Genomic DNA, 49,468 nt, shown 5'->3' with positions numbered 1-49,468 from the left:
CTCCCGGTAGATGACCGGGTTGATAGGCCGGATATGGAAGCCTCGTGAGGGGTGGAGTTGACCGGTACTAATAGGCCGAGGGCTTGTCCTCAGTTGTTCGCGTCCACTGTGTGGTTTCTGAGACCACAACCAGACTTTTTATTCACCGATTTTAACTGAACAGTGTGCTTGTTCGCTAAGACTCTGGGTCCTCGTGACCTGAAAAGAGTTTCGGTGGTCATAGTGCGAGGGAAACGCCCGGTTACATTCCGAACCCGGAAGCTAAGCCTTGTTACGCCGATGGTACTGCATGCGGGAGCGTGTGGGAGAGTAGGTCACCGCCGAACAATCTTTAGGGCCGTCGGTCCTCAGCGTGCATGCGCTGGGGGCCGACGGCCTTTTTTTGTGGTGTTTTTGCTCGATGCGCGCCGAATGTGCGGCTGCGCGAGAATGGCATGCAGTTGCTTGCAGACAGGAGTCACGCCGATGTCCACCAACTCGCCCGACGACCGGCCGGAGCGCCGGCCTCGCCAGGGAGAACCCCGACAAGGCGATGACCGACCGCGTCAGCCCCGCCGCGACAACGATCGCGCGGGATTCCGGCGCGACGACCGGGCCGGCGACCGGAACCGCGGTAGCGGTGGAGGCAGTGGCAGGGGCGGCGGCAGTGGCAGGGGCGATCGTGGTCGTGACGATCGGCGCGGCGGCGCGCGCCCTGCGCGTGACGACCGGCCGGGTGGCGGGCGCCGTGAGGACGATCGCGACGGGCGCCGCCCGTACGGGAGCGGCGGCGACCGTGCGCGGGACGATCGCGGGCGTGGTCGTCCCGGAGACCGTGAGGACCGCCCGCGCGGCCCGCGGCGCGACGACGACCGCGGCGCCCGGCGCCCGGGGACCGGGGGCCGTGAGCGTGGCGACGACCGTGACCGCCCCCGCGGCGGCAGCGGGGATCGCGACCGTCCTCGGGGTGGGGACCGTCCCGGGAACCGCGGCGGGTTCCGGCGGGACCGTGACGACCGCCCGCGTGAGGACCGCCCGCGCGGCCCGCGCCGTGACGACGACCGCGGCGCCCGCCGCCCCTACAGCGGCGACCGCGGCCGTGACGACCGGGGTCGCGACGACCGCGGCCGTGATCGCGGGCGCGGTGACGACCGCCGAGGGCCTCGCGGCGGCGACCGCCCCGGTGACCGCGGCGGCTTCCGCCGTGACGACCGCAGGCCGGACCGCGAGCCGCTGCGGCGCCTGCCGATCGACGAGGACGTCACCGGCGAGGAGATCAACAAGGAGGTCCGGCAGGAGCTGATGAGCCTGCCCAAGGGCCTGGCCGAGGACGTCGCCAAGAACCTCGTGATGGTCGGCCGCTTGCTGGACGAGGAGCCGCAGGAGGCGTACGGCTACGCGAAGGTGGCCCTGCGGCTGGCCTCGCGGGTCCCCGCGGTCCGGGAGACAGCGGGATTCGCAGCGTACGCCGTGGGCAAGTACGCGGAGGCGCTGGCGGAGTTCCGGGCTGCCCGCCGGATGACCGGCGGGGTGCAGCTGTGGCCGGTGATGGCCGACTGCGAGCGCGGCATCGGCCGTCCGGAGCGTGCTCTGGCCATGGCCGGTGAGCCGGAGGTGCAGAAGCTGGACAAGGCCGGACAGGTCGAGATGCGCCTGGTCGCGGCGGGCGCCCGGCGTGACATGGGGCAGGCCGAGGCCGCCGTGGTGACCTTGCAGAGTTCCGAGCTGGCTTCCCACTCGGTGCAGCCCTGGTCGGCCCGGCTGCGGTACGCGTACGCGGACGTGCTGCTGGAGGTCGGCCGGGAGGCCGAGGCGCGGGAGTGGTTCGCCAAGGCGCTGGAGGCGGACCAGAGCGGGGCGACGGACGCCTCGGACCGGCTTGCCGAGCTGGACGGGGTGGAGTTCCTCGACGCGCTGGACGAGGACGCGGAGGACGCCGTAGCCGCGGAGGACGCCGAAGGGGCTGAGTCCCGGGCGGATGCCGCCGACGGTGACGGCGCCGGGACGCGCGCCGGGGACTGAGGCCGCGCAGGGGCGGGGGAGACGGCCGCGGTCACCGCGCCGTCCCTCCGCCCCTGCCTGCGTTCGGCTGCGTCTGCCGTGGCGCCGGTTCAGGCCGGTGCGGCGTCGGCGGTTCCCTCGGCGCCTTCGGTGCCTTCCTCGCCGAGGGTCCGCAGCACCAGCCCGGTCGCGGGCTTCGGCCCGAACGAGGTCGACTTGCGGGGCATGGTCACGCCCTGCCCCGCCAGTTCGCGCACCGCGTCCTCGCTGACGGGGCGCATCAGCACCGCCGTGCCGCCCCGCCGGTGCGCCTGGTCGACGGCGTCCTCGGCGGAGTGCAGATAGCTGATGTCCGCGGAGTGGTCCGGGATGCGCCACACTTCGTCGAGCAGGGTGGAGTGCAGGACGGTGGCGTCCAGCCCCCGCCAGGTCTCCGGCCGGTCGGTGCGGATCGTACGGGCGAGCAGGTCCGGGTCCGGGCGGTCCAGCAGCCGGTACTCGGCGGGGCCCGCGGAGAGCAGGAACGCGTTGCCCGGTGTCTCCGCCAGCGCGGACGTCGCGTACGCAAGGGGTCCGCACACCGTGCGGACGCGGAAGGCGCGCTCGTGCGCCGCCAGCCGGGTCAGCGCGTCGGCCAGGGTCAGCCGGGGCAGCACCCGGTGGATGGCACGGACCTGGAGCGGGTGGCGCACGGTGTCGACCAGCAGCACCAGGCCGCGGGACCAGGCGGGCTCGCCGGGATGTTCGGCGCGCAGCCGCTGGTAGGTCGCCCAGCGGTGGTGCCCGTCGGCGATGAGCGCCTCGCGGTGGCTCAGGTCGGCGTCGACGGCGGCCAGTTCGGCCGGGTCGGTGACCGGCCACAGCCGGTGTGCGAAGCCGTCCTCGGTGGTCGTGGCCAGCAGCGGCGGGCGCTTGAGGGCCCGTTCGATCACGGCGGTCGCGCCGGTGACGGTGCCGTCGCCGCGGTAGGACAGCAGCAGCGGCTCGAAGTTGGCCGCCGCCGCGCGCATCAGGTCGGCGCGCTCGGCGACGATCTCCGCCACCACGTCCTCGTGCGGCAGCACCGGCCCGTCCAGGTCCAGCGCGCCGATGAGGCCGCGCTGGAGCAGCTCGCCGGAACGCTGCTCGTAGACGTACAGCGCGGGCCGGGCGTCCTGGGCCAGCACGCCTTCCCGCCGCCAGCGACGCAGCGTGTCCGCCGCCTGCCGGTGGCGGACGGCTGGGTCGGCGGCCTGCGGGAGGATGAGCCGGACGATGTTGTACGGGTCCGCCGTCTCCAGGTGCTGCACGCCGTCCGGCCGGACCACCACGTCGTAGGGCGGCGAGGTGACGGCCGCGAGGCCGCTGACCCGGTCCTGGGCGTAGCGCAGCCCCCGGAAGGGACGGAGGTGGAGCCCGGCATCACTCATCCGGGAATGCTATGCCGCCCGGTCGGCACGCTGCCGGACGGGTGCGAGATGATCGGGGCGACCGACTCACACACAGGGCCGCGCCGACCGGCACAGCCGTAAGGAGCGGGACCTCATGCTGCGAGCTTCCCGGCAGACGCTGAGCGAGGCGTACGACACCGCCCTGCTGGACCTGGACGGGGTGGTGTACGCGGGCGGCGCGGCCGTCCCGCACGCCGCGCCCTCGCTGGCCGTGGCGCGGGAGGGCGGCATGCGGCTGGCCTTCGTGACGAACAACGCGGCGCGGACCCCGCAGACCGTCGCCGCCCATCTGACCCGGCTGGGCGTTCCGGCGCGCGCCGAGGACGTCGTCACCTCCGCCCAGGCGGTCGCCCGCCTGATCGCGGACCGGCTGCCGTACGGGGCGCGGGTGCTGTGCGTGGGCGCGGAGGGGCTGCGGGTCGCGCTGACGGAGCGCGGGCTGACGCCCGTCGAGTCCGCCGACGACGACCCGGCGGCCGTGGTGCAGGGCTACGGCGGGCCGGAACTGCCCTGGGGGCGGCTGGCGGAGGCGGCGCTGGCCGTAGGCCGTGGGCTGCCGTGGTTCGCCTCGAACACCGATCTGACGATCCCGAGCGCCCGGGGCATCGCGCCGGGCAACGGCGCCGCCGTGGAGGTCGTACGCATCGCCACCCGCTGGATGCGGGACGCGCCCGAGCCGGTGGTGGCCGGGAAGCCGCTGCCGCCGATGCACCGGGAGACGATCCTGCGCACCGGGGCGGTACGGCCGCTGGTGGTGGGGGACCGGCTGGACACGGACATCGAGGGCGCGCACGCGGGCGGCGTCGACTCGCTGCTGGTGCTGACCGGCGTCACCGACGCGGCGCAGCTGCTGGCGGCCGGGCCCCGGCACCGGCCCACGTACGTGGCGGCCGACCTGCGCGGACTGCTGAGCGGTCAGCCGCCGGTCACCCCGCAGGAGTCGGGTTTCGGCTGCGGGGGGTGGACCGCGGTCGTGCGCTACGGCGGGTACCGGCTGGACGGGGACGGCTCGCCGGTGGACGGACTGAGGGCGCTGTGCGGGGCCGCGTGGGCGGTGGCGGGCGAGGAGCGGTGCACCCTGGACGCGGCCAAGGTGCTGGCGCGGCTGGGGCTGTGAGCCCGGCGGGGCGGGCCGCCGGCGGTCAGCCGCCGGATTCCGCGCCGTCCGCCGGGGCCGTCCGGGAGACCGCCTCCTCGACGAGCTGTTCCTCCGTCGCGCCCAGCCGCCAGTAGCCGGTGAAGGTGACCGCCCGGCGGGCGAGGCCGCGCTCCTTGACCAGGTGGCGGCGCAGCGCCCGTACGGTCGCCGCCTCGCCCGCGACCCAGGCGTACGGCGTGCCGGGCGGGAAGGCGGCGGCGCGTACGGCGTCCGGGGCGAGGTCGGTGCGGCGGGGCCGCCGGTCCGCGGCGGCGTCCGGCGCGAGGAGTTCCTCCCGGACGAGCCAGTGGATCTCGGCGTCGGCCGGGGTCGGCAGCGGCTGGACGTCGCCCGTGTGCGCGACCTCGATCCAGACCCTGGCGGGCATCCCGGCCGGGAGCGACTCCAGGATGCCCGCGACGGCGGGCAGCGCGGTCTCGTCACCGCAGACGAGGACCCAGTCCGTGCCGGCGGGGGGCCGGAAGTCGACACCCGCGTTGTCCGCGGCGACGGGGCCCAGCAGGACGGCCCGGTCTCCGGGGCGGGCGCCCGCGGCCCAGCGGGACGCGGGGCCGCTGGCGGCGGGTGCCGCCGTGTCCGCCCCCGCCTCGGTGCCGTGGAGCGCGAAGTCGATGTCCAGCTCGTCCGGGTCGCGGCGCTGCGCGCGCACCGTGTAGGAGCGCATGACGCCCCGCACCCGCGGGTCCATCTCCCGCCACCGGGTGAACCACTCCTCGCCCGCCTCGGTCGGCACGATCGGGGCGTCCTGCCCCGGCTGCGGCAGGAACAGCTTGAAGCGCTGGTCCCGTCCGCCCGAGGCGAAGCCGCCCAGCCGGTCGCCGCCGAGGGTGACGCGCATCATCGTCGGGCCGACCCGGTGCGTGCGCACGACGTGGACGTCGAAGAACTCGAAGGGCAGGGCCGGTGCTTCGGGTGCTGCGGTGCTCATGGGGCGGGGACCTCCCAGGGTGGCGGGCGGGACAGGGCGGGCAGGGGTGCGACAGGGCGGGGCACGGGAGGCCGGGTAGCCGTGGGCCCGACCATCTAGTTAGGTTAACCTCACCAAAGTTGCTGTCCAGTGACCGGGTGCGCCTCCGCCGCCCGGTTCAGATCCGGAGCCCGTACGTGACGCCCGTCCCGCTCGCCCACGCCCGGCGCCGTCCGGCACGGCCCTCGCGCGGCCGGTCCCGCCGGGGCGCCGCCGCCTCCTGCACCGCCGTGCACGGCATGCGGCTGTCGCGCACGCTGCCCGGGTTGCTGGGCGGAGGTCATCTGGTGTGGCTGCTGGCCACGGAGCGCAAGGCAGGTCGGATATGACAGGCACGGAGACCATCCCGGGCACGCGTACGGGCGCGAGCAACGACAAGGGAGCGGGCGTGCGGCTCAGCGGCGACGGGCTGACCCTCGGCTACGACCAGCGCGTCATCGCCGAAGGGCTGGACGTGAGCATCCCGGACCGGTCGTTCACGGTCGTCGTCGGCCCCAACGCCTGCGGGAAGTCCACGCTGCTGCGCGCCCTCTCCCGGATGCTGAAGCCCTCGGCGGGCACCGTACTGCTGGACGGCGCCGACATCGGCGCGCTCCCCGCGAAGCAGGTGGCCCGCACCCTCGGGCTGCTGCCGCAGACCTCGATCGCGCCGGACGGCATCACCGTCGCCGACCTCGTCGCCCGCGGGCGCTACCCGCATCAGGGGCTGCTGCGGCAGTGGTCGCGCGACGACGAGCGCGTCGTCGGCGAGTCGATGACCGCCACGGGTGTCGCGGACCTGGCGGACCGCCTGGTGGAGGAACTGTCCGGCGGGCAGCGGCAGCGGGTGTGGATCGCCATGGCACTGGCCCAGCAGACGCCGCTGCTGCTGCTCGACGAGCCGACCACCTACCTCGACATCGCCCACCAGATCGAGGTGCTCGACCTGTGCGCGCGGCTGCACGAGGAAGGGCGCACGGTGGTCGCCGTGCTGCACGACCTCAACCACGCCGCCCGCTACGCCACCCACCTGATCGCGATGCGGGAGGGCGCGATCGTCGCGGAGGGTGATCCGGCCGAGGTGGTCACCGCGGAGCTGGTGGAGCACGTCTTCGGGCTGCCGTGCCGGGTGATCGAGGACCCCGAGTCGGGTACGCCGCTGGTGGTTCCGGCCGCCCGTCGCCGGGCGGCCGTCTGACGGAGCCGCAGCCGGTACGGCCGCGGGCCCCCGCCGTCACCCTGCGGACCGCGCACAGCGGGTAGCGTCGGGCCCATGGACGAGCCCATTCCCGGTGCGGAGCCGGAGGAGCACGACGAGCCCGCGGTCCCCGGCGCAGCCGCCGCGGACGTAACGGACCGCGAGGAAGGCGCGGACGCCACGGACGCCACGGACGGCGCGCGCCCCGGCCCGGCGGCCGGGCTGCCCGACGACGGCCCGCGCCCCCTGGGCCTGGGTACCCGCCCCACCGGGCACGCCCCGGTCGACGCGCAGCTGCGGCGGCTGGAGGACGCGGACCACCTCGCCGTCTCGGGACATCTGGAGGTGTACGAGGATGTGCACCGAGGCCTGCGCGAGACGCTGACCGCGCTGGACCGGCCGGCGGCGGCGCCGGCAGCCGTAGTGCCCGAAGTCAGGAGCTGAACCCCACGTGGCCGTGACCCGCCCGCAACGCAAGCGCCTGGACGCCGAACTGGTGCGCCGCAACCTGGCGCGCTCCCGCGAGCACGCCGCCCGGCTCATCGCCGCGGGCCGGGTGACCGTCGGCGGGACACCGGCGACGAAGGCCGCCACCCAGGTGGAGACCAGCGCGGCCGTGGTGGTGCGCGAGGAGGGCGACGGCCCGGAGTACGTCTCGCGCGGCGGGCACAAGCTCGCCGGGGCGCTGGCGGCCTTCGGCCCGGCCGGGCTGCGCGTCGAGGGGCGCCGGGTGCTGGACGCCGGAGCCTCCACCGGGGGCTTCACCGACGCGCTGCTGCGGGCGGGCGCCGCGCACGTGGTCGCCGTCGACGTCGGCTACGGGCAGCTCGCCTGGTCGCTGCGCGGCGACGACCGTGTCACCGTCCGCGACCGTACGAACGTGCGCGAGCTGACGCTCGACGCCGTCGGCGGCGAGCCCGTGGACGTCGTGGTGGGCGACCTGTCGTTCATCTCGCTCGGCTTGGTGCTGCCCGCGCTGCTGCGCTGCGCCGCGCCGGACGCCGACCTGGTGCCGATGGTCAAGCCGCAGTTCGAGGTCGGGCGGGAGCGCCTCGGCAGCGGCGGGGTGGTGCGCAGCGAGCGGCTGCGCGCCGAGGCGGTCACCCAGGTCGCCGCGCAGGCCGCCGCGCTCGGGCTGGGCGTGCGCGGGGTGACCGCCAGTCCGCTTCCGGGTCCGTCCGGCAATGTCGAATACTTTCTGTGGCTGCGCGCCGGGGCACCCGAACTGGACCCGGCCGACGTCGAACGAGCCGTGGCGGAGGGGCCGAAGTGACGACGACACCGACCGAGGGCCGTACGGTCTTCCTGCTCGCGCACACCGGGCGGCCCGCAGCCGTCCGCAGCGCCGAGCTGGTCGTACAGGGACTGCTGCGCTGGGGCATCGGCGTACGGGTGCTGGGGGACGAGGCCAGCGACCTGCCGCTGCCTCCCTCGGTCGAGACGGTCACCAGGAGCGGGCCGGGCACCGACGTGCTGGAGGGGTGCGAGCTGCTGGTCGTCCTCGGCGGCGACGGGACGCTGCTGCGCGGCGCGGAGTTCGCCCGCGCCTCCGGCGTGCCCATGCTCGGCGTCAACCTCGGCCGGGTCGGCTTCCTCGCGGAGGCGGAGCGCGACGACCTGGACAAGGTCGTGGACCGGGTGGTGACCCGTGCGTACGAGGTCGAGGAGCGGATGACCCTCGACGTGCTCGTACGCAACGACGGGCACGTGGTGCACACGGACTGGGCACTCAACGAGGCCGCCGTGGAGAAGGCCGCCCGCGAGCGGATGCTCGAGGTCGTCACGGAGGTCGACGGCCGTCCCGTCTCCCGCTTCGGCGGCGACGGCGTGGTGTGCGCGACGCCCACCGGGTCCACCGCGTACGCCTTCTCGGCGGGCGGGCCGGTGGTGTGGCCGGAGGTCGAGGCGCTGCTGATGGTGCCGATCAGCGCGCACGCGCTGTTCGCCAAGCCGCTGGTCACCGCGCCCGACTCGGTGCTCGCGGTCGAGGTGCAGCCGCACGCCCCTGGCGGCGTGCTGTGGTGCGACGGACGGCGCAGCGCGGAGCTGTCCGCGGGCGCGCGGGTGGAGGTGCGGCGCGGGGCCGTGCCGGTGCGCCTGGCGCGGCTGCACCACGCCTCGTTCACGGACCGGCTGGTCGCCAAGTTCGCCCTCCCCGTGGCGGGTTGGCGCGGCGCGCCGCAGTAGCGCGGGGCGCGCGGGCGGCGGGGGAGTGCGACGTCCGGAATCCGCCGGTACGGGTCGTCGCCGGAGTCGATGCTGGACCGCATGACCAATGATTCGAACGACACGAACGACACGAACGACGCCCCCGCCGCGGCGCCGCTGGCCGTGCTGCGCGGCATGTACGCGGCCGAGGCCCGCTACCTGGCGGCCGGCGGCCCCGGCCGGGCCTCCTTCGACCTGCTCGCCCCCTTCTTCGCCGCCGACGTCGTGCTGCACCAGGCCGCGGCCCTGCCCTACGGCGGCACGTGGCGGGGGCATGCGGGCATGGCCGACTTCTTCGAGGCGATGAGCGCGGTCTGGGAGTCGTTCGAGATAGGGGAGCAGCGGTTCCTGGCGACGGGCGGGACGGCGCCGGACGCGACCTTGGTGGTGCACACCCGGGTGCGCGCCCGCGCTCGCGCCACGGGGCGCGCCCTGGACTTCCCGATCCTCCAGACGGTCACCGTCCAGGGCGGCGCCATCCGCGAGATCCGCCCCTTCTACTGGGACACCGCCGCAGTCGCCGAGGCGTGCGGGCACCAGGCGGCGGGGGTCTGAGCGGGAGCCCCATGCGGCCCCGGGGTGGCGTCGGCCGGGGAACCTCGTATGGTCGTACCCGTGTTGGAGGAGATGCGGATCAGAGCCCTGGGCGTGATCGATGACGCCGTGATCGAGCTGGCACCCGGTTTCACGGCGGTGACGGGCGAGACCGGCGCGGGCAAGACCATGGTGGTCACCAGCCTCGGCCTGCTGCTGGGCGGCCGGGCGGACGCCGCCCTGGTGCGGGTGGGGGCCAAGGCCGCGGTGGTGGAGGGGCGGATAGCGGTGGCGCCGGGCCAGGCCGCGGCGCTGCGGGCCGAGGAGGCGGGCGCCGAGCTGGAGGACGGCGTGCTGCTCCTGAGCCGTACGGTCTCGGCCGAGGGCCGCTCCCGTGCGCACGTCGGCGGCCGGTCGGCCCCGGTGGGGCTGCTGGCCGAGCTGCGCGACGACCTGGTGGCGGTGCACGGGCAGACCGACCAGCAGGGGCTGCTGCGGCCCGCACGGCAGCGCCAGGCGCTGGACCGGTACGCGGGCGAGGCGGTGTCCGGCCCGCTCGTCGAGTACGCCGACGCCTACGCGCGGCTGCGCGCCGTCTCCGCCGAGCTGGACCAGCTGACCACCCTGGCGCGCGAACGCGCCCAGGAGGCCGACCTGCTCCGCTTCGGGCTGGAGGAGATCGGCGCCGCCGAGCCGCGCCCGGGCGAGGACGCCGAACTCACTTCCGAGGCCGGCCGGCTGGGCCACGCCGAGGCGCTGGCGTCCGCCGCCACCGAGGCGCACGGTGCCCTGGCGGGCGACCCGGCCGATCAGGAGGGGGTGGACGCGGCGACGCTCGTGGCGGGCGCCCAGCGTGCGCTGGAGGCGGTACAGGCGCACGACCCGGCGCTCGGCTCGCTGGCCGAGCGCCTGGGCGAGGTCTCCATCCTGCTCTCCGACGTGGCGGGCGAGCTGGCGGGGTACGCCGACGACCTGGACTCCGATCCGCTGCGGCTGGCCGCCGTCGAGGAGCGGCGCGCGCAGCTGACGCACCTCACCCGCAAGTACGGCGAGGACATCGACGGCGTCCTCGCCTGGGCGGAGCAGGGCGCGGCCCGGCTCGCCGAACTCTCCGGCGACGACGACCGCATCGGGGAGCTGGGCGCGGAGCGCGACGCGCTGCGCGCCGAACTCTCCGTCCTCGCCCAGCGCCTGACCGAGGCCCGTACGGATGCGGCCAAACGGTTCGCCGAGGCGGTCACCGAGGAACTCACGGAGCTGGCCATGCCGCACGCGCGGGTCACCTTCGAGCTGAGCCGGAGCGAGGACCCGGACGGGCTCGACGCGGGCGGCCGTACCGTCGCCTTCGGGCCGCACGGCACCGACGACGTGGAACTGCTGCTCGCCCCGCACCCCGGCGCACCGCCCAGGCCCATCGCCAAGGGCGCCTCGGGCGGCGAGCTGTCCCGGGTGATGCTCGCGGTCGAGGTGGTCTTCGCGGGTTCGGACCCGGTGCCGACCTACCTCTTCGACGAGGTGGACGCGGGCGTCGGCGGCAAGGCGGCGGTCGAGGTGGGACGGCGCCTGGCACGCCTGGCCCGGACCGCGCAGGTCGTGGTGGTCACCCACCTGCCGCAGGTGGCGGCCTTCGCCGACCGGCACCTGGTGGTCGAGAAGACGGACGACGGGTCCGTCACCCGCAGCGGTGTGCGGGTGCGGGAGGGCGAGGAGCGGGTGCGCGAGCTGTCCCGGATGCTCGCCGGGCAGGAGGACTCCGAGCTGGCCCGCGCGCACGCGGAGGAGCTGCTGGCCGCCGCGCGTACGGGGCGCTGACGCGGGCGGGGCGGGCTCACGGCGCGTCCGGCCGTCCGCGCGCCCCCGCGGCCGGTCCGCCTCACTCCGGCCCGCCTGCCCGCCCGCGGGGGCGGGCGGCGGTCAGCTCGTCGTAGACGCTCAGTACCTGGGCCGCGGTGTCCGCCGGGGTCGGCGCAGCCGCGGCCCGCGCCCGGCCCGCCGCCCCGAGCGCCGTACGGCGCGGCGGATCGGCGAGCAGCCCGGACACCGCACCCGCCAGCGCGTCCGCATCGCCACGCGGCACCAGCAGGCCGCCCGCGCCCACCAGTTCCCGCGCCCCGTCCGCGGCACCGGCCACCAGCGCGACCCCGGCCCGCAGCGCGTCCGCGCCCACCGCCCCAGGGCCGGCCGCGAGCACCACGACCTCCGCGACGGCCAGCAGCGCGGCCGCGTCGTCCCGCTCACCCAGCAGCCGTACGGGCAGCTGCTCCGCGTCGATCCTGGCCTGCAACGCCGCCCGCAGCGGCCCCTCGCCCACGACGGCCAGCAACGGCGGCGGCTCCAGGCCGCGCCAGGCGCGGGCCGCGGTGAGCAGGACGTCGTGGTCCCCCGCCGGTTCGAGGGGGCCGTGGGCGAACAGCAGGGGCTGGTCCACCGCGCCGATCTCGGCCCGGATCTTGGCGGCGGCGTCCGCGTCCCACGGACCGGAGGGGGCGCCGGGCAGACCGCCGTCGGGCAGTGGAAGGGGCGCGAGCCGCGCGTCCCGCGCGCCGTGGGCGCGCGCCAGGTCGACCAGCTCGGTCGTCGCGCCCAGTACGACGGCGGGCAGCCGGGCCGCCCGCCGTGCCAGCAGCCGGCCCGGCGGGCGGGCCGGTGAGCCCGCCGCGCTCCCGCCTGCCGCCGCCGTGCCGGGGGAGTGGAGGGTGGTGACCAGCGGCACCCGGCGCCCTCGGGCGCCCAGCGCGAGCGCGGCGCGCAAGCCCGCCCGCAGCCCGTGCGCGTGCACCAGTCCGGCGTCCGCACAGGCGGCGCGCAGCCGTGCCAGCCCGGCGGTCTCGTGCGGTGCGCACACCGTGACCCGGAGGCCGTGCGCGGCCAGTTCGGCGGTCAGCGCGCGTACGTGCGCCCGTGCTGCGGGGTTCGCCGCCTCACCGCCCAGGACCTGGACGACGTGCAACGGTGCCCTGCCGCGCTGTGACGGGGGCTGCTCGTGGGGACGGCTCACAGCGGTCGGACTCCGGGGTGGCGAGTGACGGGCGTGCGGCGGGGTGGGATGCGCTGCGCCCAGGATGCCAGTCCGTGACGTCGCGCGGACACCGGCTTCCGGCGGCCGGGGCGGCACGGCACGTCGGCGCTCCACCGGGATCACCCGGCCGGGCGACAGCGCGAGTTCGGCGAACGGGTGCCGCGTACGGCCGCCGGGCCAGCCGGAGGCGCGGACGCGCGGCCGGGCCGGGGGAGCGCTCACCGAGCCCGGCGTGCCCTGCGGCAGCGGCTCCGCCGCGATCCGCCCCGGCCCGCCACCTCCTGACGCCCCGTCGTCGACGGAGGATCGGCCCGGCCGACGGTACGCGCACCCGCACCTGTGCCTGTACGGCGGCAGTCCCCTGCCCGTCAGGGCAGGACCGACCTCGACGTACCCCTCGGTTCCGGACACGCGCAGGCGCCGCCCGTCCCGGATCGGGCGGGTGGCCCCCGCCACGTCCACGACGGCCGGGGCAGGCCGTACTCCCGGGCGATCACCGCGACATGGGCGCGGTGCGTTGCACGGAGAGATCTGCCCGCCGGACCGGCCTCCGCCCGGGTCAGCCCCCGTACGACGCCGAGGTCGTCAGCCGCAGCGCTGTGTCGATCATCGGCACGTGGCTGAACGCCTGCGGGAAGTTGCCCACCTGGCGCTTCAGCTTCGGGTCCCACTCCTCCGCGAGCAGCCCGAGGTCGTTGCGCAGCGACAGCAGCTTCTCGAAGAGCGTGCGCGCCTCCTCGACGCGCCCGATCATCGCGAGGTCGTCCGCGAGCCAGAACGAGCAGGCGAGGAAGGCGCCTTCGTCACCCTCCAGACCGTCCACCCCGGCGTCGGCGCCGCCGGTGGGGTAGCGCCGCACGAAGCCGTCCGGGGTGGACAGCTCCCGCTGGATGGCCTCGATGGTGCCGATGACGCGCTTGTCATCCGGGGGCAGGAAGCCCATCTGCGGGATGAGCAGCAGGGAGGCGTCCAGTTCCTGCGAGCCGTAGGACTGGGTGAAGGTGTTGCGCTCGCGGTCGTAGCCCTTGCGGCAGACGTCGCGGTGGATCTCGTCGCGCAGTCGCTGCCAGCGCCCCAGCGGGCCGTCCACCTCGCCGGACTCTATGAGCTTGATGGTGCGGTCGACGGCCACCCACGCCATCACCTTGGAGTGCACGAAGTGGCGGCGCGGGCCGCGCACCTCCCAGATGCCCTCGTCCGGCTCGTCCCAGTGGTCCTCGAGGTAGTGGATCAGCTTGAGCTGGAGGAGGGAGGCGTAGTCGTTGCGCGCCAGCCCGGTCATGTGGGCCAGGTGCAGCGCCTCGGTCACCTCGCCGTAGACGTCCAGCTGGAGCTGCCCGGCGGCGCCGTTGCCGATCCGGACGGGGCCGGACTCCTCGTACCCCGGCAGCCAGCCCAGTTCGCGTTCGCCCAGATCGCGCTCACCGGCGATGCCGTACATGATCTGGAGGTGCTCCGGGTCCCCGGCGACCGCGCGCAGCAGCCACTCGCGCCAGGCGCGGGCCTCCTCGCGGTAGCCGGTGCGCAGGAGCGAGGAGAGGGTGATCGCGGCGTCCCGCAGCCAGGTGAAGCGGTAGTCCCAGTTCCGGGAGCCGCCGATCTCCTCGGGCAGCGAGGTGGTGGGCGCGGCGACGATGCCGCCGGTGGGCGCGTAGGTCAGGGCCTTCAGGGTGATCAGCGAGCGGACCACGGCCTCGCGGTAGGGGCCGTGGTACGTACAGGTCTCGACCCACTCGCGCCAGAACTCCTCGGTCGCCTCCAGCGCGGAGGCCGGGTCGGGCACCGGAGGCGGCTGCTTGTGTGACGGCTGCCAGGTGATCGTCATCGCCATGCGGTCGCCCGGCGCGACGGTGAAGTCCGAGTAGGTGGTGAGGTCCTTGCCGTAGGTCTCCGCGTCGGTGTCCAGCCAGACCGAGTCGGGCCCGGCGACCGCGACGGTGCGCTGGTCCACCTTGTGCACCCACGGCACCACCCAGCCGTAGGAGAAGCGCATCCGCAGCGCCGAGCGCATCGGCACCCGGCCGCGGACGCCCTCCACGATCCGGACGAGCTGCGGGGCGTCCGTGCCGCGCGGCGGCATGAAGTCGATGACCCGGACGGTGCCCCGCGGCGTGTCCCACTCGGACTCCAGCACGAGCGAGTCGCCGCGGTAGCGGCGGCGGGTCGCCTGAGGCGGTTCACCGCCCGCCGGGTGGGCGGGGCCCAGCCGCCAGAAGCCGTGCTCCTCGGTCCCCAGCAGCCCGGCGAAGACGGCGTGCGAGTCGAATCGCGGCAGGCACATCCAGTCGGCCGAGCCGTCCCGGCTGATGAGGGCGGCGGTCTGCATGTCCCCGATAAGTGCGTAATCCTCGATGCGACCAGCCACGCGAATCTCCAGTCAACCTGCGGCTACGCCCCCGCGGGACGCGCGATTTCACCTCTGCCCATCCGGGTATTCGTGCAGCTTAGATGGTGTGTGGCGGTCTTGCGCACTGCTTGGCGACTCCGGTCGCCCCCAATTGTCGCGCCGGGTGCCCCGGACGCCGCGCGGCACGGCGGGGGCCCGTCGCTGATACCCTGGTGGCCCGTGGACCGGTGGGCAGAAAAACGCGATCCGTCGATACGCCAGCTCCCCGAACCGCAGCGACGGCACCCCCGGCCGGTCATCGATCGGGGCGCCGGTGCGCATGTCACTTCGCGACCACGGGAGCTCCCTCTTGGCCATGCCGACCGCATCCTTGTCATCCATGACGACAAAGCACCTCTTCGTCACCGGGGGTGTGGCCTCCTCCCTGGGCAAGGGGCTCACGGCCTCCAGCCTGGGCGCGCTGCTCAAGGCGCGCGGCCTGCGCGTGACGATGCAGAAGCTCGACCCCTACCTCAACGTCGACCCCGGCACGATGAACCCGTTCCAGCACGGCGAGGTGTTCGTCACCAACGACGGCGCTGAGACCGACCTGGACATCGGGCACTACGAGCGCTTCCTCGACGTCGACCTGGACGGCTCCGCCAACGTCACCACCGGCCAGGTCTACTCCTCGGTCATCGCCAAGGAGCGCCGCGGCGAATACCTCGGTGACACCGTGCAGGTCATCCCGCACATCACCAACGAGATCAAGCACCGCATCCGCCGGATGGCCACCGACGACGTCGACGTCGTGATCACCGAGGTCGGCGGCACCGTCGGCGACATCGAGTCGCTGCCCTTCCTGGAGGCCGTCCGTCAGGTGCGGCACGAGGTGGGCCGGGACAACGTCTTCGTGGTCCACATCTCGCTGCTGCCCTACATCGGCCCCTCCGGCGAGCTGAAGACCAAGCCCACTCAGCACTCGGTCTCCGCCCTGCGCAGCATCGGCATCCAGCCCGACGCCATCGTGCTGCGCGCCGACCGCGAGGTCCCCACCGCCATCAAGCGCAAGATCTCGCTGATGTGCGACGTGGACGACGCCGCCGTGGTCGCCGCCATCGACGCCAAGTCCATCTACGACATCCCCAAGGTGCTGCACAGCGAGGGCCTGGACGCCTACGTCGTCCGCAGGCTCGACCTGCCCTTCCGTGACGTGGACTGGACCCAGTGGGACGACTTGCTGCGCCGGGTGCACCAGCCCCAGCACGAGGTGACCGTCGCCCTGGTCGGCAAGTACATCGACTTGCCCGACGCCTACCTGTCGGTGACCGAGGCCATCCGGGCGGGCGGCTTCGCCAACAGCGCCCGGGTCACGATCAAGTGGGTCACCTCGGACGACTGCCGTACGGCGGCTGGTGCCGAGCGCCAGCTGCGCGACGTCGACGCGATCTGCGTGCCCGGCGGCTTCGGCGACCGGGGCGTGGAGGGCAAGGTCTCCGCGATCACCTACGCCCGCGAGCAGCGCATTCCGCTGCTCGGACTCTGCCTCGGCCTCCAGTGCGTCGTCATCGAGGCCGCCCGCAACCTCGCGGGCATCACCGGCGCCAACTCCACCGAGTTCGACCAGGCCGCCACCGACCCGGTGATCTCCACCATGGAGGAGCAGCTGGACATCGTGGCCGGCGAGGGCGACATGGGCGGCACCATGCGGCTGGGCATGTACCCGGCCCGGCTCGCCGAGGGCTCGATCGTGCGCGAGGTGTACGGCGGCGAGCAGTACGTCGAGGAACGCCACCGGCACCGCTACGAGGTCAACAACGCCTACCGCTCCGAACTGGAGAAGAAGGCCGGGCTCAGCTTCTCCGGCACCTCCCCGGACAACAAGCTCGTCGAGTACGTGGAGTACCCGCGCGAGACCCACCCCTACCTCGTCGCCACCCAGTCGCACCCCGAGCTGCGCTCCCGGCCGACCCGGCCGCACCCGCTCTTCGCCGGCCTGGTGAAGGCCGCCGTCGCGCGCCGCGCCGGCCAGGAGGGCTGAGCGGTGGGCGGACAGGAGACGGCACCGCCGGTACGGGCGGCCCGGCCGGGCGGCGGTGCCGACGGCGCCCCGCACGTCGTGGACGTCCCGCAGGAGTGGGAGGTCACCGCGAGCCGGACGCCGTTCAGGGGCGCCAAGACCAGCGTGCGCACGGACGACGTGCGGATGCCGGACGGCAGCGTCGCCCGCCGCGACTACCAGGTGCACCCCGGCTCGGTCGCCGTCCTCGCGCTGGACGAACGCGACCGCGTGCTCGTGCTCAGCCAGTACCGGCACCCGGTGCGGCAGAAGCTGTGGGAGATCCCCGCCGGACTGCTGGACGTCCCCGGCGAGAACCCGCTGCACGCGGCCCGGCGCGAGCTGTACGAGGAGGCGCACGTCAAGGCCGAGGACTGGCGTGTCCTGACCGACGTCTACACCACGCCCGGCGGCTGCGACGAGGCTGTGCGCATCTTCCTGGCCCGGGAGATCTCCCCGGCCGACGGCGAGCGCTTCGCGGTCGCCGAGGAGGAGGCGCAGATGGAGCACACCCGGGTGCCGCTGCCCGCGCTCGTACGCTCGGTCCTCGCCGGGGAGCTGCACAACAACTGCCTGGTGGTCGGCGCCCTGGCGCTGACCGCCGTACTGGCGGGCGACGGTGTGGAGTCGCTGCGGCCCGCGGACGCGCCCTGGCCGGCCCGGCCCTTCGAGGCCTGAGCCGCCGGGCGCGGGCCGGTCGGGTGTCCCATGCCGCGGTGCCCCCGTGCCGCGGCGCCCGTGGCCGACGCGCCCCGGGAGATCCGCAGATGATCCGATGCGGTGATCTTCGCCGGGTCCGAGGGCCGTGCGCTCCGGCGGGAGCGGGCCGGGGTGACTTACGCTCGGTGCCTCCCCGCTCGCGGTCGCGGCGGGCTCGTACGCACAGGCTCAGAGGGACGGAGCGTGGCCCGTGACGGATCAGGCGGTGCGAGACGGCAGGCCGGGTCGGCCCGCGGCGGGCGGGTTCACGGGGCGCGCGCGTGAGCTGCGTGAGCTGCGGGCCGACATCGGACGGGCTGGGCTGAGCACCCTCGCCGGTCGCCCCGTGCCGCACAGCCGCGTCCTGCTCGTCGCGGGCCGTCCCGGCTCCGGCCGTACGGCGCTGGCCGAGGAGCTGGCGCGCCGGCTGGCCGGGGACTACCCGGACGGCATCCTGCGCGCCCGGCTGGCCGACCCCGGCGGCGTACCGGTGCCCACCGAGCGCACCGCCCGCGAACTCCTCGCCGCAATGGGGCTGGAGACCGCACCGGCGGGCGCCCTGGAGGAGGACCTCGCCGACGATCTGCGCGCCGCGCTCACCGGGCGCCGCTTCCTGCTGCTGCTCGACGACGTGCAGCACGCCGAACAGCTGCTGGAACTGCTTCCCGACGGCCGCGACTGCCTCGTGGTGGCCGTCGCCGCCGGACCGCTGACCGGGGTGCCCGAGGTACGGCCGTGCACGGTGGGCGGCCTGGACCGGGCTGCCGCCGTCGAACTGCTGCGCAGCCGGGCCGGAGCCGCGCCCCGGCTGACGGTCGACCCGCGCCGCGCCGAGTCGCTGGCGGAGGCGTGCGGCGACCTGCCCGCCGCACTCTGCCTGGTCGGCGGCTGGCTGGCCGCCCGGCCCAAGGTGTCCGTCTCGGAGGCAACCGAGCGGCTGGAGGCCGTACCCGTACCTCCCGGGGAGCGGAGCCCGGACCTGCTGGCCCGCGCCTTCCACCTGGTGCTCGGCTCGCTGCCACGCCCCGCCGCCCGGCTGCTGCGGCTGCTCGCGCTGGCCCCGGCGGGCGCGGTGGACGCGCACACGGCGTCCGCGCTGGCGGGCTGCGCGGTGGACGGGGCGGCGGGCACGCTGGAGGAGCTGACGGCGCTGGGGCTGCTGCACCGCGTGCGGGACGGCGACGGCGACGGCGCTCCGTACGGCTCCGCCCCGGCTGCCTCGGCTGCCTCGGCTGCCCAGGCCGTCCCGGCCGCCTCGTGCGCCGGGGAGTGCCGCTACGAGGTGCCCGGCTGCCTCGACCCGCTGCTGCGTGCCGAACTGGTGGCGGCGGAGCGCCCCGCGGACCTCCTGCTGGCCCGCGCCCGGATGCTGGAGCGCACCGTACGCCGCCTGCACGCCTGCTGGGCCGTCACGGAGCCGAGCGGCTCCCCGGCCCGCAAGAAGCTCGCGGGCCTGCCGCGCGAGCTGCGCTTCGCCGGGGCCGCCGAGGCGGGCGGCTGGCTGGAGCGGCGCCGGGCCGCGATACTCGCCGCCGCCCGCCAGGCCGTGGCCGAGGACGGCGGTGCGCTGGACACGCTGGCCCGCCGGCTCGTCCACGCCCTCTCCCGGGCCCTGGCCGCCCACCGCTCCCCGGCGGAGGCCGCCCCCGACCTCTACCGGCTGCACGAGCTGGTCCTGCGCGTCACCGAACGCCGCGACCTGCCCCGGGAGCGTACGGCCGCGCTCCTCAACCTCGCGGACCAGGACGCGCACGGCGGCCGACTCGAGCTGGCCGTCGCCCGCTACCGGGGCGCGCTGGACGCCGCCCGCGCCTGCGGCGACGACCCCGCCGCCGCGCGGGCCCTGGAGTCGCTGGGCGGCGCGTACGCCGAACTGGGGGACTGGCCCCGCGCCGCCGACTGGTACGGCCGCGCGCTGTCCCTGCGGCAGACGGAGGGCGACCTGCCGTCGGCCGCCCGGCTGCACGCCCGCCTCGGCGCCGCGCACCTCTACCAGGGCCGTGGCGGGGACGCCCTGCGCGAGTGGCGCGCCGCCGCCGCGGCACACCGCAGGCTGCGCGACCCCGCGGGCCACGCGCGGGCGCTGAGCGAGGTCGCACGGGTGCAGGAGTACGCGGGGCGCCCGCAGGAGGCGCTGCGCACCGGTGAGGAGGCGCTCGCCGCCGCGCGCCGGGGTGCGGACACCGGCTTGCAGGCGGAGCTGCGGCGGCGGCTCGCGGACGCCTGCGACCGGGCGGGCGACCCGGCCGCGGCGCGGGCGCACCGCGAGGCGGCCGAGAGCCTGCTGCTGCGCGGTGACGCCGCGACGGACACGGAGAGCGAGAGTTCCGGCACGGTGGGTGTCACCTCGACGTCCGTCGGGCGCAACCTGCGAAAGTAATAGCTTTCCGGGGAAGAATTGAAGCTTTGCAAGGCTGGACAGTGGACGGTCCTTCATTAAACTGGCCTGGCCGTGGACACTCCGATGGCATCCGGCATCCACCCTTATATGCTGATCCAGACGGATTCCCCTCGGTCTCATCTGCACCCTTACAGGCAAGGACCGTGATCGACGTGAAGGTCGGCATCCCTACCGAGGTCAAGAACAACGAGTTCCGCGTGGCCATCACCCCGGCCGGCGTGCATGAACTCGTTCGCAACGGACACGAGGTCCACGTGCAGCAGGGAGCCGGCAACGGCTCCTCCATCTCGGACGACGAGTACATCGCGGCGGGCGCCGTCATCCAGCCGGGCGCCGACGAGGTCTGGGCCGTCGCGGACCTGCTCCTGAAGGTCAAGGAACCGGTGGCCGAGGAGTACCACCGGCTCCGCAAGGACCAGACGCTCTTCACCTACCTGCACCTCGCCGCCTCCCGCGCCTGCACCGACGCGCTGCTGGAGTCGGGCACCACGGCCATCGCCTACGAGACGGTGGAGGCCGCGAACCGCAGCCTGCCGCTGCTCGCCCCGATGTCCGAGGTCGCGGGCCGGATCGCCCCGCAGGTCGGCGCCTACCACCTGATGCGCTCGGCCGGCGGGCGCGGCGTCCTGCCGGGCGGTGTGCCGGGTACGAGCGCGGGCCGGGCGGTCGTCATCGGCGGCGGCGTCTCGGGCTGGAACGCCACCCAGATCGCCGTCGGCATGGGCTTCCACGTCACGCTGCTGGACAAGGACGTGAACAAGGAGCGGGAGGCCGACCGGGTCTTCGGCACCAGGGTGCAGACCATGGCCTCCAACGCCCTCTCGTTGGAGCAGGCCGTGCTCGACGCCGACCTGGTGATCGGCGCGGTGCTGATCCCGGGCGCCAAGGCGCCCAAGCTGGTCACCAACGAACTGGTCTCGCGGATGAAGCCGGGCAGTGTCCTTGTCGACATCGCGATCGACCAGGGCGGCTGCTTCGAGGACTCCCGTCCGACGACGCACGCCGAGCCCACCTTCCGGGTGCACGACTCGGTCTTCTACTGTGTCGCGAACATGCCGGGCGCGGTGCCGAACACCTCGACCTACGCGCTCACCAACGCCACCCTTCCGTACATCGTGGAGCTGGCGAACCACGGCTGGCGGGACGCGCTGCGCCGGGACGCGGCACTGGCCAAGGGCCTCAACACGCACGAGGGCGCGGTCGTCTACGGCCCGGTCGCCGAGGCGCACGGCCTGCCCGTGCACGACCTGAACCAGCTGCTCGGCTGACAAGTCGACCTCGCGGACAACGATTTGACGACACCCGTCAACGTCGGCAACGTCACGTCACCGGGCCCGCCGCGGGAAGTGCGGCGGGCCCGGCGGCATGTCCCGTCCCGCGCCTGCGGCACAATCGCGAGTCAACTCGCCTTGAACATAACTGTTTAACCGATTCGCGCGGTGGTGAAACCTCGCGGATGCGCCCCCCATGGCCTTGACAGCGGCACGTTCGATTGCCGACACATCCCGCTGACTCCGGCGGATTGTGTTGCTGTGAACCACCGACACGCCATAGAGTCGCCAAACGTCGGCATGGTGCAACGCTGACCTGTCTATATGTTTCCTGGGTCGCCAAGGAGGTAGGACGACTTGTGAATGAGTCGACATTTACTCCCGGGGGTGGTCAACCAGGAGCGCCGGTACGGGACCAGGGCCCCGCGCGGCCCGAGGCTGTCGGCTCCGTCGCTGTCCGCACTTTCACCGCCCACCAGAGCCCTTCACCGAGCACGACAGCCCACCAGAGCATGGACGGCCACTACGTGAACGCCATGGCCGGCGACGCTACGGACGGTCAGTCCGCAAATCGACTCGCCGACTACGATCCGAACTACGGCGATCTGCCCAAGGGGCATTTCTACGACCCCGACGCGGAGTACGAGCCCGATCCCGAGTACGCGGCCACCCTCGCACCCGACGCGGCGCGCCAGCGCCGTGAGCGGGTCGGACCCACCGGGCGCCCGCTGCCCTACTTCCCGATCCCGGGCCCCGTCGCCGAGCACGGCCCCGCCAAGATCATCGCGATGTGCAACCAGAAGGGCGGGGTCGGCAAGACGACCTCGACCATCAACCTGGGCGCCGCCCTCGCCGAGTACGGCCGCCGGGTGCTGCTCGTCGACTTCGACCCGCAGGGCGCCCTCTCGGTAGGGCTCGGGGTCAACCCGATGGAGCTGGACCTCACGGTCTACAACCTCCTGATGGAACGCCGCATGGCGGCCGACGAGGTGCTGCTGAAGACCGCGGTCGCGGGCATGGACCTGCTTCCCAGCAATATCGACTTGTCGGCGGCCGAGGTGCAGCTCGTCAGCGAGGTCGCCCGCGAGTCGACGCTCCAGCGCTCCCTCGCGCCGCTGCTGCCCGACTACGACTTCATCGTCATCGACTGCCAGCCCTCGCTGGGCCTGCTCACGGTCAACGCGCTCACCGCCGCGCACAAGGTCATCGTGCCGCTGGAGTGCGAGTTCTTCGCGCTGCGCGGCGTGGCCCTGCTGACCGAGACGATCGAGAAGGTGCAGGAGCGGCTCAACCCGGACCTGGAGCTGGACGGCATCCTGGCCACCATGTACGACTCGCGCACGGTGCACAGCCGCGAGGTGCTGGCCCGGGTCGTCGAGGCGTTCGACGAGCACGTCTACCACACCGTCATCGGGCGCACGGTCCGCTTCCCCGAGACCACGGTCGCGGGCGAGCCGATCACGACGTACGCGTCCAACTCCGTCGGCGCCGCCGCCTACCGACAGCTGGCCAGGGAGGTGCTCGCCCGGTGCCACGCCGAGTGAGTCTCCCGGCAGCCGACGAACTGTTCCGTACGACCGGGGGCTCCGCGGTCCAGCCGTCCGCCCCCCAGCAGAGCGACGAGCCCCGGGTGCCCGCGCCCGCAGGCGAACCGGGGGAGCCGGGCGGGCGCGACCTGGCGGACGACGGCGCGGGTGGGACCGCCGTCCCGGCGGACACCGCCGGGACGGGTGAGCCCGGGGGGCGCGAGCAGCGGTCCGGGCCGCAGGTCTCCGTACCGAGCCAGAACCCGGGCCGGCAGGGGGCGAACTCCGCCGGGGGCTCCGCCCCGTACGCGGGCCAGGACCAGCAGGAGGCGCGCCGCCCGCTCAGCGGACGCGGCGCGCAGACGGCGCCCGCCACCCCCCGCGGCCAGGCCAAGGGCCGCCAGGCGGCGAGCGGTTCGGGCGGTCGCCGCAGCCGGGCCGCGAACCGCCGGCCCAGCGGCCGGGAACGCCATGACGAGAAGATCACGGTCTATGTGTCGGCCGAGGAACTCATGGATCTCGAACACGCGCGGCTCGTGCTGCGCGGCGAGCACGGCCTCGCCGTGGACCGGGGGCGGATCGTGCGCGAGGCGGTCGCCGTGGTCCTGGCCGACCTCGAGTCGCGCGGTGACGCCAGCATCCTCGTCCGGCGCCTGCGGGGGCGCTGACCCAGCCGCCGCCGGGACCGCCGACCGGGCCGCCGGCCGGCCCGGTACCGCCCGGGCGCGGCCCGGCACCGCGCCCGGGAGAAACAGCAGGCCGTGGGGTGCGCCTCGGCGCCCACCCCGGGTACGGCCCAGTACGCTGCCCGGCGATGCCGACATCTGACGACCACGCACCGGTTCCGCGCCGCCGCCTCCTGGGCCGCGGCCCGGGCACGGCCGTGCCGGACACGTCTGGTGCGCCTGGCGCGCCGGACGTGTCCGAGGCGCCGGGGCCCGTCCGCGAGGACGGGGGGCCGCCGGACGGGACGCAGGCCCCGCCGCCGACCGGCCCACCCGCGGCCCCCCCGCCCGCTGCGGACACCGCACCCGAGGTGCCGGACCTGCCGCCGCAGCCGTCGGCCGCGCCGGACGCAGCTTCGCCCGAGCCGGACGACGGCCGGTTCAAGGTCGTGCTCGACAACTTCGAGGGCCCGTTCGACCTGCTCCTCCAGCTCATCTCGAAGCACAAGCTCGATGTGACCGAGGTCGCGCTCTCCCGGGTCACCGACGAGTTCATGGTGCATATCCGTGCCATGGGTCCGGACTGGGATCTCGACCAGATGACCGAGTTCCTGGTCGTCGCGGCCACCCTGCTCGATCTGAAGGCGGCCCGGCTGCTGCCCTCGGCCCAGGTGGAGGACGAGGCGGACCTCGCCCTCCTGGAGGCCCGCGACCTGCTCTTCGCCCGGCTGCTCCAGTACCGCGCGTACAAGGAGATCGCGGCCATCTTCGCGGACCGGCTGCTCGCCGAGGGGCGCCGCTACCCGCGTACCGTCGGCCTCGAACCGCACCACGCGGACCTGCTGCCCGAGGTGGCCCTGCGGATCGGGCCCGAGGGTTTCGCGCAGCTGGCCGTCAAGGCGATGCGGCCCCGGCCGAAGCCGCAGGTGTACGTGGAGCACATCCACGCGCCGCTGGTCAGCGTGCGGGAGCAGGCGGAGCTGGTGGTGGCCCGGCTGCGCGAGCTGGGCGAGGCCACCTTCGCGGCGCTGACCGAGGACGCACCCGACACCCTCACCGTGGTGGCCCGCTTCCTGGCCCTGCTGGAGCTGTACCGCGAGCGGGCGGTGACGCTCGACCAGGAGGAGGCGCTGGGGACGCTCACCGTGCGCTGGAGCGGCGCGGTGGAGGTCGCCGCAGAGGCTCTGGTCACGGGCGAGTTCGACCAGGAAGGCGAGCCGGAGGAGCGAGAGAAATGAGCGAGGAGACGTACGAGATCCGGGAGGCCGAGGGTGTCCGCGACGCCGAGGACACCCTGGGCACGCAGGGTGCCGGGCAGGCCGGGGAGCCGGCCGGGACGGGCGGCGTGGCCGGGCTGGAGCTGGGGCCCGCGCTGGAGGCCGTCCTCATGGTGGTCGACGAACCGGCCACCGAGGAGCACCTGGCCAAGGTGCTGGAGCGTCCCCGCCGTGCCGTCGCGGACGCGCTGCGGGAGCTGGTCGACGAGTACGCCCGCCAGGGCCGGGGCTTCGAGCTGCGGCTCGTCGCGGGAGGCTGGCGCTTCTACACCCGCCCCGAGTACGCCGAGGCCGTCGAGCGCTTCGTGCTGGACGGCCAGCAGGCCCGGCTCACACAGGCGGCGCTGGAGACGCTGGCGGTGGTCGCCTACCGGCAGCCGGTCAGCCGTTCGCGGGTCTCGGCGGTGCGCGGAGTGAACTGCGACGGCGTGATGCGCACCCTCCTCCAGCGGGGTCTGGTGGCGGAGGCGGGCGCGGAACCCGAAACAGGTGCGATCCTGTACAGGACGACGAACTACTTCCTGGAGCGGATGGGCCTGCGCGGCCTGGACGAGCTGCCGGAACTGGCGCCCTTCCTTCCGGAGGCGGACGCGGTTGAGGGGGAGACCCAGGAAGGCATTCCGTCGTTCGACCCAGACGACAGCGGCGACACCCAGACGACGGATCTTTGATGCGAAGCAGCAGCGGCAGTAACACCGGCGGAAACCGAGACGGCAAGGGCGGAGGCAGGCAGGGGGCGCCCCGCGGGGCATCCGGCCGCGGCGGTCCCAGCCGCGGCGGCTCCGGCGCGGGCGGCTCCGACCGTGGGGCATCCGGCCGCGGCGCCTCCGGCGGCAGCGGCTCCGGCCGTGGCGCGCCCGGTCGCGGCACGGCCAGGGGGAGCGACGAGAAGCAGCAGCGCTCCACCGACCGGCCCCGTCCCGAGGAGCGCCGCCACGAGAAGAGCGGTCACCCCGCGGCCCGGCCGGGCGGCAAGCCCTCGGCGGGCGGCAAGAGCACCGGCGGCAAGGGAACCGGGGGCAAGGGCCCCGGCGGCAAGGGGACCGGCCCCAAGAGCGTCACCGGGAGCGGCGCTCCGAAGGCCCGCGCCCGCAAGCGGTCGGCGCCCGCGCGCCCCCGCGAGTACGAGGCGCAGATCGAGGCGCGCAACCGCGCCCGCCACAGCGACGGACCGGCGAAGCTGCCCAAGACCTTCGGCGAGGTGGAGGGCGAGCGCCTCCAGAAGGTGCTGGCCCGCGCGGGCATGGGCTCCCGGCGCGCCTGCGAGGACCTGATCGAGCAGGCCCGGGTCGAGGTCAACGGCGAGGTCGTCCTGGAGCAGGGGCTCCGGGTGGACGCGGAGCAGGACGAGATCAAGGTCGACGGCCTGACCATCGCCACCCAGTCGTACCTCTTCTTCGCGCTGAACAAGCCCGCCGGTGTCGTCTCCGCGATGGAAGATCCCGAGGGCCGCCAGTGCCTCGGCGACTACGTGCAGAACCGTGAGACGCGGCTCTTCCACGTCGGACGCCTGGACACCGAGACCGAGGGCCTCATCCTGCTCACCAACCACGGTGAGCTGGCCCACCGCCTCACCCACCCCCGCTACGGCGTGCAGAAGCACTATCTCGCCGCGATCCAGGGCCCCATCCCGCGCGACCTGGGCAAGCGGCTCAAGGACGGCATCAAGCTGGACGACGGCTACGCCCGCGCCGACCACTTCAAGGTCGTCGAGAACACCGGCAAGAACTACCTCGTCGAGGTCTCCCTGCACGAGGGCCGCCGCCACATCGTGCGCCGCATGCTGGCGGAGGCGGGCTTCCCGGTCGACAAGCTGGTGCGGACCCGCTTCGGTCCCATCCCGCTGGGCGACCAGAAGTCCGGCTGGCTCCGCCGGCTGACCAACCCCGAGGTCGGCATGCTGATGCAGGAGGTCGGTCTCTGACCCGCTGAGGCGCCGCCGCCCCGGCGGTGCCCCGGTGCCGGGATATTCGATGGTGCCGCCCGCCCCTTCCTCCTACAGTGACGGAACGTCACATCGTTGGGGGAGCGGGCATGCGTACGCACTACCCCCGCACGCCGCATCTTCCCTGGTCCCCCGGCGCGACCTCGGACGACGTGCGGGTGGGGGACCTGGCCGGACTGCGGGCCCGTGAGGTCGTGGTCACCGAGAAGCTCGACGGCGAGAACACCACCCTGTACGCCGACGGGCTGCACGCCCGCTCCCTGGACTCCGCGCACCACCCGTCCCGCGCCTGGGTCAAGGGCCTCCAGGGGCGGATCGGCCCGGCCCTGCCGCACGGCTGGCGGGTGTGCGGGGAAAACGTCTACGCCCGGCACTCCCTGGCGTACGAGGGGCTGGACAGCTGGTTCTACGGCTTCTCGGTGTGGGACGGCGCCGACCGCTGCCTCGACTGGGACGGCACGGTGCGGTTTTTGCGGCGCCGGGGCATCCCCGTACCGCCGGTCCTGTGGCGCGGCACCTTCGACGAACGGGCCCTGCGGGCGCTGCGGCTGGACCAGGGACGCCAGGAGGGGTACGTGGTGCGCACCGTCGAGGGCTTCGCCCGCGCGGAGTTCGGGGGCCGCGTGGCCAAGTGGGTGCGCCGGGGGCACGTACGGACGGACACGCACTGGATGCACGCCGCGGTGGTGCCCAACGGCCTCGGTCCGGCCGCCCCGTTGTGGGCGGTGCGCTCCGGTGCGCGGGCCCCGGTGGCCGACCTGCTGGCCGCCGTCGGCGCGGCACCAGGCACTGCGGCCCCCGCCGACCCCGGCGCCGAGGAGGCCGTGGACGAGGTGTCCGGGCGGCTCGACGTGCTGGGCCGGACGGGCGACGCCCGGCTGGCGGGCGTGCTGGCCACCGCGCTGCACCGTGCCGACCGCTCCCGGCTCGTGCCGCGCCTGGCCCCGGCGCTCGGCGTGCCGCTGGCGCGGCGGGTGGCGGACCTGGTCGGCCTGCACACCGCCCTGCACCTGCCGTTCCCCGACCAGGAGCGTCCCGGCGGGCTCCTGCGGCTGGCCGCCGCCGCGGATCTCGGGGTGCTGCACGCGACCGCCGGTGCCGTACTGGCCCGCGAGCCGGAGGCGTCGGCCGCCACCGCACGGGAGCAGGTCGACTGGTCGGCACTGCACGCGGAGGACGCCGGGCTGCTCGGCGAGGCACCCCTGGAGCCGCTGCGCGCGGCGCTGCGCGAGGCCCTGGCCCCGCTCGGCGCGGACGCGGCGGACCGCTGCTGGGCGGAGGCGCGCGACGCCTGCGCCCGGGGGCGGATCGTCACGGCGGGGGAGGCGGTGGCGGCGACCTGGCGGTGGCGGGACGGCGGCTTCCCCCGGCTGATCCAGCTCGTCGGCCCGTCCGGCAGCGGGAAGAGCACGTTCGCACAGCGGCTGGCGGGCGAGCGGCCCGGGGGCGCCGCGACGTACGTCTCGCTCGACGCGCTGCGCTCCCGGCGCGGCGCCCGCGCCGACCAGCGGGCAGGCGGCGACGTCCTGCGGGAGGGCCTGGGCCTGCTGGACGCGGCGCTGGCCGCGGGCGGCACCGCGGTGTGGGACGCCACCTCGCTCAACCGGCACCAGCGCTCCCTCGTGCACGCGGTGGCCCGCCGCCGCGACGCGCTGACCACGCACGCGGTCGTCCTGGTCGAGGAGGCGGAGCTGACGCGGCGCAACGCCACCCGTGCCCACCCGGTGCCGCCGGAGGTGCTCGGCGCGCAGCTGCGCCGCTTCGTGCCGCCCTACCCCGGCCAGGCGCACCGCACCTGGTACATCGGGGCCCAGGGCGCCGTGGAGGACGTCGACGGCGTCCTGCGTGGCGGCGGCTGCGTGGACGGGGGCCAGGAGTGATGCGGACGAGCGAGGAGATCTACCACCAGGTCCGCTGGGACCCGCGCTTCGACCCGGCCCGCTTCGTGCTCGGCGTCCACCAGCGCAACGCCCCGCCCAAGCGGCTGCCGCTGACCGCGTTCGTCCCCGGCGGCGACATCCCCTGGCACCGGGTGCTGTTCGTGGAGGCCGACGAGGAGGTGGTGTGGGACCGGTCCACCGGCGCGGACCGCCTCGGGACGACGGACGCGGGCCGGGCCCGGGTCCCGCGCCTCCTGCGGGCGCCGTTCTTCACCGCCCGCACCCCGCACTCCTGGGACACGGGGGCCGGGGCGTGGCGTCCCGCCGCGCGCGTGCCGCCGTCCGCCGTGCCGCCCGCAGCGGCGGCGGGCGGGACCGCCGTCAAGGTTCTGACCTGGAACACGCTGTGGGACCGGTACGACAGCCACCGCATCGCAACCGCCCGCCGCCGCCCGCTGCTGCTGGCCGCGCTGGCCGAGGCCGACGCGGACCTCATCGCGCTCCAGGAGGTCGAGGCCCCGCTGCTCGCCCTGCTGGCGGGCGCCGACTGGGTCCGTGCGGGCTACACGCTGGACGCCGACCCGGCCGCGGCTCACGCCGCCGGGAGCGGTCTGCTCCTCCTCAGCCGACTGCCGGTGCGCGAGGCGGGACGGCACGTGCTCGGCCCGCACAAGGCGCTCACCGCCGTCACCGTGCAGACCGCCGCCGGGCCCCTGGTGGCGGCCTGCACACACCTGAGCAGCGACCACTCGCGCAACGGCCCGCAGCGGCGGCGGGCCGAACTGGCGCAGGTGGCCGAGGGCTTGGCGGGCGTGGAAGGCGATCTGATCCTGCTGGGCGACTTCAACGACGGCCGCGACGGCCCCGGCGGACCGGCCGCCGTGCTCGGCCTGCGCGACGCCTGGACGGAGTTCCATGGGCCGGAGGACCGCACGCCCACCTTCGACCCGGTCGCCAACCCGCTGGCCGCCGTCTCCTCGCTCTCGGGACGGGCGTCCCGGCTGGACCGCGTCCTGCTGCGCGCCGCCGGGGCCCGTACGACGGGCGCCGCGCTGCGCGGCGAGGTGCCCGCACCGGACGGCCTGCACCCCTCCGACCACTACGGCGTCGCGGCCGAGGTACTCCTCGCGGCCGAGCCGGGCGAGCCGGCCGAGCCGCCCGCCCCCGGTGCACCGGCCGCCCGCGCCGCACCGGGGGCGTCGGACGTAGCGGACCTCGCGACGACGGCCCGTACGGCCCTCGCCTGGCTGCCGCCCGCGTCGTCGGTGACGGGGGTCCAGGAGATCCGGCGGGAGCACGATCCGCAGTTCCACCGGTGGCCGCCGCACGTCAACCTCCTCTTCGGCTTCGTGCCGGAGTCGGAGTTCGGGCGGGCCGCCGAACTGGTCGCCGCCGTGGCGGCCCGTACCGCGCCTTTCGCCGCCCGGCTCGAGGGGGTGCGCAGCTTCGCGCACCGGTCGGACGCCACCGTCTGGCTCGATCCGGCGGCGGACGGGGCCGCCCCGTGGGCGGACCTGCGCCGCGCGCTGGCGGAGCGCTTCCCCGGCTGCCGCGGGCGGGCCGAGGGCTTCACCCCGCACCTGACCCTGGGCCGCACCGGCCGGCCGGGGCGCGTCGCCGCCGACTGCGCCGCCCGGCTGGGCGCTACGGCGGCGCGGGTGGGGGAGCTGGTCCTGCTCTCGCGCCGGGGCGACGAGCCGATGCGGCCCCGCGTCGTGGTCGCGCTGGGCACGGGCGAGATCCGCCTGCTGCCCGAGGAGGCCGAACCGGGCGCCCCGTACGCCGCGGACGCGGCCGCCGAGGCGGCTGCCGACACGCTCGCGCGGCGTACGGTGCGGCGCGTCGGCGAGGCTCTCGGCGAGGGGGCCGTCCGGATCACCGGCTCGCGCCGGATGGACTGCGCCCGCGCCGGTGCCGACCTCGACCTCGTCGCCGCGCTGCCCGGGGACCTCGGTGCGGGGTACGCGCGGGAGCGGCTGGCCGGGGCGCTGCCGGAGGCGGTCCGGGTGCGGGAGGTGACCGGCGCGCGGGTGCCGGGGGTGCGGTTCACCGTCGCCGGTATGGACGTCGACCTGGCCGTGGTCCCCACCGGAGGGCTCCCGCCCGCCGAGGCCCCGGCCCGCCGCGCCGAACTGGGCGAGCCCGCCGCGCTCGCGCTGAGCGCGATCACCGACGCGGAGGCGGTACGCGCGGCGGTCGGCGCCCGCCGCGCCGCGTTCGGCCCGCTCGCCCGGCGGGTGAAGGCGTGGGCCCGTGCGCGCGGTCTGGACTCCGCGCCGTTCGGCGGGCTGCCGGGGCTGGCCTGGTCGGTGCTGGCCGCGCGGACGGTGTGCGAGGCGGACGACCTGCCGCCCGACGCCCTGCTCCGGCACTTCTTCGGCAGCTGGGCCGCCTGGGACTGGCGGGAGCCGGTCGGCCTGACCGCCGCCGCCATTGCCACCACTGCCACCACCACCGCGCCCGCCGCCGAGGGCCGGCCTCCGGCGGTCTCGGTGCTGACGCCCACCGCTCCGGTGCGCAGCTGCACCGCGCAAGTCGGCCCCGGCGGCGCGGACCTGCTGACCCGCGAGCTGTACCGCGCCTGGGAACTGCTGGAGTCGGCGGCGGAGGGCGGCGCCGACCCGTGGCCGGAGCTGCTGGCGCCCCCGCCGCTGCACCGCCGGCACGCGGCGTGGGCGGTGCTGACGGTGCGCAGCGGCGGCGCCGAGGAGTTCGACGTGGCGCTGGGCCGCGTACGGGGCCGGGTGCGGGCGCTGCTCACCGCGCTGGAGGAGGCCGGTGCGGCGGACGCGCACGCCTGGCCGCGCCCGTTCGCGAGCGGACCGGCCGAGGCGCGCTACGCGATCGGCCTGGGCCGTACGCCGCCGGACGGGACGCGGCTCGCGCAGCTCGCCCAGCGGTGGGGAGCCGGGCTGCCCGGCGTCGCGGTCCAGAGGGTGGACGGCGGCGAGGTACCGACGCTGCGCTGAGCCTCCCCCGCCGCTGAGCTGCCCCGCCCGCGGTCCGTATCCTCGGTCCTGTCGGCAGCTTCCCCCACCCCTCCCGGCCACCCCCGGCCGACACCTCCGCACTCCGCCCCTAGCAGGGAAACGGCCCAGCAACCATGCGCACCGCACTCGTCATCGGCACCGGTCTGATCGGCACCTCCGCCGCCCTCGCGCTCGCCTCGCGCGGCGTCCGCGTGCACCTGAGCGACCGCGATCCGGAGCACGCCCGTACGGCCGCCGCCCTGGGCGCGGGCACGGCGGACGCGCCCCAGGGGCCCGTCGACCTGGCGGTACTGGCCGTGCCGCCCGCCTACATCGCCGAGACGGTGGCCGACGCGCAGCGCCGCGGCCTGGCGCGCGGCTACCTCGACGTCGGCAGCGTCAAGGGCGGCCCGCGCCGTGAGCTGCGCGCCGCCGGGGGCGACCTGAGCAGCTACCTGGGCACGCACCCCATGTCCGGGCGGGAGAAGTCCGGTCCGCTGGCGGCGACGGCGGACCTGTTCGAGGGGCGTCCGTGGGTGCTCACGCCCACCCCCGAGACGGACACCGAGGTCCTCAACCTCGCGCTGGAGCTGGTCGCGCTGTGCCGGGCGGTGCCGGTGATGATGGACGCCGACGCGCACGACCGCGCCGTCGCGCTCGTCTCGCACACCCCGCAGCTCCTCTCCAGCATGGTGGCGGCCCGGCTGGAGTCGGCCGACGAGACCGCGGTACGCCTGTGCGGCGCCGGCATGCGCGACGTGACCCGCATCGCCGCCTCCGACCCCGCCATGTGGGTCGAGATCCTCGCCGCCAACCCGGGCCCGGTGGCCGACGTCCTGGCGGCGCTGGCGGACGACCTGGACGCGGCCGTACGGTCGCTGCGCGCGCTGGAGTCCGCGGACGAGGAGAAGCGCGGCACCGGGGTGCTCGGTATCGAGGACGTGCTGCGGCGCGGCAACGCGGGCCGCGCCCGGGTGCCGGGCAAGCACGGCCAGGCCCCGGCCGCCTACGAGACGGTGGCGGTGCTCATCAGCGACCGTCCCGGCGAGCTGACCCGGATCTTCGCGGACGCCGGAGCGGCGGGCGTCAACATCGAGGACGTGCGCATCGAGCACGCGACCGGCCAGCAGGCCGGTCACGTCCAGCTGATGGTGGAGCCGAGCGCGGTACCCGCGCTGACCGCCGCCCTGCGGGAGCGCGGCTGGGCGATGCGCCCGCAGTGACGGCGCCGGCGCCGCCCCGCGCCGCCGCCGGTACGGCGGGCCACCGGGGCGCCGGGGGCGCCCGCGCAGCCGGTAACCTTGTGCGGGGCCCGTCGGCCCGTACTCCCGTGTTTCGAGAAAGGTGTCCGCCACCGTGCAAACCGCCCCGGTCCCCGTCATCGTCGCCATCGACGGCCCCTCCGGCACGGGCAAGTCCAGCACCTCGCGGGCCGTGGCCTCGGCGCTGGGGCTGAGCTACCTCGACACGGGGGCGCAGTACCGGGCGATCACCTGGTGGATGCTGAGCAACGGCGTCGACGTACGGGACGCGGCCGCCGTCGCCGCCGCCGCCGGCAAGCCCGTGATCGCCTCCGGCACGGACCCGGCCGAGCCCACCATCACCGCCGACGGCGCCGACGCGGCCGGGCCCATCCGCACCCAGGAGGTCACCGCGGCGGTCAGCGCCGTCAGCGCCGTGCCCGAGGTCCGCGCCCGCATCACCGAGCTGCAGCGCGGCATCGCGGCCCAGGCGCACCACGGCATAGTGGTCGAGGGCCGGGACATCGGGACGACGGTCCTGCCGGACGCCGACCTCAAGGTCTTCCTCACCGCCTCGCCCGAGGCGCGGGCGGCCCGGCGCAGCGGGGAGCTGGGCGGCAAGGACGCCGCGGACCTCTCGGCGACGCGGGACGCGCTGCTGCGCCGGGACACCGCCGACTCCAGCCGGAAGACCTCCCCGCTGAAGAAGGCGGACGACGCCGTCGAGGTGGACACCACGCAGCTGACCTTGGAGCAGGTCATCGAGTGCGTGGTGACCCTCGTCGAAGAGAAGCAGCTGGCCAGGTGAGCGAAAGGGCCCCCAGCGCGCGCGGTGCCGCCACCGGGCGCCGGATCGGTATCGGCGTGGTGCACGGCCTGTGGCGGCCCCGGGTGCTCGGGGCCTGGCGGGTGCCCTCGCACGGTGCGGCGATCCTCGCGGTGAACCACTCGCACGCCGTGGACGGCCCGATGGTGCTGGGCACGGCACCGCGGCCGGTGCACTTCCTGGTCAAGCAGGAGGCCTTCACCGGTCCGCTCGACCCCTTCCTGCGCGCGATCGGCCAGCTGGAGGTGGACCGCTCCCGGGCGGACCGCGCCGCGGTCGGGCGCGCGCTGGCGGTCCTCGCGGGCGGGGGTGTGCTGGGGATCTTCCCGGAGGGCACCCGGGGCGGGGGCGACTTCGCCGAGCTGCGCGGCGGGCTGGCGTATTTCGCACTACGGTCGGGAGCGCCCGTCGTGCCGGTGGCGGTGCTGGGCAGCAAGGAGCGGCCGAGCCGGGTCGCCGGTGGGCTGCCGAGGTTCCGCGCCCGTGTCGACGTCGTCTTCGGTGACGCCTTCACCGCGGGGGACGGCAGCGGGCTCCGTACGCGCAGGACCCTGGACGCCGCGACCGCGCGCATCCAGGAGCGGCTGACCGGGCACCTGGCCGAGGCCAGGCAGCTCACCGGCCGCTGAACCGGCTTGCCCGCAGGCCCTGCCCGACCAGCCTTGTCGGACCGGCCGCGGGACCGGCCATCCGCGAACAGACGTGAACAGCGAACGAGGACGAGACTTCATGAACGACCAGATCCAGTCCGGCGACGGCCACGAGCACGGTGAGCTCGGCGACGCCGAGTACACGGAGTTCATGGAGCTAGCCGCGGAAGAGGGCTTCGACGCGGCCGAGGTGGAGGGCGCGCTCGGCGAGGCCGGGCACGGGCCGCTGCCGGTGCTCGCCGTCATCGGCCGCCCCAACGTCGGCAAGTCGACTCTGGTGAACCGCATCATCGGGCGCCGCGAGGCCGTCGTCGAGGACCGGCCGGGGGTCACCCGCGACCGGGTGACCTACGAGGCGGAGTGGGCGGGCCGCCGCTTCAAGCTCGTCGACACCGGCGGCTGGGAGCAGGACGTCCTGGGCATCGACGCCTCGGTCGCCGCGCAGGCGGAGTTCGCGATCGAGGCCGCCGACGCGGTCGTCTTCGTGGTGGACGCCACGGTCGGCGCCACCGACACCGACGAGGCCGTGGTCAAACTGCTGCGCCGGGCGGGCAAGCCGGTCGTCCTGTGCGCCAACAAGGTGGACGGGCCCTCCGGCGAGGCGGACGCCGCGTACCTGTGGTCGCTGGGCCTGGGCGAGCCCCAGCCGGTGTCGGCGCTGCACGGGCGCGGCACCGGGGACATGCTGGACGAGGTGCTGCGCGTGCTGCCCGACGCGCCCGCCCAGACCTTCGGCGAGGCCCTCGGCGGCCCGCGCCGCGTCGCGCTGATCGGCCGTCCCAACGTCGGCAAGTCCTCCCTGCTGAACAAGGTGGCGGGGGAGGACCGGGTCGTCGTCCACGACGTGGCCGGCACCACCCGCGACCCGGTCGACGAACTGATCGAACTGGGCGGGAAGACCTGGAAGTTCGTGGACACGGCGGGCATCCGGCGCCGCGTGCACCTCCAGGAGGGCGCCGACTACTACGCCTCGCTGCGCACCGCCGCCGCGCTGGAGAAGGCGGAGGTCGCGGTCGTCCTGGTGGACGTCAGCGAGTCGATCAGCGTGCAGGACCTGCGGATCATCAGCATGGCCGTGGACGCGGGGCGGGCGCTCGTGCTGGCCTACAACAAGTGGGACACCCTCGACGAGGAGCGCCGCTACTACCTGGAGCGCGAGATCGAGCGGGACCTGGTGCAGGTCCAGTGGGCGCCGCGGGTCAACGTCTCGGCGCGCACGGGACGGCACATGGAGAAGCTGGTACCGGCCATCGAGACGGCGCTGGAGGGCTGGCAGACCCGGGTGCCGACGGGGCGGCTGAACGCCTTCCTCGGCGAGATCGTGGCCTCGAACCCGCACCCGGTGCGCGGCGGCAAGCAGCCGCGCATCCTCTTCGGCACCCAGGCCGGGACGAAGCCGCCGCGCTTCGTGCTGTTCGCCTCCGGCTTCCTGGAGGCGGGCTACCGGAGGTTCATCGAACGGCGGCTGCGCGAGGAGTTCGGCTTCGAGGGCACGCCCCTCCACCTGTCGGTGCGGGTGCGGGAGAAGCGCGGGAAGAAGAAGTAGCCGAGCGGGTGGCGACCGCGCCGCACCCCGGCCCGCGGGCCGGGGAGGCGGTGCCGGAGCGCCCGCCCGGCCCGTCACCCGCCGTAGCGGTTGCCGTCGCGCGGGGCGGGTGGCAGCGCGGGCAGCGGGCCGCCGCGCCGCCGGGCCAGGGCGCCCCAGGTCCCGGTGCCGGTGCCGTGGACGGTGCTGAACCGCTCGAACCGCAGCTCCTCCTCGCCGGAGCGGTCACCGGGCAGCGCCCGGAAGAGCCGCTGGTACTCGGCGTAGAGGCTGTCGTAGATCGGCGTGCTGGAGGCGTGGGCCGAGGCGTGGGCCGAGGCGTACGGCGGCGGGTACGCGGGCGCGTACGGCGGGGAGTACGGCGGACTGCCGGCCTGGCCGCTGTAGGGCGGCCTCATGCCGGGCACCTGGACGTGCCGGTGGTGCCGGGCGCGGGAGGGTTCGTAGGGCTGCACGACAGGTCAAACGACTTCGCCGCCCGGCGGATGCGGTGCCGGGCGGCGAATGACCTGTTCGCCAGGAAATCGCCGGTGCGGGTAGCCCTGCGGACGGATGTCCGGGCCGTCCTCCGGGCCGGGCGCGCCCCTCGCGCGGCCCGGAGTGTGCGTGTGCCCTGGTACGCGCGGGCGCTCAGGTCCCGGCGAGCGGCATCGCCACCGCCACCAGCGAGCCGCTGGCGGCGGCCCGCTCCAGCGCCTCCCGCAGCAGGTCCTCGCGGGGCTGCTGCCCGATGGAGCCCGCCGGGGCGGCGTAGACGAGGACGGTGTGGTTCTTGTTCGCCGCGACCCGCCAGCCGTCGGTGACCGACAGCGGCTGGTGCGCCTGCCACCACGAGGTGGGCTGGCCGCCGCCGTGCGCCGACGGCTGGAGGATGCCGTGCAGCTGGCCCATGGCCATCAGCACGGACCAGCCCTCGATCAGCTCGGGCGCCTGCTCGAGGTCGAAGACGGGGCGGAAGCCCTGCTCGATCAGCAGCGGCAGGAAGTCGTCCCCCGGTCCGTGCGAGCCGGGGCGCGCGATCGGGCCGTTCGGCTCGACGACGACGGCCGGGTGCAGCGTGCCGTCGATCAGCACCTGGCCGCAGGTCACCCCGAGCACGGCCTGGCGGGGCGCGGCGCCGGGCGCGGCGGACTGCTCCTGGTCGCCGGTGATCGTGCGGACAGCGCCCTGGAGCTGCTCCTCGGAGACCGGCACCACCTGCGAGGGAATGCAGGTGGCGTGCGCGAAGGCGAGCACCGCGGTCTCCTCTCCCAGGAAGAGCACCGTGCTGGTGCGCTCGCTCGCGGTGTCGCCGGGGGTGCGGCACGACGTGCAGTCGTAGCTGCCCGGGGCGTTCTCCCCGGCGAGCAGCCGGGCGGCTTCTGCGTCGCCGATCTCGGCGCGTACGTCGTTGCTGACGTCGAGCATGGGGGGCACGGGGGACTCCTGGCTTCTTGCGCGTTCGGTGGTGCCGGACGCCGGTGCGGTGTCGGGATTCTGTGCAGGGCCTAACGGGTGGAGGCGTTCGCGGTCACGCGTACGGGGCCCGGAATCGGCGCCGCGCGGTGCGCGCCCCTGTGCCGACCGGGTGGGCACCGGCGGCGCGCGCGGCGCGGTTGGCCGGATTGCGGGGTGGGGTGTGCCTAGCGTGTGCCGATGTCGCAGATGTGTGTTCGTATGCGTGCCGGAGTCGTCGTCGTGGCCGCTGTGGCCGCCGCGCTGCTACCCGTCGTCCCGGCCAACGCCACTTCCTCCGATACCAACACCGGGGCCGGAGCCGGCTCCGGACCCGGCCTGAGACCCGGCTCGGGGCCTGCCCAGCCGCACGCCTGTGCGGAGCACGGCTGGCCCTGGGGCTGTGTGGCCCAGTGCGAGAGCAGCGGTGACTGGGACGCCAACACCGGGAACGGCTACTACGGCGGGCTCCAGTTCTGGCAGCCGACCTGGGAGGCGTACGGCGGGCAGGAGTTCGCCGCCCGCGCCGACCTGGCCACCCCCGAGCAGCAGATCGAGATCGCCGACCAGGTGCTGGCCGCACAGGGCTGGGGTGCCTGGCCGGTGTGCTCGGCGCGCTACGGGCTCACCGGCCGGGAGGGCGCGGGCGGCGGCCAGGAGACCCCGCCCGCCGAGAGCGCTCCGGGAGGCCCGGCGAGCCAGCAGGGCCAGCAGGGCCAGCAGGGTCAGGAGAGCCCGCAGGTCCGCCAGAGCCCGGAGCCCGCAGCCCCCCAGGCGCCGCAGAGCCCCCCGGCAGCCCCCGCCGCCCCGGAGTCCGGCGCGAGCCGCACCCACGTCGTACGGGAGGGGGACACGCTGTACGAGATCGCACAGCGGTACGGCGTCCCCGGCGGCTGGCAGGCGCTGCGCGACACCAACCGGGACGTGGTGCCCCAGGACCCGCGGCGGCTCCAGATCGGCACGGAGCTGACCGTCCCGGCGGACGCCGCCCCCGCGACGGCGAAGTGATCGCCCGGGTTCCCCCCATCCGCTCACAATGTCAGAACCATTCCAGTACAAGCTGGTGAAAGAGGCCAACCCCGGCCTGGTGAACGGGGTCTACCCGGGTGTCAGGCGTGCAGTGGGAACTGGACGCGAGGCTCCGTGAAACCTGGGGAAAATGCGTAACTCACCACGATTCCGCCCGGCCCGCCCGGTTCGTCTCCTCCGTTTCCGGGCGGGCACGGGGCGCCGGAGATGAGCGGACGGAAGAGACCCGGCACAGCGGCACCCGCGCCCTCGGGTCCGCGCGCCGACTGCACCGCGGACTCCGCGGGCGGGCTCACCTTCGACCTCGCGCTGCCCGACGGCAAGGAGCGCTGGGACGCCGCGCTGCTGCTCCACCGGCGCGGCGACGGCCCCGGCGGAGCGACTGGCGCGCAGGAGGACGAGGGCGCCGTACGGCTGCCGCTGTTCCCCTTCGGCCAGGGCAGGCTGCGCGCCGCGCTGCCCAGCACCATGACGCTCACCGAGGGGCGCTGGGACGCGTACGTGGCGCTGGGTGACGGCCTGCCGCAGCGGTTGCGCCCGGGGGCCAGCGATCTGGGCCCGCTCGTCGAACGGGTGCCCGGTACCCACCGCAGCTGGCTGGGCGTCCGCGTCCCCTACACCACCCGGCACGGCGGCCTCGCCGTCCGCGCCTGGCTGCGCTGGCCGCACGCCGAGGTGACCGCGCTGAGCACCGGGGACGGCTGCCTGACCGTGCGCGGGCAGCTGTACGGGGCGGTGCTGGCGGGCGGTGCCGCGCTGGAGGCCCGACCGCGGCAGCCGGACCGCACGCCGGTGTACGCGCCCGCGGCCGCTCCGTCCGGCGCCCGCCCGGGTACGGAGGAGGGCGACAGCTTCCACTGCGCGCTGCCCCTGGCCGAACTGTCCCGGGCGGGGGCGGGGGAGTGGGACCTGTGGCTGCACCCCTCGGGGAGCGCCGACCGCGAGAGCGGCGCCGAGCAGGTGGACCGTCCCGTACGCGTCGCCCGCATTCTCGACGACGCCCCGGACAAGCGCCACACGGTCAGCTATCCGCCGTGCCCGATCCCGGACGGCACCGCCACGCCCTACTACACGCCTGACAACGACCTGGCGGTGACGGTGGCGGCGGCCGGCGGCTGAGCTGCCCCGCTGCCCTGCCCGGCGTCCGAGGTTCCGCCGGGTATTGCGGACCGAAGCCGTCCGCAGTGGGTGGCAGACTCGGAGGATGTTGGAGACCTCGGCACGTCTGCTGCGCCTGCTCTCGCTGCTCCAGGCACACCGCGAGTGGTCGGGGAGCGACCTCTCGGAGCGGCTCGGCGTCACCCCGCGCACCGTGCGCCGCGACGTCGACCGCCTGCGCAACCTCGGGTACCCGGTCCACTCGACCACCGGCACCGCGGGCGGCTACCGGCTGGGCGCGGGCGCCGAGCTGCCGCCCCTCCTGCTGGACGACGAGGAGGCTGTGGCCGTCGTCGTCGGCCTGCGCGGCGCGGCGAGCGGCAACGGAGTGCGGGGCATCGAGGAGGCTTCCGCCCAGGCCCTCGCCAAGCTGGAGCAGGTGCTGCCCCACCGGCTGCGCCGCCGGGTCGGCGCGCTCAACGCCTACACGGTGCCGATGACCCGCGGGCGCACCGGCCCCGCCGCCGACGCGGAGACCATCTCCGTGCTGGCGCACGCCTGCCGGGACCACGAGCGGCTGCGTTTCGAGTACCTCTCGTACGGCGGCGGCACGACGCGCCGCACCGCCGAGCCCCACCGGCTCGTGAGCACCACGCACAGGTGGTACCTGGTGGCCTGGGACGTGGACCGTGCGGACTGGCGTACCTTCCGGGCCGACCGCATCACCCTCCGGCCCCCGCACGGCCCGCGCTTCACCCCGCGCCCGCCGCCCGCCGAGGACCTGGCGGCGTGGGTCTCCGAGGGGGTGTCCATGCGGGTGTACCCGGAGCAGGCCACGGTCCTGCTGCACGCCCCCATCGAACGGGCGGCGGAGCGGGTGCCGCTCACCGCGGGGACGCTGGAGACCGTCGACGAGCACAGCTGCCTGCTGCGTACGGGCGCGCACGGACTCGACGCCATGGCGATCCATCTGGTGATGCTCGGCCTCGACTTCGAGGTGCGGGAGCCAGCCGCGCTGACGGAGCACATCCGCGCCGTACGGGACCGGCTCTCCCGCGCGCTGGGCGACCAGCCGCGCCCCGGGGCGGGCGGTTCCAGGAGCGTGCCGCAGCCGCAATGACCGGGCCGGGCGGCCCTCGCCGCCGGGACCGAATCGCCGTGTGCAATACCCGCGGGTGTCCGCGGGGACGGAATTCCACCGCCTGTCAATTGCCCCCGGCAGGCCGGTGCGCCGGATTCTCCGCACGTAATAGGACGAGCACAAAAGACGTCGGCCGTGGAGTTCATAACCCGGAAGAGGGACCGGGTGCTGTGACAGAAGTGTGACGCGGCGCCGATACGGCCAGGACTTCCGGGTGCCCGGCTCCAGGCCGTACGGTGACTGCCATGGCACCCGATTCCGCAGACTCCGACTTCCCCCCGGACGACCTCGACAGCTATGTCGGCCTCCCCGCCGGCGCCGCGGAGCAGCGGGCCCGGGAACAGGGCTGGACGACGGTGCGCGCCCTCTCCCCGGACGCGATCATCACCATGGAGTACCTCTCCGGGCGGCTCAACCTCGCCGTGCAGGACGGTGCCGTGGTGCGCTGCTGGAAGGGCTGAGCCTCCCCGTAGGCCGTCCCGGGCCGTGCGGCCGTGGCCCCGGCGCCCGAGCAAGGGCGCCGGGGCCGGTGCGCGGGGAGTGGAGTGTGCGTACCGTCCCCGCGGCCCGGGTGCCGCGAGCGCGCCCCGGCGGGCCCGGTGGAGCGCCTGCGGCTACTTTCCGCGCGGGCCCAGCGGTGCGGTGCGCGGCGGCCCCGCGCGCTCGCCGCCGGGGCGGCGGCTGCCGATGCCCCGCTCGGCGCGTACGGGGTGGCGCGGCGTGTGGTGCCCCCGGGCCGTGGCGGGGGAGGCGGTGCCGGTGCCGGGACCGGCCCCCGTACCGCCGCCGTCCTCGCCCGGCTGCGGATCGTCGCCCGCGGGCGCGCCCGGGGTGTTCCGGGTGGCCAGCGGCGGGCCGGACGGGGCGGCCAGCGGGGTGAGCGGGGCCGGTGTGCGCCATCCGGAGAGGGCCCGGCGCAGGCGCTCGCGGTGGTCGAGGAGGAACACCTCGGCGCGGGCGATGGACGGCTCGCACCAGGGGAGCCCCAGCAGGATGACCAGCCCGGCGGCCCAGCCCAGCAGCACGTCGCTCACCCAGTGGGTGCCGAGGTAGACCGTGGTGGCGCCGACGCCCAGCGCGAAGAAGGCGGCGACCACGGACAGCAGCCGCCGGGCGCGCGGCGTGGTGGCGAGATAGGCCAGGATGCCCCAGGTCACGACCGCGTTGGCGGTGTGGCCGGAGGGAAATATGTCACCGCCGGCGAAGAGTTCGGCGGAACCGACCTCGGTGGCGTAGTGCGGACCGAGCCGGCCGAGGCCGATCTTGACGGCGCCGACGGAGACGTTGAGCAGCAGCAGCGACGTGCCCAGTACCAGCAGCGGCCGGGGGGTGCGCTGCCGCCAGGAGCGCCAGCCGAGCCAGGCCGCGACCAGCACCGCGGTCGGTGCGCGCTGGCCGAGCACCACGAAGTAGTCCAGGAACGCGTGGAACTCGGGCCACTGCTTGTACGGACGGAAGAGCATCACCTGCCAGTCCACCCGCACCAGCTGGCTCTTCACCAGCACGGCGGCGACGATGACCGCGTACAGCGCCACAGTCGAGCCGAACAACCACTTCCGGGTTCGGCTCATCCGCGGGACACCGCGGTTGCTCGGTCGCTCAGGCTCTTGCTCCAGCCTGGCGAGGATTCGCTCGGTACGCACCCAATCGACGTTACAACGCGTCCGAGAGGCCAACGTACAACTCACCGTATTTGTGATGACGATGTGATGTGGAGTGGCCGCCTCAGCGGCTTTATCCCGGATATCGGGATCGCTTATCCCATGCTTAGACCGGACACTGGACACCGGTCGGCCTGCTCCGCGCATAGCAGCCCCATACGCCGGGCTTCCGTTCCGCATTTCGGTGCGCTTTGCGTGGCGCCTATCGCACAGACTACGGATTTCGTTCACCGCTCCTTAAGGCGGAATTCCCTCCTCGCTTCCCGGCCCTCCGGGGCGCGCCGCCGGGCACTCCGGCGCACCTGGCACGACCTCGGGTGCCCCTACCAGCAGCATACGAACATCTGTCCCGGCCGGTGTCCTGGCGGTGCCCTCCGCCGCCCGTTCACCCGTGAAGGTGAGACGCGCCACTCGAACGCCTCCGGGACTCGCGTACGCTGACGCCCACTCGTACCCCCTGCCGGGCCGGGCGGCGCGCACGGGCGCCCCGGCTCTCCCCACGGCACGGTGAGGCGCGGGTGCAAGAGGAGGTGCGCACATGTCAGGGACGACCACGGCCGGTGCCCGGGAGGCGGCGGACGCCTCCCCGCCGCGACCCGGCTTGTCCCCGGCGGAGGGGCCCGCGAACCGGTGGACCGTCCTGGTGGTCCTCTGCGCGAGCCTGCTGCTCGTCGCTCTCGACGCCACCGTGCTGCACGTCGCGGTCCCCGCGGTCTCCGCCGACCTGCGCCCCGGCTCGAGCCAGCTGCTCTGGATCGTCGACGTCTACCCACTGGTCTGCGCCGCACTGCTGATCCTCTTCGGCACGCTGGGGGACCGGATCGGGCGGCGGCGCGTGCTGCTGTTCGGCTACGCCCTCTTCGCGCTCGCCTCGGCGCTCGCCGCGTACGCGCAGACCCCCGAGATGCTCATCATGGCCCGCGCGCTGCTCGGCGTCGGCGGCGCGATGATCATGCCCGCCACCCTCTCGATACTGCGCCAGGTCTTCCCCGACCGCCGTGAGCGGGCGCTGGCCGTCGGGATCTGGAGCGCGGTCGCGGCGGTCGGCGCCGCCGTCGGACCGCTCTTCGGCGGGCTGCTCCTGGAGCACTTCTGGTGGGGTTCCGTCTTCCTGATCAACCTCCCGCTGATGGCCGCGAGCCTGCCGCTGGGCCGCTGGCTGCTGCCCGAGTCGACCAGCGGCGCCGAGGGCCCGTGGGACGTGCTGGGCGCCCTGCTGGCCGCCTGCGGCCTCTTCGGCGTCATATACGGGGTCAAGTCGGCGGGCACCGGCGAGGTGTTCTCCGTGCACACGCTGCTGCCGCTGGCGGCCGGTGCCGCGCTGCTGGTGCTGTTCGTACGGCGCCAGCGCCGCCGCCCGTACCCGCTCATCGACATGGCGGCCATCGCGCGCCCCGCCTTCGGCACCGCCGTGGGCTGCATCGTGCTCACCGTGCTGGCGCTGGTCGGGCTCGCCCTGATCGCCGCCCAGTACCTCCAGCTCGTGCTGGGCCTCTCCCCGCTGGAGACCGGTCTGCGGCTGCTGCCGCTCTCGGTCGCCGCGGTGGCGGCCGGGCTCGCCGGGTCGTGGATGCTCCACCGGCTGGGGCCGCGCCTGATGGTCGCGCTCGGCTTCGTGGTCACCGCCTTCGCCGTGCTGCTGCTGACCGGTGTCGGGCAGGAGGACCGCCCGGTGCTGCTGATCGGCGGCTTCGTGCTGCTCGGTTTCGGGCTGGAGACGACGCTCTTCGGCTGCTACGAGTCGATGCTCAGCGAGTCCCCGGCGGACCAGGCGGGCTGCGCGGCGGCGGTCGGCGAGACCGCGTACCAGCTGGGCGCGGGGATCGGCATCGCGCTGCTCGGCAGCGTCATGAACGCCACCTACGCGCCCGGCGTACGCGGCCTCGACGGCGTCCCGGCCGAGGCCAGCGGCGACGCGAGCCACTCGCTCGGCGAGGCGTACGGGGTGGCCTCCCGCCTCGGGGAACCCGCTGGTGACGCGCTGCTGCTCGCGGCGCGTGAGTCGTTCGTGCACGGCATGCACATGACCCTGGCGGTCAGTGCGGTGCTGCTGCTGCTCGGCGCCGTCGCCGCGCTGCGGCTGCCGGGCGCCGTGGACTGCGGCCGTCGCGCGGAGCAGGTGCCGCCGCGCCCCGCCGGTCCGCCGCCGCCGGCCAGGCCGGCGGTGCCCGCCCAGCCCACGGCCGCCGCCGCGCCCGACCAGCGGCAGGGCGACCAGCGGCAAGGCTCCGTCTTGTCCGGCGGGATCTCCCAGCCGTAGCGTCGCCCCGTACCACGACGAGCACCGCAGCCCGCCCACCCGGAGGACCGTATGTCCGCGAGACCCGCGCCGCCGCCCTTCGACCCCGCCGACCCGCTCGGCCTCGACGACCTGCTCGCCCCGGAGGACCTGGCGGTGCGCGACACCGTGCGCGCCTGGGCCGCCGACCGCGTGCTGCCCCACATCGCCGACTGGTACGAGCGCGGCGAGCTGCCCGGCCTGCGCGAACTGGCCCGCGAGCTGGGCGGCCTGGGCGCCCTGGGCATGTCCCTGACCGGTTACGGCTGCGCGGGCGCGAGCGCCGTGCAGTACGGGCTGGCCTGCCTGGAACTGGAGGCCGCCGACTCCGGCATCCGCTCGCTGGTCTCCGTGCAGGGATCGCTGGCCATGTACGCGATCCACCGCTTCGGCAGCGAGGAGCAGAAGCGCCGGTGGCTGCCCCCGATGGCCGCCGGCGAGGTCATCGGCTGCTTCGGCCTGACCGAGCCGGACCACGGTTCGGACCCGGCGGGCATGCGCACCCACGCTCGGCGGGACGGCACCGACTGGGTGCTCAACGGCCGCAAGATGTGGATCACCAACGGTTCGGTGGCCGGTGTGGCCGTCGTCTGGGCGCGGACGGACGAGGGCATCCGCGGCTTCGCCGTGCCGACCGGCACCGCGGGCTTCACCGCCCCGGAGATCAAGCACAAATGGTCCCTGCGCGCCTCGGTGACCAGCGAACTGGTGCTGGAGGACGTACGGCTGCCCGCCGACGCCCTGCTGCCGGAGGCCAGGGGCCTGGGCGGCCCGCTCAGCTGTCTGAGCCACGCGCGCTACGGCATCGTCTGGGGAGCCATGGGCGCCGCCCGCGCCAGCTTCGAGGCGGCGCTGGACTACGCGCGCACCCGCGAGCAGTTCGACCGGCCGATCGGCGGCTTCCAGCTCACCCAGGCCAAGCTCGCCGACATGGCCGTGGAACTGCACAAGGGCATCCTGCTCGCGCACCATCTCGGCCGGCGGATGGACGCGGGGCGGCTGCGCCCCGAGCAGGTGAGCTTCGGCAAGCTGAACAACGTGCGGGAGGCCATCGCCATCTGCCGCACGGCGCGCACCGTCCTGGGTGCGAACGGGATCTCCCTGGAGTACCCCGTGATGCGGCACGCCACCAACCTGGAGTCGGTGCTGACGTACGAGGGCACGACGGAGATGCACCAACTGGTGCTCGGCAAGGCGCTCACCGGGCTCGACGCCTTCCGGTGAGCACCCCCGCGGGCCGCCGCCCGCCCCGCGCGGTACGCGGCGCGGCGTCGGCCGCGGGGGGACTCAGCTCTGGTTGAAGAACCCGCCCTGGGTGGCGCGGCGCTCCTCACCGTTGACGATCTTGTACTCGGCCGGGGTCAGCAGGAACACCCGCGTCGCCACCCGCTCGATGGAGCCGTGCAGCCCGAAGGTCAGGCCTGCGGCGAAGTCCACGACCCGCTTGGCGTCGGACGACTCCATCGCGGTGAGGTTCACGATCACCGGCACGCCGTCCCGGAACAGCTCCCCGATCCCGCGCGCGTCCCGGAACCCGTCCGGGGTCACCGTCGCGATCCGGGTGCCCTGGCCCTGGGCGGCTTCGGCCGTCACCCGGATTCGCGGGTCTGTCACCCACGGCTCGCGAGCGGCGTCGCCGGGCTCCGGTCCCTCGGCGTAGTCGTCGTCGTAGTAACGCATCTCGCTGTCGTCGACGAGGCCCAGCCAGGCACTCGCCTTGCGCACCGATCCCATGGACGCCTCCTCTCCTCTGCGTGCGGCGGCGAAAGTGTCCGATGGCGGCACCGCCGCGGGGTCCGCAGTCCTATCGTCGTGCATGAGGCGGATGATGTGCCAAGTGGATTGCCACCGGGGATGTGATTCGTGACGTTTCTGGTGCACAGCATATGGCGCCGGATCAGGGACGTTCCCGTGCACGGATGGTGACGGAGAGCCAGATCGGGTCCCTCCCGCCGGACGGGTGGCCACCGGGGACAGACGGGTGAGCAGGGCACTCGCCGCACCCCGGGCACCGTCCGCCCCCGCCGCCCGGGTGCGCCGGTCCGCCGGGGAGCGGGACGACAGTCAGCCCTTAGGGTGATCCGGCAGCGGCCCGGGGGTGGTCCCGCGGGCCGGCCAGGAGACGGGGGAGTGGTGTTCGGAATCGTCAGGCCCTGCCGCCATCGGCTGAGCGAGGGCATGCACACGGAGTGGATGGCCCATCTGTGCGGACTCTGCCTCGCACTCCGGGCGGACCACGGCCAGTTCGCCAGGATGGCCACCAACTACGACGGGCTCGTCATCTCCGTCCTCACCGAGGCCCAGTCGGTGCGGACGGCGGCCGGCCGCCGCACGGCCGGGCCCTGTCCGCTGCGCGGCATGCGCACCGCCCGGATCGCGCAGGGGGAGGGTGCCCGGCTGGCCGCGTCGGTCTCGCTCGTGCTGGCCTCGGCCAAGACGCGGGACCACATAGCCGACCGGGACGGGCTGCTGGCCCGCAGGCCGGTGGCCGCCGCCGCCCGCCGGATGGCCACCGGCTGGGACCGGGCGGGGGCGCGTACGGGCGGGGCGCTCGGTTTCGACACGGCGGTGCTGGGTGCCGCGGTGGACCGGCAGCCCGCCGTCGAAGCGGCCACGGGGCCGGGTGACTCGCTCCTGGCCGTCACCGAGCCCACCGAGACGGCCACCGCCGCCGCCTTCGCGCACACCGCGGTGCTGGCGGGCCGCCCTGGCAACGCCGCGCCGCTGGCCGAGGCCGGGCGCCTCTTCGGCCGACTCGCCCATCTGCTGGACGCGGTGGAGGACCTGACGGCCGATGAGCGGACGGGCAGCTGGAACCCGGTCGCCGTCACCGGCACGCCGCTGCCCGAGGTACGGCGGCTGTGCGACGACGCCGCGCACGGCGTGCGGCTGGCACTGCGCGACGCCGAGTTCGTCGACGGGAAGCTGGCCCACCTGCTGCTCGCGCACGAACTGCCGCGCGCGGTCGACCGCGCCTTCGGCACCAGCTGCGCGCACGGCGCACCGGGGCCCCACGGCGGCAGCCCGTACGCGCCGCCGGGCGGGCCGCACGGGAACCCGTACGGGGGCGATCCCCACGGCGGCAACCCGTACGGGCCCGACGGCTCCGGCGGGGACGGCGGCAGGCCGGGCGGGCGCGGGCTGCTCGCGGGCTGCGGCGCCTTCCTGGGGCTGTGCTGCACCTGCCGGATGTGCTGTGCGGAGGAGTACCAGGGGCCCTGGAGCGGCCGGAACCGGCCGGGCTGCTGCCAGGCGTGTGAGTGCTGTGAATGCTGCGAGTGCTGTCAGTGCTGCGACTGCGGGCTCTGAGCCGCGGTCTCCGAGCTGCGGACCTGCCGCGCAGCGTCCGGCGGTCCGCAGGCTCGACCGGGAACGCCTCCAGGGTTACCTTTGGGGGTATACCGGACTTTGGGGGCCGTCAAGGTCTTGGAGCTGGTCGTGGCCGGGCTCTCCGGCGGCGCGGTGTACGTGCTGGCGGCGGCGCGCGTGGTGAAGCAGTTCGAACGCGGGCTCGTCTTCCGCCTCGGGCGGCTGCGGGGCGAAGTCAAGCAGCCCGGGTTCACCATGATCCTTCCGGCCGTGGACCGGCTCCAGAAGGTCAACATGCAGGTCGTGACCTTGCCGGTGCCCGCACAGGAGGGCATCACCCGGGACAACGTCACCGTCCGGGTGGACGCCGTCGTCTACTTCAAGGTCGTCGACCCGGCGGACGCGATCATCCGGGTCGAGGACTACCGCTTCGCGGTCTCCCAGATGGCGCAGACGGCGCTCCGCTCGATCATCGGCAAGAGCGAGCTGGACGACCTCCTCTCCAACCGGGAGAAGCTCAACCAGGGCCTTGAGCTGATGATCGACAGCCCGGCTGTGGAGTGGGGCGTGACGATCGACCGGGTGGAGATCAAGGACGTCTCGCTGCCCGAGACGATGAAGCGGTCGATGGCCCGGCAGGCGGAGGCGACCCGCGACCGGCGCGCCCGGGTCATCAACGCGGACGCGGAACTGCAGGCTTCCAAGAAGCTCGCGCAGGCGGCGGAGGCGATGTCCGAGACCCCGGCCGCGCTCCAGTTGCGACTGCTCCAGACCATCGCCTCGGTGGCGACGGAGAAGAACTCCACGCTGGTCCTGCCCTTCCCGGTCGAGCTGCTGCGCTTCCTGGACCGCTCCCAGCAGGGAGCGCCGGGGGCGTCCGGCGTTCAGGGGGCGCCGGGGGTACGGGTGCGGCGCGTGCCGTCCGGGGAGGCGGCCGACGCCGAGGAGGCCGACGCGGGCCCCGGGGTGCCCGGGGTGACGGAGGCGCTCGAGGCGCTCGAACTGCTCAAGTCGGCTGACCCGGCCGCCCTCGGCGCGCTGGTGGACGACGCCGCTCCCGCTGCTCCGGCGGCGGTGGAGCCGGCCGAGGCAGAGGGTGCGGCGGAGGACGCGGAGGACGCGGAGAAGGATCGGCGTCCCACCGGGAAGGGCGGTTCCGGGCGGACATCTGTGCCCGAACCGCCGGAAAATACCCCGGAATCCGGAGTCTGACGGGCAGTTAACGGACACATCTCTCCGTCCGCCCTTGTGTGTTAACCGTCGTTCGCGCAATACTCGGCGCGCAAGTTGGCATGGACGCGCCTTTCTTCGTCTGTACCGGGCCGCGTCCGTACTTCCTCCGGGCACGCTCTGACTCGGGCGTGCTCAACCCCCCACAGGAGGCTGAGAGTTGAGAGAGCACCGTCGAATATCCAAGCGTCGTACGGCCATCGCCGGAGTCGGCGTGGCCGCGCTCGTCGCCGGCGTCATGACGCTGTCGAACGCCAATGCCGCGGAAACCCCCGCGGCTGACACGCTGTCGCAGACCGCGGCCAGCACCCTCGCCCAGGACCTGGTGGCCGACATCAAGGGCGACGGGGGCGCGTACTACGACGCCGACGCGAAGAAGCTCGTCGTCAACGTCGTGGACGGCGCAGCCAAGGAGAAGGTCGAGGCCGCGGGCGCCGAGGCCAAGATGGTCGACCACTCCATGGCCGAGCTGACCTCCGTCAAGAAGGCCCTCACCGAGAACGACGTGACGGGTACCTCGCGGGCGGTGGACC

Annotated in this window: 42 protein-coding genes and 2 rRNA genes (1 of these 44 running past the window's edge); 36 read left to right on the top strand and 8 right to left on the bottom strand. The window is 74.8% G+C overall.

The features are described from left to right. From H299_RS0129520 to H299_RS40045, 4 genes are all read left to right on the top strand, one after another. A 23S ribosomal RNA gene (locus tag H299_RS0129520) occupies nt 1-91 on the top strand; the annotation flags it as partial. A 118-nt stretch (nt 92-209) separates the two neighbouring features. Next, nucleotides 210-326, top strand: a 5S ribosomal RNA gene (gene rrf / locus H299_RS0129515). A gap of 320 nt (nt 327-646) precedes the next feature. Further along, the gene (locus H299_RS40050) at nt 647-1,282 is read left to right on the top strand and encodes a hypothetical protein (RefSeq protein ID WP_199782526.1); all 636 of its coding nucleotides are present in this window, start codon (nt 647-649) and stop codon (nt 1,280-1,282) included. Further along, nucleotides 1,282-2,001 (top strand): tetratricopeptide repeat protein, encoded by a 720-nt coding sequence (locus tag H299_RS40045; protein WP_486587480.1) that lies wholly within the window; start codon nt 1,282-1,284, stop codon nt 1,999-2,001. Before H299_RS40050 ends, H299_RS40045 begins: the two co-directional genes overlap by 1 nt. A gap of 89 nt (nt 2,002-2,090) precedes the next feature. Here the strand turns inward: H299_RS40045 and H299_RS36935 are convergent, their stop codons facing one another. Next, a complete protein-coding gene (locus H299_RS36935; protein ID WP_051262962.1) occupies nt 2,091-3,389 on the bottom strand; it encodes a DUF1015 domain-containing protein in 1,299 nt (432 codons plus the stop codon). Nucleotides 3,390-3,504: 115 nt separating this feature from the next. Here H299_RS36935 and H299_RS0129495 point away from each other — a divergent pair, with 115 nt between their 5' ends. Continuing rightward, nucleotides 3,505-4,527, top strand: a complete 1,023-nt coding sequence (locus H299_RS0129495) for an HAD hydrolase-like protein (protein WP_027751369.1) — start codon at nt 3,505-3,507, stop codon at nt 4,525-4,527. Between the two features lie 25 nt (nt 4,528-4,552). Here H299_RS0129495 and H299_RS0129490 read toward each other — a convergent pair whose 3' ends face one another. Next, nucleotides 4,553-5,497 carry a siderophore-interacting protein gene (locus H299_RS0129490; protein WP_027751368.1) on the bottom strand — a complete coding sequence of 315 codons (945 nt, stop codon included), beginning with the start codon at nt 5,495-5,497 and terminating at the stop codon, nt 4,553-4,555. A gap of 176 nt (nt 5,498-5,673) precedes the next feature. On the opposite strand from H299_RS0129490, the gene H299_RS0129485 reads away from it, so the two are divergent. The 7 genes from H299_RS0129485 (at nt 5,674) to recN (ending at nt 11,267) form a co-directional block, all read left to right on the top strand. After that, nucleotides 5,674-5,865 carry a hypothetical protein gene (locus tag H299_RS0129485; RefSeq protein WP_027751367.1) on the top strand — a complete coding sequence of 64 codons (192 nt, stop codon included), beginning with the start codon at nt 5,674-5,676 and terminating at the stop codon, nt 5,863-5,865. Next, the gene (locus tag H299_RS0129480; RefSeq protein WP_078513141.1) at nt 5,862-6,713 is read left to right on the top strand and encodes an ABC transporter ATP-binding protein; all 852 of its coding nucleotides are present in this window, start codon (nt 5,862-5,864) and stop codon (nt 6,711-6,713) included. The genes H299_RS0129485 and H299_RS0129480 overlap by 4 nt, the downstream gene beginning before the upstream one ends. Nucleotides 6,714-6,788: 75 nt before the next feature. Further along, nucleotides 6,789-7,157 carry a hypothetical protein gene (locus tag H299_RS40750; protein WP_051262961.1) on the top strand — a complete coding sequence of 123 codons (369 nt, stop codon included), beginning with the start codon at nt 6,789-6,791 and terminating at the stop codon, nt 7,155-7,157. Between the two features lie 13 nt (nt 7,158-7,170). Next, the gene (locus tag H299_RS0129470) at nt 7,171-7,986 is read left to right on the top strand and encodes a TlyA family RNA methyltransferase (RefSeq protein WP_027751365.1); all 816 of its coding nucleotides are present in this window, start codon (nt 7,171-7,173) and stop codon (nt 7,984-7,986) included. Next, nucleotides 7,983-8,900, top strand: a complete 918-nt coding sequence (locus H299_RS0129465) for an NAD kinase (protein ID WP_027751364.1) — start codon at nt 7,983-7,985, stop codon at nt 8,898-8,900. Before H299_RS0129470 ends, H299_RS0129465 begins: the two co-directional genes overlap by 4 nt. Before the next feature lie 81 nt (nt 8,901-8,981). Then, nucleotides 8,982-9,476 (top strand): nuclear transport factor 2 family protein, encoded by a 495-nt coding sequence (locus tag H299_RS0129460; protein WP_051262977.1) that lies wholly within the window; start codon nt 8,982-8,984, stop codon nt 9,474-9,476. Between the two features lie 48 nt (nt 9,477-9,524). After that, nucleotides 9,525-11,267: a DNA repair protein RecN gene (recN, locus tag H299_RS0129455; RefSeq protein ID WP_027751362.1), complete on the top strand. Its 1,743-nt coding sequence runs from the start codon at nt 9,525-9,527 to the stop codon at nt 11,265-11,267. A 61-nt stretch (nt 11,268-11,328) separates the two neighbouring features. On the opposite strand, the gene H299_RS0129450 is transcribed toward recN, so the two are convergent. Together H299_RS0129450 and H299_RS0129445 are read right to left on the bottom strand one after the other, a co-directional pair. Continuing rightward, complete coding sequence (locus H299_RS0129450; RefSeq protein WP_037761176.1) at nt 11,329-12,453, bottom strand: glycosyltransferase; 1,125 nt, start codon at nt 12,451-12,453, stop codon at nt 11,329-11,331. A gap of 580 nt (nt 12,454-13,033) precedes the next feature. Next, nucleotides 13,034-14,845 carry a glycoside hydrolase family 15 protein gene (locus H299_RS0129445; protein WP_027751360.1) on the bottom strand — a complete coding sequence of 604 codons (1,812 nt, stop codon included), beginning with the start codon at nt 14,843-14,845 and terminating at the stop codon, nt 13,034-13,036. A gap of 355 nt (nt 14,846-15,200) precedes the next feature. Between H299_RS0129445 and pyrG the strand changes: the two genes are divergently transcribed. The 15 genes from pyrG (at nt 15,201) to der (ending at nt 35,755) form a co-directional block, all read left to right on the top strand. Then, nucleotides 15,201-16,841, top strand: coding sequence for a CTP synthase (gene pyrG, locus H299_RS0129440; RefSeq protein ID WP_199782520.1), 1,641 nt, complete (start codon nt 15,201-15,203; stop codon nt 16,839-16,841). Nucleotides 16,842-16,919: 78 nt separating this feature from the next. Next, complete coding sequence (locus H299_RS0129435) at nt 16,920-17,537, top strand: NUDIX hydrolase (protein ID WP_027751358.1); 618 nt, start codon at nt 16,920-16,922, stop codon at nt 17,535-17,537. A 232-nt stretch (nt 17,538-17,769) separates the two neighbouring features. Then, the gene (locus H299_RS36925; protein ID WP_051262960.1) at nt 17,770-19,938 is read left to right on the top strand and encodes a tetratricopeptide repeat protein; all 2,169 of its coding nucleotides are present in this window, start codon (nt 17,770-17,772) and stop codon (nt 19,936-19,938) included. A gap of 173 nt (nt 19,939-20,111) precedes the next feature. Continuing rightward, the gene (gene ald / locus H299_RS0129425; protein ID WP_027751357.1) at nt 20,112-21,227 is read left to right on the top strand and encodes an alanine dehydrogenase; all 1,116 of its coding nucleotides are present in this window, start codon (nt 20,112-20,114) and stop codon (nt 21,225-21,227) included. Between the two features lie 362 nt (nt 21,228-21,589). Then, nucleotides 21,590-22,774 carry a ParA family protein gene (locus tag H299_RS0129420; RefSeq protein WP_078513140.1) on the top strand — a complete coding sequence of 395 codons (1,185 nt, stop codon included), beginning with the start codon at nt 21,590-21,592 and terminating at the stop codon, nt 22,772-22,774. Beyond that, on the top strand, nt 22,771-23,424 hold the full coding sequence (locus tag H299_RS0129415) for a hypothetical protein (protein WP_027751355.1): 654 nt from the start codon (nt 22,771-22,773) through the stop codon (nt 23,422-23,424). Before H299_RS0129420 ends, H299_RS0129415 begins: the two co-directional genes overlap by 4 nt. 146 nt (nt 23,425-23,570) lie before the next feature. Beyond that, the gene (locus H299_RS0129410; RefSeq protein ID WP_027751354.1) at nt 23,571-24,659 is read left to right on the top strand and encodes a segregation/condensation protein A; all 1,089 of its coding nucleotides are present in this window, start codon (nt 23,571-23,573) and stop codon (nt 24,657-24,659) included. Continuing rightward, complete coding sequence (scpB, locus tag H299_RS0129405) at nt 24,656-25,369, top strand: SMC-Scp complex subunit ScpB (RefSeq protein ID WP_078513138.1); 714 nt, start codon at nt 24,656-24,658, stop codon at nt 25,367-25,369. Before H299_RS0129410 ends, scpB begins: the two co-directional genes overlap by 4 nt. Continuing rightward, on the top strand, nt 25,369-26,622 hold the full coding sequence (locus H299_RS0129400; RefSeq protein WP_027751352.1) for a pseudouridine synthase: 1,254 nt from the start codon (nt 25,369-25,371) through the stop codon (nt 26,620-26,622). Before scpB ends, H299_RS0129400 begins: the two co-directional genes overlap by 1 nt. 110 nt (nt 26,623-26,732) lie before the next feature. Then, nucleotides 26,733-28,523 carry an RNA ligase family protein gene (locus H299_RS0129395; protein ID WP_027751351.1) on the top strand — a complete coding sequence of 597 codons (1,791 nt, stop codon included), beginning with the start codon at nt 26,733-26,735 and terminating at the stop codon, nt 28,521-28,523. Beyond that, on the top strand, nt 28,523-31,492 hold the full coding sequence (locus H299_RS0129390) for a poly(A) polymerase (RefSeq protein ID WP_027751350.1): 2,970 nt from the start codon (nt 28,523-28,525) through the stop codon (nt 31,490-31,492). Before H299_RS0129395 ends, H299_RS0129390 begins: the two co-directional genes overlap by 1 nt. Nucleotides 31,493-31,626: 134 nt before the next feature. After that, nucleotides 31,627-32,715 carry a prephenate dehydrogenase gene (locus H299_RS0129385; RefSeq protein WP_027751349.1) on the top strand — a complete coding sequence of 363 codons (1,089 nt, stop codon included), beginning with the start codon at nt 31,627-31,629 and terminating at the stop codon, nt 32,713-32,715. Nucleotides 32,716-32,848: 133 nt separating this feature from the next. Further along, complete coding sequence (gene cmk / locus H299_RS0129380) at nt 32,849-33,541, top strand: (d)CMP kinase (protein WP_486587479.1); 693 nt, start codon at nt 32,849-32,851, stop codon at nt 33,539-33,541. After that, nucleotides 33,499-34,188, top strand: coding sequence for a lysophospholipid acyltransferase family protein (locus tag H299_RS0129375; RefSeq protein WP_078513137.1), 690 nt, complete (start codon nt 33,499-33,501; stop codon nt 34,186-34,188). The genes cmk and H299_RS0129375 overlap by 43 nt, the downstream gene beginning before the upstream one ends. Nucleotides 34,189-34,288: 100 nt before the next feature. After that, nucleotides 34,289-35,755, top strand: a complete 1,467-nt coding sequence (der, locus tag H299_RS0129370) for a ribosome biogenesis GTPase Der (RefSeq protein WP_027751346.1) — start codon at nt 34,289-34,291, stop codon at nt 35,753-35,755. 74 nt (nt 35,756-35,829) lie between these two features. Here der and H299_RS40745 read toward each other — a convergent pair whose 3' ends face one another. Next, entirely contained in the window at nt 35,830-36,153 is a 324-nt protein-coding gene (locus H299_RS40745; protein WP_486587478.1) for a hypothetical protein, read from the bottom strand. Between the two features lie 232 nt (nt 36,154-36,385). Next, nucleotides 36,386-37,171 carry a hypothetical protein gene (locus tag H299_RS0129360; protein WP_027751345.1) on the bottom strand — a complete coding sequence of 262 codons (786 nt, stop codon included), beginning with the start codon at nt 37,169-37,171 and terminating at the stop codon, nt 36,386-36,388. Nucleotides 37,172-37,411: 240 nt separating this feature from the next. On the opposite strand from H299_RS0129360, the gene H299_RS38755 reads away from it, so the two are divergent. The 4 genes from H299_RS38755 to H299_RS0129340 all read left to right on the top strand — a co-directional run bounded on the left by H299_RS38755 (nt 37,412) and on the right by H299_RS0129340 (nt 40,918). After that, entirely contained in the window at nt 37,412-38,197 is a 786-nt protein-coding gene (locus tag H299_RS38755; RefSeq protein WP_078513136.1) for a LysM peptidoglycan-binding domain-containing protein, read from the top strand. 228 nt (nt 38,198-38,425) lie between these two features. Then, nucleotides 38,426-39,337 carry a hypothetical protein gene (locus H299_RS36910; protein WP_037761166.1) on the top strand — a complete coding sequence of 304 codons (912 nt, stop codon included), beginning with the start codon at nt 38,426-38,428 and terminating at the stop codon, nt 39,335-39,337. An 85-nt stretch (nt 39,338-39,422) separates the two neighbouring features. Further along, a complete protein-coding gene (locus H299_RS0129345; RefSeq protein ID WP_027751343.1) occupies nt 39,423-40,436 on the top strand; it encodes a helix-turn-helix transcriptional regulator in 1,014 nt (337 codons plus the stop codon). 266 nt (nt 40,437-40,702) lie between these two features. Beyond that, on the top strand, nt 40,703-40,918 hold the full coding sequence (locus H299_RS0129340) for an I78 family peptidase inhibitor (protein WP_027751342.1): 216 nt from the start codon (nt 40,703-40,705) through the stop codon (nt 40,916-40,918). 153 nt (nt 40,919-41,071) lie between these two features. On the opposite strand, the gene H299_RS36905 is transcribed toward H299_RS0129340, so the two are convergent. Continuing rightward, on the bottom strand, nt 41,072-42,028 hold the full coding sequence (locus tag H299_RS36905; RefSeq protein ID WP_486587477.1) for a phosphatase PAP2 family protein: 957 nt from the start codon (nt 42,026-42,028) through the stop codon (nt 41,072-41,074). A gap of 628 nt (nt 42,029-42,656) precedes the next feature. On the opposite strand from H299_RS36905, the gene H299_RS0129330 reads away from it, so the two are divergent. Both H299_RS0129330 and H299_RS0129325 read left to right on the top strand, forming a co-directional pair. Next, on the top strand, nt 42,657-44,378 hold the full coding sequence (locus H299_RS0129330; RefSeq protein WP_027751341.1) for an MFS transporter: 1,722 nt from the start codon (nt 42,657-42,659) through the stop codon (nt 44,376-44,378). Nucleotides 44,379-44,429: 51 nt separating this feature from the next. Then, nucleotides 44,430-45,620, top strand: a complete 1,191-nt coding sequence (locus H299_RS0129325; RefSeq protein ID WP_027751340.1) for an acyl-CoA dehydrogenase family protein — start codon at nt 44,430-44,432, stop codon at nt 45,618-45,620. A 63-nt stretch (nt 45,621-45,683) separates the two neighbouring features. On the opposite strand, the gene H299_RS0129320 is transcribed toward H299_RS0129325, so the two are convergent. Next, nucleotides 45,684-46,130, bottom strand: coding sequence for a cell division protein SepF (locus tag H299_RS0129320; protein WP_027751339.1), 447 nt, complete (start codon nt 46,128-46,130; stop codon nt 45,684-45,686). Nucleotides 46,131-46,529: 399 nt separating this feature from the next. Between H299_RS0129320 and H299_RS0129315 the strand changes: the two genes are divergently transcribed. The 3 genes from H299_RS0129315 to H299_RS0129305 form a co-directional block, all read left to right on the top strand. Next, the gene (locus tag H299_RS0129315; protein ID WP_027751338.1) at nt 46,530-47,705 is read left to right on the top strand and encodes a DUF5685 family protein; all 1,176 of its coding nucleotides are present in this window, start codon (nt 46,530-46,532) and stop codon (nt 47,703-47,705) included. A 99-nt stretch (nt 47,706-47,804) separates the two neighbouring features. Continuing rightward, nucleotides 47,805-48,917, top strand: a complete 1,113-nt coding sequence (locus H299_RS36900) for a slipin family protein (protein WP_078513135.1) — start codon at nt 47,805-47,807, stop codon at nt 48,915-48,917. A gap of 232 nt (nt 48,918-49,149) precedes the next feature. Next, nucleotides 49,150-49,468 carry the 5' portion of a S1 family peptidase gene (locus H299_RS0129305; protein ID WP_037761162.1) on the top strand. The gene runs 698 nt beyond the window's last position, so only the first 319 of its 1,017 coding nucleotides appear in the window; the start codon lies at nt 49,150-49,152; its stop codon lies beyond the right edge, outside the window.

Source organism: Streptomyces sp. CNH287 (assembly GCF_000424825.1).
This window is presented reverse-complemented; position numbering and strand designations above follow the sequence as displayed.

Bases quoted from the DNA above. Each gene is read 5' to 3' on its own strand.
- H299_RS40045 (WP_486587480.1), top strand. From the start codon at position 1,282: ATGAGCCTGCCCAAGGGCCTGGCCGAGGACGTCGCCAAGAACCTCGTG.
- H299_RS36935 (WP_051262962.1), bottom strand. From the start codon at position 3,389: ATGAGTGATGCCGGGCTCCACCTCCGTCCCTTCCGGGGGCTGCGCTAC.
- H299_RS0129495 (WP_027751369.1), top strand. From the start codon at position 3,505: ATGCTGCGAGCTTCCCGGCAGACGCTGAGCGAGGCGTACGACACCGCC.
- H299_RS0129490 (WP_027751368.1), bottom strand. From the start codon at position 5,497: ATGAGCACCGCAGCACCCGAAGCACCGGCCCTGCCCTTCGAGTTCTTC.
- H299_RS0129480 (WP_078513141.1), top strand. From the start codon at position 5,862: ATGACAGGCACGGAGACCATCCCGGGCACGCGTACGGGCGCGAGCAAC.
- H299_RS40750 (WP_051262961.1), top strand. From the start codon at position 6,789: ATGGACGAGCCCATTCCCGGTGCGGAGCCGGAGGAGCACGACGAGCCC.
- H299_RS0129460 (WP_051262977.1), top strand. From the start codon at position 8,982: ATGACCAATGATTCGAACGACACGAACGACACGAACGACGCCCCCGCC.
- recN (WP_027751362.1), top strand. From the start codon at position 9,525: ATGGTCGTACCCGTGTTGGAGGAGATGCGGATCAGAGCCCTGGGCGTG.
- pyrG (WP_199782520.1), top strand. From the start codon at position 15,201: ATGACGACAAAGCACCTCTTCGTCACCGGGGGTGTGGCCTCCTCCCTG.
- H299_RS0129410 (WP_027751354.1), top strand. From the start codon at position 23,571: ATGCCGACATCTGACGACCACGCACCGGTTCCGCGCCGCCGCCTCCTG.
- scpB (WP_078513138.1), top strand. From the start codon at position 24,656: ATGAGCGAGGAGACGTACGAGATCCGGGAGGCCGAGGGTGTCCGCGAC.
- H299_RS0129400 (WP_027751352.1), top strand. From the start codon at position 25,369: ATGCGAAGCAGCAGCGGCAGTAACACCGGCGGAAACCGAGACGGCAAG.
- H299_RS0129395 (WP_027751351.1), top strand. From the start codon at position 26,733: ATGCGTACGCACTACCCCCGCACGCCGCATCTTCCCTGGTCCCCCGGC.
- H299_RS0129390 (WP_027751350.1), top strand. From the start codon at position 28,523: ATGCGGACGAGCGAGGAGATCTACCACCAGGTCCGCTGGGACCCGCGC.
- H299_RS0129385 (WP_027751349.1), top strand. From the start codon at position 31,627: ATGCGCACCGCACTCGTCATCGGCACCGGTCTGATCGGCACCTCCGCC.
- der (WP_027751346.1), top strand. From the start codon at position 34,289: ATGAACGACCAGATCCAGTCCGGCGACGGCCACGAGCACGGTGAGCTC.
- H299_RS40745 (WP_486587478.1), bottom strand. From the start codon at position 36,153: ATGAGGCCGCCCTACAGCGGCCAGGCCGGCAGTCCGCCGTACTCCCCG.
- H299_RS38755 (WP_078513136.1), top strand. From the start codon at position 37,412: ATGCGTGCCGGAGTCGTCGTCGTGGCCGCTGTGGCCGCCGCGCTGCTA.
- H299_RS36910 (WP_037761166.1), top strand. From the start codon at position 38,426: ATGAGCGGACGGAAGAGACCCGGCACAGCGGCACCCGCGCCCTCGGGT.
- H299_RS0129345 (WP_027751343.1), top strand. From the start codon at position 39,423: ATGTTGGAGACCTCGGCACGTCTGCTGCGCCTGCTCTCGCTGCTCCAG.
- H299_RS0129340 (WP_027751342.1), top strand. From the start codon at position 40,703: ATGGCACCCGATTCCGCAGACTCCGACTTCCCCCCGGACGACCTCGAC.
- H299_RS36905 (WP_486587477.1), bottom strand. From the start codon at position 42,028: ATGAGCCGAACCCGGAAGTGGTTGTTCGGCTCGACTGTGGCGCTGTAC.
- H299_RS0129330 (WP_027751341.1), top strand. From the start codon at position 42,657: ATGTCAGGGACGACCACGGCCGGTGCCCGGGAGGCGGCGGACGCCTCC.
- H299_RS0129325 (WP_027751340.1), top strand. From the start codon at position 44,430: ATGTCCGCGAGACCCGCGCCGCCGCCCTTCGACCCCGCCGACCCGCTC.
- H299_RS0129320 (WP_027751339.1), bottom strand. From the start codon at position 46,130: ATGGGATCGGTGCGCAAGGCGAGTGCCTGGCTGGGCCTCGTCGACGAC.